The organism is Asaia astilbis JCM 15831 (genome assembly GCF_000613845.1).
Classification (GTDB): Bacteria; Pseudomonadota; Alphaproteobacteria; order Acetobacterales; family Acetobacteraceae; genus Asaia; species Asaia astilbis.
Window position 1 is genome coordinate 1 of the sequence record NZ_BAJT01000018.1, and the last position, 55,610, is coordinate 55,610.

Here is a 55,610-nt window from a genome sequence, read left to right on the forward strand (position 1 = left end):
TCAGTAACGCTTAGTCAGAACTCGGCTCAGCGCGATTACGTGCGTCTGCGCGGATGCGGGCAGCGATACGCACAGGCAGACTAAGACCAGCGTGAATACGCGCCGCTGTGCGGAGTAATCTCATAGATGCGTTGTGACTTCACGACGCGCTTCAATTCTTGGCACTGATCTGCGCTTCCATACCTTTTCGATCTGTCTGTAGCCAATATTCGACAATCTTATTGTCCTGGACCCTGTAAACGGCGGAAGTCAGCTCTAGTAATTCCTTGCCGGTCGGTTGTTCCCCGTTGAGCGATTTAAGATGGTGTCCGAACTGGCGCCACCGTACGAAGACAAGGTTCTTCTGCGCGATGAGAACATCAATTCGGAAACTATAATGGCCGAACAGAGAAATGAAATCTCTGACGTGATTTGTATAATCACTTGGGGTTCGGATGACCGTTTCTTCATTCTCGGACTGGATCTGATGGGCTTTGACGGATGATGCGAGATAACGGCTCGTTGCTTCCGGGTGACGTCCCGAGCGGACTTCTTCCAGAAAGGCACGCACGATCTTCTCGGCGCTGGCCGTAACATGAGTGGAGGCCTTAGCTTCCGTAGCGACAGAAAAACAAGCGACCCATGCCGGCAGAACCAAGCTTCTGATTGTCTTAAAAATTACCAATGACGTTCTCCTGTATCGACTATGCATCGATTAGGAGAAATTTCGGTCGAACCGGTAACGATGATTTCTTGGCCTTAGGCCAAGCCTGTCTTAGGCTTTGCCGATGCTTCGCCATTCAATACCTCTCCTTATGACTTTTGAAGTGGCGGCGCGGCACTGCAGTTTTGCACGTGGTGCGGCCGAACTTAATGTCACACCTGCGGCAGTCAGCCAGCAGGTTCGACTGCTTGAGGATCGACTGGGCCACAAACTTTTCGTTCGAAAGGCGAGGGGCCTTGAGCTCACGAAAGTGGGTCGTGACTTTGCAAGAGACATTCGTGCCGGTTTGCACACTCTCCAAGTTGCGACACAGACGCTGACCAAACCACGGGTCGAAGGCCGCTTGCGCGTGGCGACGTTTCATTCCTTCGGTCTGTTCTGGGTTCTTCCACGCCTTCCAGACTTCAGGGAACGCTATCCAGATGTCGATGTGCGTCTAATTCTGGGAAATGAGCGCGTTTCACTGAGTGGAAGCGAAGCCGATCTGTCGATCCGCTTTGGAACGCAGTCAGACGAAGGATGCGTTACAGAGGACTTCATGCGCGACACCGCGATCGTCGTCGCCAGTCCTGAAATACTGACAGGGCGTCCTGTCATGACCAAGAGTGCTGATCTGGCTGGGTTTCCCATTTTGCATGACGAAGCGGTTGCCGAGGGAGAAAGACGCCTACGGTGGTCCGACTGGCTCAAACACGGATCACCCCCTCAAGCCGAATGCTATCTTCCTGACGGTCTGAGTGTAATCCAAGCCTGTCTGCTCGGGCAGGGGTTAGCGATCGTCCGCTCATCCCTTGTCGGCAGTCACCTTCAAGCGGGTCGTCTAGTCAGAGTACTTGCGCATGAGAAGATACTGGATCTGCCTTACAGGGTGGTGACACGCCCGAGCGAGGCGCGCGATCATGTGCATGCCTTCAAGGAGTGGCTCAAGGAAATGGCAGAGCGTCGCTAATGTGTCGCTGCTCTGCCGAGCTTTCGAGATTAGAACGGGTGTTGTTTCAAATCTCTAATTGAGAGACGCTCGGTCCGATCAAAGAAGTCAGTTCAGTTCCCCGTCGGGTTGACCGCAGCGTCCTGCTCCGGATGACGTGAGACGATCTTCATCCCTGTATCTGTTTTGGAGACTTTCAATCCTGTGCCCCAGAGCATATGGCGCATCGCCTGATAGGGTTGTCTGTCGAGATGGATCTCATGTGCTGTCCTGCCCTGAAGCAATGCGGGTTCCACCTGGATCGGACAGCTGGAGCGTTCGGAAACTTTCTGTATGGCCTCATTCAGGGGCATGCGATCATAATCCCAGACATAATGTTTACCGAGGCAGGTTGGCCCGCTGCATGCAGTGAGGAGCAGCGCCAGGATGGTCACTTGTGAGAAGCGCAACATGGAAAGGGTTTGCCTTTTATTATTAGTTGATGGATCGTTGTGGTCACTCCACAGGGCGCTGAAAATTTCTTTTCAGGATAGACGTATATGCAGCCTCCAAGGTTGCGGACAGGAAGTGTTTCTGCCGCCCCTCAGCGACGTTTAAAAACAGATGAAGTGACGGTATGTTCATAAGTAAAATATCGACACTCGAGACCCGTTTCTAGTCAATTCTGGCCTTCGAAGGAGCTGTACCGCGATGATTGACGCCAAAGTTTGTGATGCGCGCTCTTCAAGACTCTTTATAATGGTGTCTATCGTGGATTTTGTAAAACTGTTTTAGGCTCTTCAACCATCAGACGCCGTTATTTAGTACTTCCCGGGGTTCGTCTTAGCAGTGTTTCTAAGATTCTCAACGCATCGGAATGCAGACGCGGTTACGAGTACAGATATATTGAAAATTGGTTTCCTCAAAATCGACAATAGTGGAAGCGTCACAGAAAAGTATTGGAGCCTTTCTGGTTTGTATCAGGGGTTGGGATGAGCTCCTCAAAATTTCGGATTGCTTGATCTGGAGATTTAGTAGACATCGAGCACTCGTATAGCGCCTCGCAGACATTCTCAGGAGAGTAATTTTCGTAGAATAAGTCTAACGAAGCACACAGCCTTGCTAATGAGAAGTAAATGCCAGATTTAACAATATTTCCGGACTCTTCAAAAAAGAAATATCTCTCATCATAATATGCGGACATCGCCGTATAGTTGTCCTTTCCCGGGAAATTCCTATTCCGGAGGAAGCAGGGGATATTCTCAGGGGAGAGGTCTCCCACGCGATACAAAACATCTAATCGGCAATAATCGAAAAACGTTTCAAATAATTTGTGATTATTTTGCGATAAGAAATATTCTGTGAGGCTTCTGCTCAGGGTATTCAGTCTCATCATTTTTTCTTTTCAATGGATTGATGCGTCTAACCGTCTCTGCCCAGCAATGATGAAGCAGAACCCGAGAGAAAGCGCTGCTCCGATCGAAATCGTGAGGCCGATCTCTGAGAGGAGACGTGTGTGGCAGAAAGCGAGGCAGCCGAAAGTGAGAACAGTCATAATATTACAGGTGACGAGTGTGCGGATTGTGCGAGCCCGCTCGGCACGATCGAGCTGAGGTCTGGCGAAGAACAGCGCGTAATCGAGCGCCACACCGGCAACAAACTGGATCGCTACGACATGCACCAATGAAAGCGGTTCATGCCTCAGGACCAGGATGGTTGGCAGAATCACTAACACCGTTCCGACTGACACGAGAACCTTGGTCAACCGTCGCAGGTCGCGAAAAACGGCGAGGAGGATCAGGACAGCGGCTGCGATACCGGTCGCGCTCCAGAGAAACGTTTGACGTGTGTGATAAGCAGTCAGCTCCTGCAGCTTTTCGTTGAGATCCAACACCAGGACATCGGGCTGCCCCGTCAGCGCGTCGCGAATACGGGGCATGTCCCGCACATCTTTCGGGAGGATGAGTCCCCACCAGCCATCCTTGCGCTCGAGAAGAAGTGGCGAGAGCGCATCGTTCAGTGGCGTTCCGACAAGCATTGGCGGTGTCAGCGGGACACGCTGTCTGGTGGTCTCGAGATCGGTTACGAAAGGCTCGAAGCTATTCGGTTTAAACGGAAGGCCCTCCAGAGCCTTCGCCACAGACAGTCGTAAGTCTCTACTGGCAGGCAGGACATTTTGTCTGAGCCGCTGCAGCGTCGTCGAGGGCAGAATCTGCGCGGCATCCTGAATGCCGGAAAGTGCGCCGTGTTTAATCAATCCCTCGAACACGGGCTGCAGTGCTTCTTCACGTTCAAGGAGCTCTTCAGCACTACCCGCATGAACGGCGATGAGTTTGGAAGAATCCGGGGTGCCAAGCTCGCGCCTCAACTCCAGTTCAAGTGCCCGGTCGCTCACTGATACCGGGCCAAGCGCAGTGAGGTCGGTCACGAGCTTCGGTGGGTGGATCAGCAGAAGGCCTGCGGCTCCCAACACTGGGACAAGAACGAGGGATCGCCAGCGACGAAGACCTTCCAGTTTCTCAAGGATTGGAGAAGGCCCGCTGGTGGTCGGGGCAAGATCGGCAGCCACAATCAGGCGCGGCATGAGTAGAAGCGTTACGGCTGCAGATGTCAGAAGCCCAACGGCCGCGAAAACGCCGAGTTGAGCAAGACCGGGAAGTCCGCAAAGGATCATGCCGCTCAGACCGAGCGACGCTGTCAGCGCGGCCAGTCGAAGACTGGGGCCAATACGTCGAAGCGTCGCCTGTGGTCCCTCGCCATGATCTCGATGTCCGATGAGCAAAACCGGATAATCCAGTGACACGCCCAGCATCGTCATGCCGAAGCCGAAGGAGATGCCATGAACCGAGCCGAAGATGAGGCGCACGACGATCACGGCTACAGTCAGCGAGATGAAGAAAGGCGCCCCGATTGCGGCGAGTACCCAGAAAGAGCGAAATCGCCAGAACAGGATGCTCGCGACAATGACAACGGATGCAAGGCTGATCAGATGGATGTCGCCGCGCATGACGTTTGCACTATGAACGGCGAGTACAGCAGGCCCGCTGAGCAGGAGATGCGCCTCTTTAGGGTGGGTGGCCTCGAAAGCTTGCTGAATGGCTTTGGGCGCATCTTTTTGCTCAGCAAAATTCATGCCGTTCGCTCTGGTGCGAAGCAAAAGCAGGGCGCGTGGATCTTCGGATGACCGACCCGGAGCGAACCAGACGTCGTCGATGAGCCTTGCCTGGATTTCAGGCTGAAATTGTTTGAGCGTGCTTGGAAAAGCCCCTGTCGGGTCGCGCAAGGCGAAGCGCCGGATCAGGGGCTCGGCGGCAGATTCAAGACCGTCCAACGTGTCTTGGAAAGCTTGTGAGAGGTGCTCGGGAGTGAAAATGCGTGTTTGTGGATCGGGTGCTAGCAGATAACGGTAATTGAGGAGCAGCTTGTTCAGGCTTTCGCTCTCATCGACGGTAAATGAGCCGTTGAGGACGGCTGAAAAGCGTGGGTTTCTGCTCAGGGTGGCGCGCATCTCCCGGCTGATCCGGGCAAGTTCGGCCGTTGACTGGCCCTCGATCGCTACAGTGATGAAAGAGGAGGCGACACCTTCTCGCACTTCACGCATCAGGAAGCGGGTTCCGGAATCGTGGCCGGCGGGGAGAAATCCCGCCATGTCGGTGCGTAAAGGGATCAGAATCAGCGTGCCTGCCGCGAAGGCCAGCGAGATAAGGAGAACCAGCGCCAGATGCAGGGGAGATCGCCGCATCCCAGCCGACTCAGAGCGCGATTGAGATCGACTGGAGGTCGCCATTTTCCTGCTCGATTTCCAGATCCGTTATCGCGTTGAGTTTGCCTTTGATGACCACTTTGCGGACATATTTTGCGGTTTCCTCGGTCGCCGGAATGAGCGTGAGGGTCCAGAGACCCTTCCCGTCTTCCTGAGCGGAGAGATGATATTCCCGAGCAAGGAGCGCATTATCGCCAGAAAGTGGCGCGCGAAGCGTATCGGTCAGGACCTGAAGGGCATGGCTACTGGAGATATCGAGTCTGTGTGTCGCCGTGTTTCCTCTCGTCAGCATGACGTCGTGGCCGCTGATCACCAGATCCTCGCGGCGCGGAGAAAGCGTGAGCTTTTCCAGAGTGTCTGGCGCGCGCCACCGCAAAATTCCTGAGCTTTCCAGCTTCTTGCTCAGCGCGGCTAGCGTGCGTGTTTCGTGAAACGTATTTTCCCGCGATGTCACTGCGCCGATCCGTTTGACGATCTCGTTGGCAAGCGCCGAGGAAGAAGGCGCTGTCTCGGCTCGGGGCTGCGTGATGACGCTGGCTGAGATGATGGCGATAATCGGGAAGAGGCGGATGCGAAACCTGACGGGTGTTCTCATGATCTCTCCTCCCAAAAATCATAGTAATTATGCCAGGAGAGCGGATATTTTCGGCATAAATCACTTATCCAGTCTGCATAGCGGATCATCCAGCCCTTGAGGGTCGCCTCTTTTTCACGGGCAGTGCCGGTGAGCTCGATACGATCAGCGAAATCCTCAAAGGCGATATCGTAGCTGCCGTCTGCCTCGCGGATACCTCGGAAGAGAATGACAGGACTTTGCGCAAGGGCAGCAAGACGGATCGGACCGACGGGAAGAGGCGCCTCTTTCCCTAATACCGGTATCGGAAGACTGCGCCCCATATCATGCGCCCGATCGCCCAAAATCGCGACGACCTCTCCTCGTTCTAGCTTTCTGCGACGCGCAGCATGGTGTCGGGTTCGCCAAGAGGGATGAGACGGTCTTCATAGCCGGGATCGAGTGCTTCGATCACTCGTGTCGCGTCACCCGTATAGCCGCGATACATCAATATTTTGAGGGTAAGCGGCGCAGGCATGACCCGCATGACTGCGCGCAGAGAGTCAAAAGAGCCGATATGCGCGCCAAGGAGGATACAGCCGCGCCCTTCCTCAAGCGCCTTGAAAAGCCGCTCCGGACCTTCAACCGATATCTCTGGAAGCTTGGCCTGCAGATCAAGAATGAAGAGGCGGTCCAGCGTGATTTGGGCGTAGGAGCGGATATGCTTCCAGATCATGAAGAGGCTGGGTTCTCGTCCTAGCACGCGGCGTAGATAGGCTCGCGAATTACGACGGCTTGTCCTGTCTTTGATGAGGTACCAAAGCGCAATCGGGTCGAGCAAAGGGATCAGCGGGCGTCGCCCGACGAGACGCGCGAGATAGAGCATAAAAGAGATGGCGCGCTGACTGCCGCGCTCTGGGACAAGCCATGTTTCAGTCGTTTCTTGTGAAGAGACGGTCTTGTCACGCGCTACTTCATACCGACGCAGCTCTGCGTTGCTGAGACTTGCGTTCACAGGGGGTGACCGCATTTCATCGCTGAGAGACGCCGAGGACCGATCTCAGCGCAGGTCCGGTGGCGTGACATAGGAGCTGCACTGGGAGCCGTTATCCTCTCTAATGGAAGTATATCGTCGATCAACAGCGCGTTAGATAGCACGGTCACGTGAGAAGATGAAATACGTAAACACTCTTGGGAAAACGACAAACAAGAGGATTGTAGAATATTCGGTTAATTTTTCTGTATACCGTAACTTGAGAATGTCGATTTAAGTAGCTTTTGGTCGTGAGGGTGCAATAAAAATTTTCCACGCATCGAAAGGAAGATCTACTTCGTATGGATGGGATCGGGAACGCCTGTATTGTCAGGATATCTTCCTTATTCACACCTGTTGCTTCTTCGATCGAGCGATCTGCACTCCGGGGAAAAATAGAGAGAGCGAAAACACCGGGAGATCGCGACTTGCATAGCGGGTGGCATTGAGTAGAAAAACCCCGCCGGGGTCGCGTTAGCCATGCCCTGTTTCGTCTTTGTCGTGAGCCTGTGATGACCGATCCAATGCGTGAAAAAGCACCTCCTCATCCGGTTCTCACCGACTGGTATCAGAAGGACTCAAGTCGTCAGACCTTCGTACGTTCTCTTTTTGATCGTACGGCTCCGCATTACGATCGGATCAATGCGATCTTTTCGCTCGGGAGTGGAAGGTGGTTCAGACGGTCCATGCTGCAGCGTCTCGGTCTCAGATCAGGTCATGATGTGCTCGATATCGCTACAGGGACCGGTCTTGTGGCGCGCGAAGCTGCCGCGATTGCGGGGAGGGCCCATGTCATCGGGCTGGATATGAGCCTCGGCATGCTCGCAGAGTGCAGGAAGAACGTGCCTGGGATCGCGCTGATTCAGGCTGACGCGCAAAATCTGCCGTTTGCAGACGCCCAGTTCGATGTTCTGTCCATGGGGTACGCTCTCCGACATGTTGCAGACCTGAACGCGGCGTTCGCATCCTGGCGTACGGTGTTGAAGCCCGGTGGTTCCGTTCTCATTCTTGAGATCGGCCGTGCGCGTCATGCTCTGGTGCAGGCGCTATTGCGCGTCTATCTGGGGCGGATCGTGCCTATTCTCTCCGGCGTGGCTGCGACCAGCGATAGCCGCAGTCTTATGGAATATTATTGGGACACGATTGCTGAATGCGTACCGCCTCAGGAAATTCTGCGCGCCTTGCAGGGAGCCGGTTTTAAGAACGTCCGTAAGCGCACCTATCTTGGCGTGTTCCATGCCTATTCGGGAACAGCGCCGTAATGCCGGTCTCGTCCTGATGGCGCCCCATTGGAGCTGACCCTTTGAGCCTGACCGTGCTCGTTGGGGCTATGATCTTTTCTTACGCATTCGTCAGAGGGGCCAATAGCTTCGTCAAAGGGGGCTGCAAGCTAGAACGGGGGCTCCTTTTCGAGGGGATGCGTGACCGGCTTGGTGATGCCTCTTTTTTCGGGTTTGTTTTTGGCATTTCTCTCGCGATCAGCGGGTGGCCGGGCTTCGCTGCGCTCTCGACGGTGGTCTTCACGGCTGCCCTGGTTGCTGCATCGAACGCCAAGCACATTCTTCTTCAGGAACCTCTGGTCTTTACGGATTTCGTACTCCTCAAATGCGTCGTGAAACATCCGACATTCTATATGTTCGCCATAGGCATTCGCCTGCGTTTGGCGATCGTTTTGGGCCTCATCCTAATGATCGGGCTGCTCGTCTGGTCGTTGGTCTCCGCCCCTTTGATCGGTCATGTTACCGGCCTGTTCTTGATCATTTTTTTTCTGACGGTTTTGAGGCTGCTGCCGGTAGAAAAGATCGCACCCGAACCCGATTTGGCGAGAGATGTCTCCCGACTGGGCCTGGGTGGCTGCCTCGCCCTTTACTGGCGGCGCTGGTTGCAGCAGGCACCTGGCCCGGTACCGGCTCTTCCTTCTCCAGCAAAGGCAGAGCCGGGCGAAATCTGCATTGTTGTTCAATGTGAGTCCTTTGCAGAGCCCGCCAGGCTCGGCTTGCCCTCATCGGTGGTGTTGCCAGAGTTGAATGAGTTCAACGCTGCGCGTGCCAGGCGTCTCAATACGGGCGGCTCGATGTCAGTGTATTTGGCGCCTACACGCTGCGCACTGAATATGCGGTCCTTTCTGGGCGCGGCGAGAGTGAGCTTGGTTTTTGTCGTTACGATCCCTTCCTTTCAGCGCTCGGTGACGCTGACAAAACCTTGCCCAGTCTCCTGAATGACGCAGGGTTTCACTCGATTTACGTGCATCCCAACGACCTCGATTTTGCCGATAGGGCCGTCTACATGCCCGGACTTGGTTTTGCGGACTCCATCGGTATCGAGGGATTTTCGAGCCAGGCGGCGAATAAGGGCGAAAGGGTTAGCGATTTCGACCTTGCAGAATTCATCCTGGACGCTGTGGACAGGCATGTTGACCCGCTTTTCATCTACGCCGTGACGATAGAGAACCACGGCCCCTGGTCGGGCCATGGGGACCCCGGGGAGCGCTATCTCTCAAACCTCACTAAAAGCGACGCGATGATTGGCGCGCTCGTCCGCGGTCTCGATGCCCGTGGACGACCCGCAAGGCTGATCTTCTTTGGGGATCATCGCCCTTCCATCCCGGGTCTGATCTCATCGGACGCAGGACGGGATACGCCTTATGTGATTGTCGATTTCGCCAAGGGAGAAATCGCGCCACGATCATGTGACATTCCCCCCGAAGCCTTGTTTGAGGCCGCTTTAGGACGGTGATGTCAGCTCGCGAGAGCGTCCCCTTAGACCTGAAGTTCTCGAGGCTGCGCCCTGCGCGGCGTCGATCAGGCCTTCGCCGCGTGTCTGGGTTTGAACAGGTGGAAGAGGGGACCGGTCAACAATGTCGAAATGACAGCAAGAACCATCAGAGAGGCAAACGCGAATTCCGACAACATGCCCTGCTCGTGGAGGATCGTTGCGGCCACGATTTCCATGAGGCCCTTGCATTGGAGCAAGGAACCCAGGCCCAGCGTCTGACGTGTTGAAAGCCCTGAGGCAGGCGGAAAGAGATAGATCGATCCCATCTTGGCCAGGATCGAGATCGCAACGAGGCTGAGGGAGGCGAGCACCGAGGGCCAGGTCAGGGCGTCGCCGTTGATCCTCAAACCACTATGGCCGAAGAAAAGCGGCGCGACCCAGATCAGGGCAAAGGTCGAGATGGCTTCATAGGGCAGGCGTCTGACCCATGAGGGCGGCATGAAGGCGCCAGCAAAATAGGCACCGATCAATTCGTGCATCCCCAGCGTCATACTCGCCCAAGACCCAAGGCTCAGGTAGAGGGGGACGACGGCCCAGATCAGCAGGCGCGGGGGATTGCGGTAATGGCGCGACGCCAGAGATCCGCCGAGGCCGAGAGCGATGAGGAGAAGGGCTGCGCCGCCTTCTCTGAGACCCCAGCTATGCATGGCTGTCTGACGTTCGGCAGCAAATTGAAGGACCGCGAGGCCAATCCAAAGGGTCGCGTCATCGATCACAGCCAGTTTGAGGGCCAGCTGGCCGATGGGTCTGTCTGCGGCGGGGAGCTCTCTTACGATCCCGATCAGCACGGGCAAGGCGCTTACAGCGATACAGAGCCCGATCGATGCTGCGGCAATAACCGGCGAAACCGATGGCGCGTGCCAACCGGGAAGCGGCAGGAAAAAGTAATAGACGAGGATCGCACCGACAAGAAACGGGCCGCCCAGCGCGATGACGGCGCCGCCAAGCAGGCGGGGCACAGGGGGCTTCACAAGTGGCCCCTCTACTGGACCATCATCAGGGTGCTGCCACATCTCCATGCCCGCCGTGAAGGCGAGGACAAGCACAGCAATCCAGCCGATCGTGTCACCGTAGAAGGAAGGGATCCCGAGCGATTTGAGCGGTAGGTGCCAGACAGCCGCCAGGATGCCGATCAAGATCGGGATCACGGCGATCGGGATGGTGCGGCCGATCAAGCGCCAGAGCAGCCAGGGCACGCATACAAAAATACCGGCATCTGCCAAGACAGCAGCGAGATCGTACATATGTGCCCTTTCGCAATTCAAGGAGAGGATAGCGTGGTTGAGGGGGGAAGATCAAATTGCCTCGATCAGACGAAAAGCGCGATCTAGAGTGGCAGTATTGTGCCACCTGAAAAATATAAATGAGTGCCCAGGGACTATACCCAATAAATCCGTTGATTTTTTATGAGGACATCTATCTGTTTCCATATAAAATGTAATGGAAATGCTATGAACCTGAGATTTTCTCAATACAGACTCTCCAAGGAGAGCAGTTACGGTGCGGCCCTGACGATCGTTGGATCGGGCATCTGGTTCCTCGTTCTACTGAACATCTTACTTCAGAAAAACGCGATCGCTGGTATTTTCGGACTTGGGATTGATGGGGTCTTTTTGTGGGTTTTCTTCCGGTTCATGGCGGCATTATTTCGGGCGCGCATGTTCGGAAATTCGATTGCGCTGACCAAGGAACAGTTCCCCGAGCTATACGACATTTTCGTCGATGCCAGTCAGCAGCTCGGGCTCAAGAAAACGCCGGAAGCCTTCATCTACAATTCGCATGGAGTCATGAATGCAGTCGCTGTGATGTTTGCTCGCGGGCGCTATGTCTTGCTGACATCGGCGATCGTGGAGATCGAAGAACACGAACAGCTTCGGTTTATCATCGGACACGAGCTTGCTCACCATGCTTTGGGCCATCTGGGCTTTTTCAAACACGTTCTGCGCTTGCCTGGTTGTCTTGTTCCTTTCCTCTACTCAGCATACTCGCGAGCCAGAGAGTTCAGTTGCGATGCCGTCGGAGCGGCGCTCCTGGAAGATAAGATTCATGCTTTGACTGCGTTGCAGATGCTGGCTTGCGGCGCGCGACGTCTCAATTCGGGGCTTAACCCCCGAGCCTTCGCTGCCCAGGAGCGTCACGTCCCTCGCATTGCGGGTTTCTGCCGGGAAATCATGATGACACATCCGCGCACAACGAGGAGAGTGGAACGTTTGATGACAGTGTTTTCGTTTGATTGATGATCAGGCAGTTCGAAGCGCAAAGAGGTATCACGCGAAGTCTCAAATGTGGCGATGGTCGGTTTGTGGCTGGTCTAGGATACTTTAGGTGGGACAGAGTCGCCTCTGTCCCGACAAGTCCACTCCGCTTTTCCAGATTGTCTCGACAACACGTTCGGAAATCAAAAACCGGCTTGCAGGCTGATCGAGAACGCTCGCGGCGTCCCAATGAGCACTTCCGAAGGGTAGCTCGTATCGGCCCATTGGACGAAATGCTTATCGCCGATGTTATCGATCCGCCCGTAGAGCGTCATGCCTTTTCGAAGATGCCAGCCAGCAAAGACATTGACCAGGGCGTAGTCCTTGAGAGTCAGGGTGTTCGCAAAGTCGCCTGACGGGCGGAAACGTAGCGCATGCCTGTGCCCAGATCGACGGGGAGATCCAGAGCTGAAGACCAGATCGCCCAGAAATTGGCGGTAACAGCGGGCACGTTTGGGACCTGATGACCCGAGGCATCGGTCGATGCGTCCGGATAGAACGTCCCGTAATGCGCGTCCGTGTACGCGACATTGCCTGACAGGCTCCAATGACGGTCCAGACGCCAGTCAGCCTCAGCTTCGACGCCTCGTGATCGCTGGCTGCCTGCGGTTGAGACACTGTCCTGACCGGTCTGCACAAGCACCCGGCTGCGACGGATATCGAACAAGGAGAGTGTTGTGACGAGCCGTCCGGAAAGCGCGCACGCTTTGAGGCCAATCTCACCCTGTCGCGACTGGCTGAGGCGCGAGAACTGTCCCTTATTAGCGATGAACAGGTTCGATCCCGGGGGATCTTCCGCTGTCGTATAGACGCCGTAGACGCTCAACTCTGGTAGGATGTCATAGACCGGACCGATGCGGAAATTTGCCGGGTTATAATGGCCCTTGAAACTGGTCGAGGTATTGAATTGCCCGCTCTGGTTGTAATTTTGTCTGTCGAGTGAGAGCCAGTCATAACGAAACCCACCGACAAGCCTTAATCTGGGGGTGAGTGAGAGCGTGTCTTCAAGAAAAAGCCCGGCATCGACCATGGTTGTGGGGGATTTCCGGTAGGGGATTTCCCCCTCGAAGGTCCCGAGGGCGCCTCCCTCAGGGCTGGTGAGCGACACGCTGTCTGCATAGGTCGCGTCAGGGAAGCCGCGATTACGGACGAAGCGCAGATAATACGCGTCGCCCCCGATCACGAAGCGGTTCTTCAGGCCCCGAAAGACACTGTCGACACGGGCATCGACGCTGTCTCCAACTTGATGCTGGTTCTGGTAGACATAAAACCGGTCACGTCCGATACGGCCCGGTGCGATTGAAGCGCCACTCGCATCGATTTGCCCTGTCTCTCCAATATAGGTATAGGCCTCGGCATTGTCCCAGCGACGCTTGGCATAGACGAAATAGGCTTTGTCATGCAGCGTGATATGGTCTTTGAGTGTCCAGGTAAGACGCAGTGTCGGGGTTGCGTTGACTGAACTGGCGCGAGGGTTTGCAACGTTATAGGTGCGCCACAGTGATGAGCGGCTGACCACGAAATTTTTCGATGACTGCAACAGACCGCCTGCTGGATCTTGTACAGCTGAACCGGGGACCAGAGGCGTGCCGTAATAGGTCGAGAGGTTGTCCGTGAGATAGTCCATGCCCAGTTGTGCGGAGAAACGCGGGGAGGGACGCCAGAGCAATGTTGTCGTCCAGTCATTGCTGTGCGGATTGGCGCCGCTCACATAGCCATCGGATGAGGTGCGACTGAAATCGCTGCGAAGGGCGAGTGTTTTGCTGAGCGGCACGGAGCCACCGATCCCTGCATTCCAGCTATTGAAGCTGCCATAGGAGACCAGCGCGTCAAGATGAGCGTGCTCCAGATCAGGGCTTCGCGTCCGCATATCGACCGTGCCGCCAACGGCGCCCTGACCGTACAGGACCGAAGAAGGTCCCTTGAGCACCTCTACTGCCTCGAGATTGAACGCATTCAGAGGGCGGTTCACCATCGTGGTGGGACCGAAATAGAAACCGTCTCTCAGCACAAGAATCTGATTGCCGCCAAAGCCCCGCATCATCAGCTGGGCAGGGTTGCCCGGAGACCCTCCCGATGTCACGCCGGAAGCTGAATCAGCGGCCTGCTCGGCCTGAGCATAGCCACGGGTCGAGATGAGCTTCTGGTCGATGACCGAAATCGAGGCCGGGCTGTGCTGGATGGTAAGACCGAGCTTGCCGCCGATGGCAGGCGTGGCATTCAGCCCAGTACTTTGCCCATGAGCGGTGATATATTCATCTGCCGCGCTCTGGTCTTGGGCGATGGCGGGAAAGGAGAGCAGGGGAAGCCCTGCGAGGAGGAGAGATTTGAGCGGGCGCGAGGGGCGCATGATGGCGGTTTTATCCCGTGGTCAGACACGTCACTACGATGAGCAGGTTTTAGCCTGTTCCTTCCGGGACACCCCGCCCATCAGTTTTCGTCCGTGACTATGGATGATGGCAGGTCTCCTGACTTGTGCGTCGTCACATGATGACAAGCCTTCCCGGGGGGATAAACCCAGTGGCCGGGCCCGAAGACCCTTGTCAGCAATCTCTTCACCTACAGTTGCGGGGGCAGTCATGGCGTCAGACCATGTTCCCTTTTCATCCCGGCAAGCGGGAACCATCGGGCGCGACCCTAACGTGCGTTTCTGGGCTGTCAATCTGGCGGCCCTGAGCCGCGAAACCCCGAATTCAGGGGGCGCATGACGGATCGATGCGGAGCCTGTCTATTCCCGCATCGATCCGTTGCTTCGGGCGCCGAACTTACCTGTGTGCGGTCTTCCCCATGTGAGGGTCCGAAATGCTCGGCTCCCCGTTTTCGATATGTCCGGCTGCGGCCAGCAGGACATCACCGGACATCGATTTGACCTCCACGTGATACCAACCCTGGCTGGGAACCAGATCTACAGTTTCTGTTGCGCGCGACCGGGCTTTGAGAGGACATGTCATCTTCTCGCCGCTGTAATGGTCGATGAGGAGGACATCCTTTTCTGCCGGCCTGGATGTCGAGAAGACAAAGGTGAGCTTGTTGCCGTCTTCTTCAAGCTCGAGGGCGAGGTTGCTCGACGGGCGATGCAGACGATAAAATCCGTGAGGGCCGTAGATCTCCACATTGCCTTGTGAAGCGCAGGTCCATGTCTGGCTTGTCCCTGCCAGGACTGTCAGATGCTGGCTGGGGTGCCCGGATTGACGGATGCGGAAGACCACGCCTTGCTTTCCGGTATTGGAAAAGCTCAGCTTGTCGGGATGATCCGCATCGGTGCTGACCGCGAAGCGATAAGGCAAAGCGCGGCTGGGGCGCTGTCCTGTTTCCTGCAGCGGCAGGCTGCCATGCTCCGGCACGACTGGCGGCGGGTGAGCGCAGGAGAGCCGTGTCTGCGGCAGGTAATCGTCTGTGTTGGGGAGTTCTGCCGACCACTGGGCATCGGGCTTGGAGAAATCGAAGACTGACGTCAGGTCACCGCAGACCGCGCGGCGCCAGGGCGTGATGGTCGGGCAGACGACGCCAAAGCGCTTTTCGAGAAATTGCAGGATCGAGGTGTGATCGAATACCTGCGAATTGACCCAGCCTCCCTTCGTCCAGGGCGAGATGATCAGGCTGGCACACGCGGGCCGAGACCGACCGGTTCCCCATGATAGCTTTCACCTGCGGTCGAGATTGCATCGCTTCCTTCGCCTGAAAGCGTCGGGATCGGCGGCGGCATGTGATCGAAAAACCCATCATTCTCATCGTAATTGAGAATGAAGACGGTCTTGGCCCATGTATCGGGATGACGAACAAAAATGTCGATCAGCTTGGAGATGAGATGCTCGCCAAAGCCGGGAGGGGCTTCAGGGTGTTCGGACAGGGCTGCTGGGGGAACGATCCAGGAAACCTGCGGCAGTGTTCCCTTGGCGATGTCACGTTCGAAGGCCTCCAATAGATAGCGGCCTTCGAGCTCATGCATGTTGTCCTTGTTCGAGCCAGGGACAACGGCACGGCCGTTGAGATAGCGCCAATCCTTGCGGTCGAGGTTGCGGAACTGCCGGAACGATGCGAGCGGGTTATCGCCGAAATTGTCGTATTCTTGGTAGAATTTCCAGCTGACGCCTGCTTCCTGTAGCCGCTCAGGATAGGTCGTCCAGTCGAAGGGTTTGAACTTCGGATTGTCATGCGCCATGTCGGCAGACCAGTTGCCGTCATCCTCATTGACGACGGCCTGCGTTCCATCAGCGCCGACGGAGAGGCCATTCGTTCCCGTGAAGAAATAGAGGCGATTGGGGTTGGTCGGGCCGAAGATCGATGCGTGATAGGCATCGCAGATCGTGAAGGCATCGGCGAGCGCGTAGTAGTAAGGGATTTCCTTGCGCGTGAAATAGCCCATGGTCATCGGCGTCTTGTGGGGGATCCAGCAGCCCCATTCGTTCCAGGCTGCCTGTGAGCCTTTCCAGCTATGGTCGAGGCTTTTGAGGCACGCTGCCGAAGTGTGCACCGTGTCGAACAGGAACGGCCAGATCGCGCGGCCCTTCTCGTTCTTCTGCGCGAATACCGAGCTGCCATCGGACTGACGTTCGGCGCGTGGATCACCGTAACCACGCACGCCGCGCAGGGTCCCGAAATAATGATCGAAAGAGCGGTTCTCCTGCATCAGGATCACGACGTGCTTGACGTCTTCGATGGTGCCCGTCTCGCGATTGGCGGGGATTGCCAGAGCCTGTTTGAGATTGTCAGGGAGCATGGCCCCAGCCAGTGCGGCTGCGCCGAAATGGAGAAATTGCCGACGGCTGGGTGTCATGATGTGTGTCCCGTTTGTTCAAACGGCTCGATCGATCCTGCCGGATCGAGCGAGCATCGTTTTGTTTCGGTAGAGCAGGTGTCTCTCTGCTGAGCGGTTAACCCACTCAGCAGAAGGGATGGCTCAGTTGAAGTGCTTGCGGATGGTGAAGAACACCATGCGAGGCGCAGCAGCCTGAAGTGTCTGGAAGGTGCCCGAAGGATCGGAGTTCACGAAACCGGTGCTGCCGACCGAGGCGACATAGCGCTTGTCGAACAGGTTGGTCACGTTGATTTGGGTGTCCAGACCACGCAGCCAGAAATTGTTGCTCTTGAAGCGATAGCCGACATTCAGGTTGAAGACGTCATTGGCAGGCACAGAGGCATCGTTCGTGTAGGTGTAGTAACGACGGTCCTGGATCTGCATCAGCACGTTGCCCCAGATCTGACCGTCATCGTAGCCGATCTGCAGGTTGGCGAGGTTACGCGGCATGCCGACCACGTTCTTGCCCTTGATCTGCGCTGAAATCTGGCCGTTGGCGTAAACATTGTCCTGATAAAAGGAATTGTTGAACGCGTAGGACGCAAAGATCGACCAGTTCGGCGCGAACTGCCAGTTCACGGCGGTGTCGAAGCCACGGGAAATCACGCCACCGACGTTGGACAGAACAGCAGCATTACCCTGAATACCAACACCCTGCGTCACGGAAAGCAGACGGTTTTCGAACTGGATGTAATAACCGGTCAGCGACGCCTGGAAAGTCTTGGTGTGGTAGCGATAGCCGAGCTCTTCCGTGTTGGACAGCTCAGGCTTCAGCTTGCCCTGAAGCGCCTGGAAGCCGGCAACTGTGGTCGAGAACGGACCGGACGTCTGGGCGCTGTCGAAAGCCGCCATGTTGCGGGCATAATCGACGAAGATCTCGTGATGCGCGTTGATACGGTAGTTTGCACCGATTTGCGGCAGGAAGCCGTTGGTCGCATTGAGCGAGCCCGACGGATAAGCCGTCGGCAGCGTCGTGCCGAGATAATTACCGTTCATGGCGCGCGAGATGTTATCGACGATCAGCGACTTGAAGCCGTAATTGACCTTCAGCTTGGGCGTGATCTTCCAGGTGTCGTCAAGATGAACCTGATAGGTCTTGGTGTTGAAGGCGCTCTGCCACTGGGTCGCGAAGGCGTTATTCTTGTACCAGAAGGTAGAAGAAGGCGTGCCATCGAGCGCCAGACCGTAGAAGCGGCGTGCCTGGTTGAAATTGTTGTTCTCGAACCAGAAGCCGCCTTCGATCGAATGATTGGCGATCTTGTAGGTCAGGCTGCCGATAAAGCCCGCACGGTGGATGCTGTACTCGGTCGTACGCGCCGACATCGGTGAGCCGCCATACTGTGCCGGGGTTGGCGTGTAAGGCGTAACCCAGACGCCTTCGCCAGCATTGGTGTGGCCGTAGCCCATGACATAGCCAGAGAGGCGATTATTGACCTTGAAGTCGAGCTTGCCATAGCCGAGCGCATCTTCACGCAGGCCGCCACCGTTATAATAGACGGTGTCCTGATTTTCGATGCCCTTGGGGAAGGCTGTGCCGTTCTGATACGCATAGGCGATCTGCTTCGCCAGCGCGTAATTGCCCGTGATATTGTCCAGATTATAGCCATAGGTTTTGATCTGGGCGAGCGAGATGTCCTGATAATCGTTCTCGGCGCGCTTGGACCAGTCACCGAAAACGGTGAATTTCAGATTTTCTCCCAGAGGCTGGACGAACTTGGCGTTGGCCTGATCCTGCCTCTGAACGCCATCGCCTTTCCACTTATTCGCGTCCTGATGGTTGTAGGACACGAAGAACTTGCCGCCGCCCTTGAGCAGGCCGCTATTGATGCGGGCGAAGGTGCGCCACGTAGAGGCTGATCCGATCGTGCCGCTGACATCTGCGCCGAACTTGTCGGAAGGGGTGATGGACGTGAACTGAAGAGCACCACCAAGATCGTTGGAGGCCGCGACGCCAACAGCGCCCGCGCCCTGGGTCAGCGTGGCGGGACCGTTATTTTCGGTCTGAAGTGCACGCCCGATGGAGAGGCCGTTCGTGTTGCCATAAGCGAGGTTGCCGAGCGGCACGCCGTCGAAGGTAAAGCCGAGACGGCTCTGATCGAAACCTCGAATGATGATCTGCTGCGACCACTCATAGGAGCCCAGCGGATCCGACGAGGTGAACATGACGCCGGGAAGCTTTGAAAGCGTTTTGAAAGGGCTGGTTCCGGGAGTGTATTCCTGGATCGCCGTACGGGAAACGGTCTGCGTCTCGCGTGCCTGACCTGCGCCCAGAACGATGATCGACTCAGATCCCCTCGACTCTGCGGCGCTCGAGCGCGCCTTGGTCTTCTTAACCGGCTTTGCAGCCTGGCTGGTCGTCACGGGGCGGCTTGCCTTTTGTGTGACAGCTGCGTTCGAAGTCTGTTGTGTCGCCTGAGCAAAAGCTCCCTGGGTCGATTGCGCTGCAATGACAAGGGCAGGGATGCTGGCGGAAATAACAAGACTGAGTCTGAGTTTCATCGAGGGGACCGTTTCGCTTCATGATCGAAAGACGGGCCGTAGATATCGATTTAAAATCGCGTTCAGTATTATGGTTTTATTACAAACTTATCGAAATGAAACAGTCACTTGGGTGTCATATATGTGTCTCATTGGAGCGATCAAGTAACGATAATTTACCTGTTTTTGGCGTGACTTCCGTAAGCTTGGATGTGATTTTCTTTTCCTGTTGCATGGCTGCACCCGTCAATTCGGCAGCCATGACTCCGAATGCGTAAGCCAGGAGGTCGAGCCACGCGAAATGCCGGCCTAAAAGAAAGCTCCCGATGCTCGTCATGCGCATCGCATCCAGGAACGGGACATGGACCAGTTTGAGGATCTCACTCCCTGTAACTGCAACGCAAGCGAGCGCGAGCTGTGTAAAACGACTGCCTTTGGGGATGAGGAGGGCGCTCAGGCACCAGAAGAGGGAGCCCCACAAAACAGAGCCACTCCATTTTTTGACCCAAGGGTCGAGCCCAAGGGGTGCGAGGCGGCAAATCAATCCCGCGATGACGATCGTCGCGATGAGATGCCAAAGCTGCCGCGTGGTCGGTCTACCCGGTCTGACAGGCCCATGAGTCATGGCTCGGCGACACTCTGGATGGGTCTTCCTCGATCCGGGCGCAGAAGCAGCGTGACAGAGATGAACGCAACATAGAGCAGGAGATACCAGGAGACGAGTTTCTGTGGGTGCACTACCCAGGTGAAGCGTCGATGGGCGTAGAGCCATGTCCCTGTGAAGGTGCCGATATTTTCGGCAATCCATAAGGCGATGCTGGAGAGAAAAGCGGCGAGGGGGAGCCTCATGCGCCAGCGTGTTTCTACAATGCGATAGCTGATCCAGCACCTGCCATAGAGGAGGACCGTGGCCATCACCAGAACCCAGCGTAAATCGATCATGAAGTGATGCGTGAAGAAATTGAGATAGATGCGAGAGCCAGAGCGAGAGAAAGCCAGAACGGGGGATAGGGGTGAAATTTCATGTCGAACAGACGGATCACCCGCGCCATGTAACTTCCGACCGAGGCATACATGAATCCCGAAAAGAGCGGCACATTCATGATTTTGAAGAAGCCTGGTTCGGGATAGGCCCAGGACCCCGCCGAGACCTTGAACCATTCCATGGCCGTGCCGGTCAGATGAAAAATCAGGATGATCGCAGCTTCCTGTCTCGTCTCGAGACGGAACAGGAGAAACAGGATCTGTGTCGCGATGGCAAACATGAAGAGCGCATCGTAGCGCTGGAGCGTCCATTGCGATGACCAGAAGAAATGAGTGAGCAAGATAGCGCCCAGCATCACCCCGCCAAAGAGGCAGGCCCAGCCCTGCTTGAGAACGAAGAGCACAAAGAGAGCGGGGAAACCGCTCAGATAGCGTCTGATCCAGCGCCCCAGACGGATTTCGAGGTCGATTGCAGGCGGCGTGTGAGAGGCGGCATTCAAGGCTTCTGTCCTTCTGCAAGGAGGCCTGCCGCACCCTACGCCCCTGTGCAAGGGGCGTAGTCGATCACTTCAGACGGTTATCGCGAGAGGGCGAAGCTGAGGCCGCCCATTACGGTGAGGCCCTGATTGGGGATCGTCGAAATGGCGTTTGTAAAATACCGTCGATTGGTCACGTTATCGGCATTGACGAACATCTGAAGCTCCCTGGTAAGCTGGTACGAGCTGAAGAGATCGAAGACGACATAGCCGCCCTGTTTCGGATAGAGTGCTGTGCTGCTGGTGGGCTGACCGAGTGTCTGGGTGGCAGCGCGGATGCGTCCGCCAATCGAGAGCTTGTTGTCGAGAAGATGCACGCCGAGCGTGCCGGCCAGAACGGAGCGGGGCGGCGTGGTCGGCAAGGCGCCAAAGCCCGTATAGATGGGGAAGGGAAGCTCCGTCGATGTGTTGGTGTAAGAGAGCGTGGCGAAGACAAAGCGATTGTCATAGCTCGCCTGTCCCTCGAAGCCCCTCGTATACGCGTTGCCGGCCATGTTCTGATAAAAATAACCAAGAGTCGGGATACGCGAGCCCGCAGACGGGCGGCCCGTGACACGGGTCTGTGCAATATAGTTTTTGATGCGCGTATCGAAATAATCGCCGTCGAACTCGACCTTGTCGCCGTCTGTCAGCACATCATGATAATTGAGCTTGGCGCCAAGTTCCCAGCCATAGGTCTGTTCCGGGGCAAGGTTCGGGTTCGGGACAAATTTCAGGAAACTGAGGCCGGGATGAGAGCTGGCCATGAACATTTCGGTGATGGCGGGTGGACGAAAGCCAAGCCCGTAGCTGCCATAAAGCTGCAGCCCACGCACCGGCGTGACGGCAAGCGTGACCTTCGGGTTGACGGCATCCGCGCTGCCAGAAGCGTGGAACGCGCCAACCGGCACCTGAGTGAAGCCTGCTCCCTGATTATAGCCACTGCCGGAGGAGTGATAGCTGTCATATCTTAAAGCCCCGGTGAGCTGCACGATCTTCCAGTTCAGGGCGAGCTGGGTGAAGGCGCTTCCGACGCCGCGGCTGCCCGTAGGGGTTGAACCGGCATATCCTGTCTGGTCCCTTGTCTTGACCGAGTCATGATAATACTCCCCGCCGTAATTGAGCGAGGCAAGCACCGGACCCAGCGAGAATTTCGAGGTGTTATCGGCCTCAAATCCCAGGGTCGTCAGATCGGTTCTCGTGAGATTGGCTTCCGCCATGGTTACGGCGCGATAGGCGGGCATCGCGTTGTCCTGCCCGGTCGTGACGACATAGCCCTTCACATGCAGCGCGACGAATTTGTTGTCATGGGGCGTAAAGCGATACTCGATATTACCCTGATTGTTCTGGATCTCGTTACGTCCGGGAATTCCTTCCGTCCCCTGACCGAACTGATTGTGATAAATCACCGTCCCCAGTGTCAGGCTCTGATCTTGTCCCGGCTTGATATCGATCTTGAAGAGGCCTGACTGAAGGCGCTGATACGTATTGGGAATGCGCTCCCCGTTGCCATCTTCGTAATTGCCCGAGCTTCGCATGCTGAAGCCTGCTGCAATACCGAGCCAGGGGCGAAAGCGAACGCCCGCGCCAACCACGCCGGAGCCGTCATAATTATTCGAGCCGCCGACGGCCCGCGCCATGACGCCATAGCGCTTTCCGGACTCGACCAGATCATCGACGCCAAGCGTGTGCATATTGACCACGCCCGCGATGGCGCCCGCACCATCGGCTGTTGCGACCGTGCCGCGAGAAACATCGAGGCCTCCGAGAAGGGCGGGATCGACATAGACGCTCCCATTGGCACCATGGCTGCTGGTCTGAAAATTCTGTCTCGCGCCGTCGACCATCACATTGACGCGCCCGAAATCCTGCATGCCGCGGATGGAGATTGCGAGGGAAGGGGAGCCGTCATTCTGAAAAAACACACCGGGCAGCCCTGTCAGCACCATGTAAGGCTCTGTGGGCTGCACGCGGAGCATGTCCTTGCGCGTTATGGTGCTACTGGCCTGAGGCGTCGCCGTGTCCGCATCACCATGCACCTTGACGCTCGGCAGAGCGATTTCACCTGCGCCGGCCCCGGCGGACTGGGTCGCCCGACGCTGACCGGCCAATGCCTGTGTCGACGGGCTTTTTTGTGCGGTCGAGCGCGCAGAAAGAGTGTCCGCATTGGCGCTCTGAGCCTGAGCGGTTCGGTCATGCAGCGCGATCAAGGCAAGAGCGGAGGAGAGGTATAGTACCCGGCGAGTTGAAATCATCAGTTCAGCCCCAAGAATCGTGTAAGAAGGTCTGAGGGTGGTTATTGAGAATGCTTCGCACTTGCAAGGTGGAAAAAACTCCTCTAATGCTCCGCCGCATCAGGTGAGGGAAAGAAGCAACAGCTTCTGGCCAGCGGCATTCGGCCGACGGAGGTATTCATGAGCATCATCTTGTTCGGTAGACGTCAGTTCGGGCTTTCAGCCCTCGCAACCGGTATGTCAGGGGCCGCGTCGCGCGCTGCACGTGCGGGGGAAAAACGAGACGTGCAGGTCGAGGATTGCCGCGGGCGCCGCGTCACTCTCGGCTCGATGAACCGCATCGTTTCTATTGGTGGCACGATTACCGAAACACTTTATGCGCTGGGTGCTTCGGACAGGATTGTCGGGGTCGATATCACCTCCACCTATCCGGTGGCTGCTCTGCGTGAAAAGAAGTCAGTCGGCTATATGCGCCAGCTCTCGTCGGAAGGGGTTCTTTCCCTCAAGCCCGATCTCGTGCTGGCGATGAACGATTCCGGTCCGGCGAATGCCATCGATCAGATCATGGAGTCATCGACGCCGATCGTCATGGTCGATGCCACGCCGTCGCTCGATGCCGTTCGCAAGCGCATTCTGACGCTTGCGCGGATCATTGGCGCAGGAGAAGCGGGCGCGTCGATGGTTGTGCGGCTGGACAACCAGCTGCGCACGCTCAAGGCGTGGAAGGAGCTGCACCCTCAAAAGCCTCGTGTGCTGTTTGTTATGCGCGTGGTGAATGGACGGCCGATGGCGGCTGGGACCGGGACAGCAGCGGATGCGATTATCTCCCTTGCGGGAGCGACGAATGCAGGGAGTGACATGCAGGGCTACAAAGCGCTTGAGCGCGAGGCTCTGATTGTCCTGAAGCCGGATGTGATCCTGATGATGAGTCAGGGTGGGCAGACGATGCGGGACGCTCTTCTGGCCGATGACGCCGTCATGTTGACCCCCGCCGGGCAGCGCAAGGCGATTATCGACATGGAAGGCGAGAAGCTCCTTGGTTTCGGTCCGCGCACGGCGGAGGCCGCCCTCGAACTTGCCCAGCAGATCGTCAAGCATACGCAGCCTGCATGAGCGTCCGACGGCTCAATCTGGTCTCGGCGTTTGCACTTCTCTCGCTCGCGCTGGCAGCAAGCCTTCTTCTGGCTTTGGCTTCGGGCGCGACAGGGTTTGGTATCCATCCCAATGGCATCGATGATCCTGCCGTCGCCCATCTGATTATCTACGGGATCAGGCTGCCACGTATCATGCTCGGTCTTCTGGTCGGTGCCGGACTTGGCGCAGCGGGGCAGTCATGCAGGGACTGTTTCGCAACCCGCTGGCGGATCCGGGCCTCATCGGCGTCTCGTCAGGGGCGGCGCTGGGCGCTGCGCTGATGATCGTCGAAGGAACATTCTGGTTCGGTTCGGGCGTTGTGGCCCGTTGGGGAATCCCGGCGGGCGGGATGCTTGGGGCGTGTTTCATGACAGCCATCCTTCAGGGATTCTCGACCCGTCAGGGGCGGCTTTCCACCACGCGCCTCGTACTGGCCGGTGTTGCGCTTGGGGCTCTGGCCTCTTCAGTGACCGGTATCCTGCTCTATCGTGCCAATGATTCAGCGCTGCGGGATCTGACCTTCTGGACCATGGGCAGTCTGTCCGGCGTGCGCTGGCGTGAGGTCGAGATTCTCGCGCCTTTCACTCTGGGTTCGCTCGCGCTTCTCATGGCACTTTCCCGACCGCTCAACCTGATGCTTCTGGGAGAGGAAAACGCCGCGTTGATGGGGTGTCGGGTCGGATGGGTGAAAATCCTGTGCCTGCTTGCCGTGACTTTTGCGGTCGGTCCTGCGGTCGCTTTTTCGGGCGTGATCGGTTTTGTCGGGGTGATTGTGCCGCATCTCGTCAGGCTGGTGAGCGGTCCCGACCATCGCTTTCTCGTTCCCGGTAGTGCGCTCCTTGGCGCCGTATTGCTTGTTTTGTCGGATACTGTTGCGCGGATCATTGCATCTCCGTCCGATGTGCCGGTCGGGATTATCACTGCGGCACTTGGGGCGCCTGTCTTCATCTGGTTGCTGATGCGGCGATCCGATCAGGAGATCTCCTCATGACCCTGCGCGAGAATGACCGTCTTGTGCTTGATGAGGTCAGTGTGCGTCGTCAGGGTCGGTTTCTGCTTGAAGAAGTCTCACTCTCGCTCGCTCTGAGCGAGTTCGTGGCGGTGATCGGCCCGAATGGGGCAGGCAAGAGCACGCTGATGCGTGTTGCTGCCGGCCTCCTCGCGCCCTGTGAGGGAGCCGTAACGCTGGGGTCGAAACCCTTATCGACCTTCACGGCTGCCGAGCTCGCGTCTCGAAGAGCGATGCTGACCCAGGAACAGACACTTGACGCGCGTTTCTCGGTGGCGGAACTCGTGCGTTTCGGTGTTCCGGGCTGGAGAGGAACGCAGGAGCGCGAGCGTCTGGCGCGGCTTGTTGCCGAGACGGTCGAAGAGGTGGGGCTTGAGGCTCTGGCTCAGCGTGACGTCACCACGCTTTCTGGCGGGGAGCGCCAGCGCGCGCATCTGGCACGGATCCTCGTTCAGCTGCGTTGGCACAGTCATAAAGGATTCCTGTTTCTGGACGAACCCGTTTCGGCGCAGGATATTGCTCGTCAGGGACAGATCCTGTCTCTCGCTCGGGCGCATACAGGCAAGGGCGGGGCGTGTCTGGCTATTTTACACGACCTGAACTGGGCGGCCGCCTTTGCCGATCAAATTGTGGTGCTCGATAAGGGGCGTGTTTACGCTTCGGGCACGGCAAACGAGATTATTACTTCAGAAATGCTCGCGGATGTGTTCGGACTACCGAACAGCATTCTCGGCCATCACCATGAGACCGGACGGCCCTTTATCCTGCCGCACGATCTTGTTCTGCCCGGTTCATCATAGAGTCACAAAGGTATCGTCGATGTATATCGCCATGAACAGGTTTCAGGTTCTTCCCGAGAGCGAAGACGCGTTTCGTCAACGCTGGCTCGACCGCGAAGTGCTTCTGACAACCGTCCCCGGTTTCAAATCATTCGCTTTGCTGCGCGGGCCGGTTAAGGACGATCATATCCTGTGGTCGTCCCATACCGTCTGGGAGTCCCACGAGGCTTTCAAGGCTTGGACTCAGTCGGAGCAGTTCCGCAAGGCCCATGCCGGGGCAGGCGGCAACAAGCCCCTGACCCTCGGCCCGCCGGTCTTCGAAGGCTTTGAGGTGGTTCAGCACATCGAAAACTGAGCCTCTCGTCACTGAGCGTCCCGTTTGGCCTCGAACGGCCGAGCAGGACGCTCAGAGAGCGTTGAGGATCAGATCGAAGGCCCTGTTGACGGTCGCCAGTCGCACGGCCTCCCGGTCGCCCGGGAAAAAGGCGGTCTCATGCACTGGATTTTTCGTTCCGTGCATCAGGCAGAGACAGACGGTGCCCACTGGTTTCGTCTCGCTACCGCCACCTGGACCTGCGATCCCCGTCACGGCGACGGAGATCGTCGCGTCTTCCGCGCAGGCCAAGGCACCCATGGCCATTTCCACTGCGACAGGCTCGCTGACGGCGCCGTGCTCGGCAAGGGTCTTGGTGGCTACATCCAGAACGGCTTGTTTTAAAACGTTCGAGTAGGTCACAAGGCCGCCCTCAATCATCTCCGACGAGCCTGCATGAGCGGTAAGCAGTGCTGCTATCAAACCGCCCGTGCAGCTTTCTGCCGTCACGAGACGCTGACGATGCGACTGAAGGCGAGAGAGGACCTGCGCGGCTTTATCGCTAAGGGTCTCAAGCGTGAGCAACGTCTCAGCCATGACTTCCTGCCTCGAGCACGCGATAAAGTGCCATGTTTTCCTCGACGCGCTGGATATAAGAGCGTGTTTCCTCATAAGGGAGGCTCTCGATCCAGTCGATCAGCCGGCCTGCGTGAGAGGTTGCGGCAGTGGAAGGCTCGCCAGCCAGAGATCGGTGCGGTGAGGCCCAGCATTATAGGCCGAGAGAACAACCGGCACGACCTGATCGAAGCGGGTGAGCAGCTGTGACAGATAGGTGCGGCCAAGCGTGAGATTGGTCGCGGGGTCGCGCAATCCGCTGATGCTGGTATCCAGCCGCTCAACCCCGCCCGTCGGGCGACGTCTTTTGCTGTCCCGGATTGAAGCTGCATCAGGCCGATTGCCCGCGCCGGGCTCGCAACATGGGCGTTGAAGCTGCTTTCCTGACGGGCTACGCCCAGAGCGAGACCTCGGGGCAGGGAGTCCCCTTCGGCCTGTGCGGCATCGAAAACGGGCCAGCCCTCAGGATAAAGAGCAGAGCCGAGACGACCCGTACGGCGTGCGGCAAAGACGGCGGGCTCCAGCGTGTCGATCGATAGCGCAAACCGGGCAAGCGCTGCCTGACCTGCGGCGTCCTGCACCGCGCTGTAGCCGAGCATCAGGAATTCACGGGCGTGATCGTCGTCACCGCGCTCATGCAACAGACGTGCCGCCTCGACGAGATCGCTTCGTGAGATGGTCCCACTTTGAAGCGCCGGCAGTCTCGACAGCGCAGCAGACAGGCCCGGTACGTCGCTTCCGCTAGGGAGGAGCGTGTCATCACGGCCATTGAGTGCGGCAAGGGCGAGCTGTCCGTAGAAGACGGTCGGCATGGTCGCGGCCTGCGCATAGGCCGCTTGCGCCTGAGCAGCATCGCCTTCGGCAGCATAGCTTCTGGCCAGCCAGTAGAAGCCGCGGCTTTTGGTGATCAGGCTTGTCTGGCGGGAAAGCAGGAGAAACGCATCACGCGCCTGCGCGGGGTTCTTTAAAAAGCGCAGATCGATCCAGCCGCGCAGGAAGCGGGCTTCGAGACCTGCGGTGGCGTTTGACGAAAGGGTCGTATCGTCGGCCAATGCGCGGGCCTGCTGGACCGAGCCTTGCATCAAAAACGCCCGGGCGAGCGCCATACGTTCATTCGTCAGGGCAGGTGAGGGCGTATGCTTTTGTGCAGAAAACCCTTCCTGCTGCCAGAGTGCGTAGGCGCCTTCATAATCCGATGCGCGACGGAGTTGCTTGAGACGCGCGATCATCAGCATCGGCTCAGCGCGCTGAGCCAGGGTGAGGGCACTGAACTGCGATGCAGCGTCAGGGGAATTGGATTGCAGGGCAATCAGAGCGCGCGCGGTTATGCGACGCTGTGGGTTAAGCAACGCCACCTGTCGACCTGCGGCCGTGAACTGACGCGTACGAACCTGACGCTGGAACCTTGCCCAGTGATCGTCAGCTGTCAGGGAGGCACTGTAATCGGCAAGGATAATGGCCGCGTCTGTTTCCCGATCGGCACCGTTACGCCAGATACGCCTTGCCTGCTCTGCTGCATTTGGCAGGAAGGAGGCGCAGCGTGAGAAGGCCTGAACGCCTGTCAGAGGCTCTCTCGGCAGAGCGCTGGCAGATCCGCATCGTCAGTGCGTGTTGCAAGCGCCTGCTGATAACGCGCCATCATGGTGCCACGCTCAGGCCAGCTTGGCGTCTGGTCCAGAAAATCGGCATAGGCGCGTGCTGTTGCCTGTGCTCCCGGCTGGACCAGAGCGAGCCACTGATCGAGGCGCGTCGAGACATCGGGTGGATGTGTCATTGCGCTCGACGACAGGGCCGGATCTTCCGGTGTCGTGTCGCTCAGGCCGAGGGGCTCTTCCGATTGGGTTGGAGGCAGCTGCTCCTGCGCGTGTGAACTGCACCCGGTCAGGAAGATGAGCGATCCCGTCAGAAGAAACGACTTAACCCGAGACATGATGCACGATCTCCATGCTGCCCTTGTAGATCAGCTCGCAAGCGACGAAGGCGACGATGGCGAGGCCGAGCCAGGCGATCCAGCGATAGCGGTTCAGCAGATTGGCAACGAGCGTCGCCGCCGCCCCCATCAGCACGACCGAGAAGGCAAGGCCAGTCACAAGCACGTAAGGGTGCCCGATGGCGGCGCCCGCTACGGCCAGAACGTTATCGAGGCTCATTGAGAGATCGGCCACGATGATCCGGAATATGGCTTTGGACAGCGAACCGCTCTTGGCCTCGCCGGTCATCTCTTCGGGATGGCGAAGCTCCTGATACATCTTCCAGCACACCCAGAGCAGCAGCAGACCGCCGGCAAAGGTGAGGCCGAGTACCGAGAGAAGGCGTGACGCAACCAGGGCAAGCGCGATGCGCATGAGGGCGGCGGCAATGACACCGACCAGAATGGCCTTGCGTCTCTGATGCGCAGGCAGGCCTCGAACGACCATGCCGATGACAACCGCGTTATCCCCGGCGAGGGTGATGTCGATCAGGATAACCTGGGCAAGTGCTGCAAGGGCATGCCAGGTAAGATCAGGCGTCACATAAACCTCCGAATTTTCATGGAGAGGTGATGCTAGTCAAAGCCCCACGAGAGCGCAATTCGCAGCACCGGGTGTCCAGACGATATCGGGTGTGTTCGCGAGGCGCATCTTGAGGTAAGAGGAGCCCTCTTTTCGACCTGTCCTTCTTTGTTGTGTCGATTATCTAAGGAGTCAGCCCGACCATGGTGCCTCGCTACAGCCGCCCCGAAATGACCGCCATCTGGTCCCCCACCAACCGATATCGCATCTGGTTCGAGATCGAGGCGCTGGCATGCGAGGCAATGGCCGAGCTGGGCGACATGCCCAAGGAAGCTGCCAAGGTCATCCGCGAGCGCGGCGATGCAGCCATGGCTGCGTTTTCTGACGTTGACGTTGCCCGTATCGATGAGATCGAGCTGTCACCCGCCATGACGTGATCGCGTTTCTGACCTGGCTTGCAGAAAAGGTCGGTCCGGAAAGCCGTTTCGTGCATCTGGGCATGACGTCGTCGGACGTGCTCGATACGTGCTTCTCTGTTCAGCTCGTTCAGGCGACGGATTTGCTGCTTGCCGATCTCGATGCGGTGCTGGCCGCGCTCAAGAAGCAGGCCTTTGCACACAAGAAGACGGTCACCATCGGTCGCTCGCACGCCATCCATGCCGAGCCGACGAGTTTTGGCCTCAAGATTGCCGGCCATTACGCCGAATTCGCCCGTAACCGTGAGCGTCTGCTTGCTGCACGCAAGGAAATTGCGATCTGCGCGATTTCAGGCGCCGTTGGCACCTATGCCCATATCGATCCGCGCGTTGAGGAATTTGTGGCAGAACGCCTCGGCCTCGCAGCGGAAGACGTGTCGACGCAGGTGATCCCGCGTGATCGTCACGCCGCCTATTTCTGTGCGCTGGGTGTCATTGCCAGCGGCATTGAGCGTCTTTCGGTTGAAGTGCGTCATCTCCAGCGTTCTGAAGTGCGCGAGGCGGAAGAGTTCTTCCATCCGGGCCAGAAGGGCAGCTCGGCAATGCCGCATAAGCGCAATCCGGTTCTGTCAGAAAACCTGACCGGGCTGGCGCGTCTGGTCCGCTCGCATGTCGTGCCCGCGCTCGAGAATGTGGCGTTGTGGCACGAGCGCGATATCAGCCACTCTTCCGTCGAGCGTAATATTGGCCCTGACGCCACAATCGGGCTGGATTTCGCCCTGATGCGTCTCGCCGGCATGATGGACAAGCTGGTGGTCTATCCTGAGCGCATGATGGCCAATCTTGAATCGCTCGGAGGCGTTGTGCATTCCGGTGAGGTGCTGCTTGCACTCGCGCGTTCGGGCATTTCCCGTGAGGATGCCTATCGTATCGTCCAGCACAATGCGATGGAGACCTGGACCAAGCTCGGCGAGCCCGAAGGGCGCAGCTTCCGCGAAAATCTCGACAACGATCCCGAGGTTGCCGGACGCGTCGATTCAAAGGTCCTGGACGACGCGATGGACAGCACACGACATCTTGTTGCCGTAGACCGCATATTCAACAAGATTTTTGGTTAAAATCACATATTGGGCGTTGACCTTGTAGCATTGTCGTGTGGAACTAACTTGGCTGTAATCTCAGAGTTCGCTCTGCTGAGTTTTCCAAACAAGGTTCCGCAATGGCTTCCAAACCACGCCCGCGAGGGCACGCCCTTACCAACTTCATAGCCGTCATCGCCGCCACAGGCGGTCTGCTTTTCGGCTATGATACGGGGATTATCTCCGCCGCGCTGCTGCAGCTGACACCGCAGTTTCAGCTGAGCACGGAGAGCGCCGAAATCGTCACCTCGGCAGTCATTCTCGGCGCGCTGATCGGATGCATTTCCGCCGCGCCGCTCTCTGACAAGCTTGGTCGCCGTCGGACAATCATTGCAGCCGCGACATTGTTCCTGATCGGAACTGTGATTGTCACGTTTGCCCATACGGTCTTCGTCCTGACCTTCGCGCGCCTCATCCTCGGTCTGGCTATCGGTGCCTCGTCGCAGATCGTGCCGATCTATATCGCTGAAATCGCACCGCCGGAGCGCCGTGGCTCTCTCGTTGTGGCGTTCCAGTTCGCGATTGCCTTCGGTCAGCTGATTTCGTTCATCACCGGTTATGTGTTGCAGGAATATTCCTGGCGTCTGATGTTCGGTCTGGGTGTCATTCCGGCTGTGATCCTGTTTGTCGGAATGCTCTTTCTGCCTAACAGCCCGCGCTGGCTGGCGATGCAGGGTGAATTCGAAAAAGCCCGTACGGTGCTGCGGAGCGTGCGCAAGACGGACGCCGAAGCCGATCGTGAGTTGCAGGATATTCAGGACCAGCACGACGAGAAGGCACCGCTTTCCGAAGTGTTCAAGGCCTGGGTGCGTCCCGCCACCATCGCCGCTGTCGGTATCGCCCTTCTTTGCCAGCTCACCGGCATTAATGCGGTGATGTATTACGCGCCCACCATCTTTGCCGATGCCGGGTTTGGCCAGTCTTCTGCATTGCTGACTTCGGTCGCCATCGGTTTCTCCATGGTTGGTACGGTCGCCTTCGGTGGCTGGGCTGTCGATGCCTGGGGACGCCGCACCCTGATGCTCCGCATGATCCCGGGTGCCGTCGTCTCATTGGTTCTGCTCGGCTTCATGTTCTTTACGGGCCAGACCCATGGCTGGGGCGCCTTTGTAACCGCTGCCGCTGTTGTCGGTTATGTCGTCTTCAATGTCGGCAGTCTTTCCGTCGCCATCTGGCTGGTTGGTGCTGAAGTCTTCCCGCTGTCGTGCCGTGGCACGGGTATGAGCCTTGTCGCTGCCAGCCACTGGGGTGCAGATCTCATCATCTCGCTCACCACGCTCAGCATGGTGAAGGCTTTGGGCGCTGGTGGCACGTTCTGGCTGTTTGCCGCAGTCAACGCGCTCTCGTTCTTCTTTGTCCTGCGTTACGTCCCCGAAACCCGCGGTCGTTCGCTCGAACAGCTCGAAGCTTCGCTACGCGACGGAAGCTTTGCCCCGATTGCGCGCGAACGCGCCGCAGCAGAGTAATTTCAAGGCCACGACCTGGAGAGATCGCTCACGCACTCACGAGCGCGATCATGGGTATGAACGGCGGGGCTGCGCTGCTATATGCGTCGCAACGCCGTTTTACCTTTTTTGAAAGATCGTCATGGCACGCCGTCGTCAGCTTTATGAAGGAAAAGCCAAGATTCTGTTCGAGGGGCCCGAGCCGGGAACACTCGTGCAGTATTTCAAGGACGATGCCTCAGCCGGTAACGGCGAAAAAAAGGGCATCATCACGGGCAAGGGCGTGCTGAACAACCGTATCAGCGAACACCTCATGCTGCGCCTGCATGAAATCGGGATCCCCACTCATTTCATCCGTCGCCTCAATATGCGCGAGCAGCTGATCCGCGAAGTCGAGATCATTCCGCTCGAGGTCGTCGTACGCAACGTCGCTGCGGGCTCGATTGCCAAGCGTCTCGGTCTTGCAGAGGGCACGCGCTTGCCGCGTTCGATTCTCGAATATTATTACAAGAACGATGCGCTCAACGACCCGATGGTGTCGGAAGAGCATGTGACCGCATTCGGTTGGGCCACCGCCCAGGATCTCGACGAGATCAACGCCCATGCTCTGCGCACCAATGATTTTCTCTCAGGCATGTTCCAGGGGATCGGCATCCAGCTGGTCGACTTCAAGGTCGAGTTCGGCCGCCTGTGGGAAAACGACGAGATGCGTATCGTTCTCGCCGATGAAATTTCTCCCGATAATTGCCGCCTGTGGGACTCCAAGACGAGCGAGAGGCTCGACAAGGATCGCTTCCGCCGGGATATGGGCCGTGTCGAGGAAGCGTATCAGGAAGTCGCCCGCCGTCTGGGAATTCTGCCCGAAGCAGGCAATGGCGATCTTAAAGGACCGGAGGTCATGCAATGAAAATTCGCGTCAATGTCATGCTGAAGGAAGGCGTGCTCGATCCGCAGGGCAAAGCCATCGGTCATGCGCTTGAAGTGCTGGGCTTTGCCAATGTCGGTGAAGTACGCGTCGGCAAGACGATGGAGCTTGAAGTGGCAACCGACGATCAGGCTGCAGCACTCGCTCAGGGCGAAGCCATGGCGCGTGAATTGCTGGCTAATCTCGTGATCGAAGATTTCGCAGTTGAGGTTGTCGGATGACCCCGAAAAAGGCACTCCTGACCGCACTCGCGCTGGCGCTGCCTTTGGGCGCCTTCACGGGCGTGGCGCAGGCGGATGAGCATCGTCTCTCCAAGATGCAGGCTGGCCGGTTTGGTCAGATCTGCTCCAAGCCGCAAGGCAAGGCCGTCTGCGACGCCTACATTGCCGGTATGGCGGATTCAGGTGCGCTGGCAGCGCTTAATGCGAAGAGCAAAGGCGATACCGACGCGGTGACGGGTTTCTGCGTGCCGGATGCCGAAACGACCGATGCCATGCGCGGCAAGGTCATTTCCTGGCTGAAATCCCATCAGGATGTTCTGAAATTCCCGGTCGGGAAATCCGTCTTCGCGGCACTGCACGACGCTTATCCGTGTTCGGCGCAAGGGGGTAAACTATGAAGGCTGGTATCGTTGTCTTTCCGGGTACGAACCGTGAGCGCGATATGGAGCAGGCCCTTCGTCTGGTCAGCGGCAAGGCTCCGACGATGCTCTGGCATCGTGATACAACCCTGCCCGATCTCGATCTGATTGTCCTTCCGGGCGGTTTCAGCTTCGGTGACTATCTGCGCTCGGGCGCCATGGGCGCCCATTCGCCGATCCTGAGCGAAGTGCGCGCGTTCGCCGAGCGTGGCGGTTATGTGCTGGGCGTTTGCAACGGCTTTCAGATCCTGACCGAAGCACAGCTTCTTCCCGGTGCGTTGCTCCGCAACACGGGTATGCGCTTCCTGTCGCAGGACGGTTATCTGCGTGTCGAGGCGGGTGATACTGCCTTTACGCGCGACTGGTCCAAGGGCGACGTCTTCCGTGCGCCGCTCGCTCATGGCGATGGCAATTACACGGCATCGGAAGCGAGCTGGATCGTCTCGAAGGGGAAGAGCGCGTCGCGTTCCGCTATGTTTGCGCCAAGGGCGGGCTGGATGCGAAGAGCCGCATCAGCAATCCCAACGGAAGCCAGCGCTCCATTGCGGGTGTTCTGAGCGCCAACAAGCGCGTTTGCGGACTGATGCCGCATCCTGAAAACCTGGTTGATCCCGATCTCGGCGCGACAGATGGTGTGCCGCTGTTTTCGGGACTGGTGAAGAGTCTCGTCGCATGAGCATGATCGTCAACGCTGAACTCGCTGCGCGCTTCGGTCTTTCCGCTGAGGAATACCAGAAGGTTCTCGACATCATGGGCCGCGTGCCGAGCCTGACCGAGCTCGGCATTTTCTCGGTCATGTGGTCCGAGCATTGTTCCTATAAATCGTCCCGCGTTCATCTCAAGACGCTGCCGACAAAGGCACCATGGGTTATTCATGGACCCGGCGAAAATGCTGGTGTGGTCGATATCGGCGACGGTCTCGCCGCTGTCTTCAAGATGGAAAGCCATAATCACCCGTCTTTCATCGAGCCCTATCAGGGTGCGGCGACAGGCGTCGGAGGCATTCTGCGCGACGTGTTCACGATGGGCGCGCGTCCTGTTGCCAATCTGAACGCCCTTCGCTTCGGTGATCCGAGCCTGCCTGTCACGCAGCGCGTGATCGACGGTGTCGTGCGCGGTATCGGTGGGTACGGCAATTGCGTCGGTGTGCCGACGGTCGGTGGAGAAATCAACTTCCATCCGGCCTATAACGGCAATCCGCTCGTAAACGCCATGACGGTCGGCATTGCGCGTCAGGACAAGATCTTCCTGTCTGCAGCTGCCGGTATCGGTAACCCGGTTGTTTATGTCGGCTCCAAGACTGGACGTGACGGTATCCACGGAGCCACCATGTCGTCGGCTGAATTCGACGAGCATGCCGCGTCCAAGCGCCCGACCGTGCAGGTCGGTGACCCGTTCACCGAAAAGCTTCTGATCGAAGCCTGTCTTGAGCTTATGGCGACCGATGCCATCGTCGCGATTCAGGACATGGGTGCTGCCGGTCTGACGTCGTCTGCCGTCGAGATGGCAGGCAAGGGCGGGGTGGGTATCGAGCTCGACCTTGACCACGTGCCGCAGCGTGAAACGGAAATGACCGCGTATGAAATGATGCTGTCGGAGAGCCAGGAGCGCATGCTCATGGTGCTCAAGCCCGAACGCACGGAAGTCGCACGCGCTATTTTCGAGAAATGGGATCTCGATTTTGCCATCGTGGGTGTCCTGACCGATACCGCCCATATCACTGTCAAGCATCTGGGTAAGGTCGAGGCGGATATCCCGCTGGCACCGCTTGCCGATGAGGCGCCGCTTTACCATCGTCCGATGACGCATGCCGAGCCGCCAGCGCGTCTGGGCACCGTTGCCGATCCGGCCGGTGTCGAGCACGCTCTGCTGACCCTGCTCGGATGCCCGGACCTCGCGTCGCGCGCCTGGGTCTGGAACCAGTACGACAGCGGCGTTGGCGGTCAGACGGCACGTCGCCCGGGTGCTGCAGATGCAGCGCTTGTGCGTGTCGAGGGCACGAAACGTGGCCTTGCCATGACGACCGATTGCACACCGCGTTATTGCCAGGCCGATCCGCGTGTCGGTGGCGCTCAGGCGGTCGCCGAAGCGTGGCGCAACATCACGGCAACGGGTGCGCTGCCTCTGGCGGTGACGGATAACCTGAATTTCGGCAATCCTGAAAAGCCGGAAATCATGGGCCAATTTGCCGATGCCATCAAAGGCATGGGTGAAGCCTGCCGGGCTCTCGACTTCCCCGTCGTGAGCGGCAATGTCTCGCTCTACAACCAGACGAGCCAGCCGAGCGGCCTCAGCCAGCCGATCCTGCCAACTCCGGCGATCGGTGCGATCGGTGTCATCGACGATGTCACCAAAGCGGTCGGTCTCGGTATGCCGGACAACGCCGAACTGGTACTCATCGGTGAAATCCGCGGTGAGCTTGGCCAGTCCCTCTGGCTGCGCGAGGTTTGTCACCGTGAAGACGGCGCTCCGCCAGTTGTCGATCTGCACGCAGAGCGTCGTAACGGCGATTTCGTCCGCAATATGATCGGGGCGGGTCGTGTCGAAGCCTGTCATGATATCGCGGATGGGGGCCTTCTCGTGGCTGTTGCCGAGATGGTCATGGCAAGCGGTGTCGGCTGTCATCTCGACAAACCTCATCACGGAACGAGCCTCCACGCCTGGTATTTCGGCGAGGATCAGGCCTGCTATGTGATTGCGACAAAGCATGCTGCAGCTCTGATCGACGATGCAGAAAAGGCTCATGTGCCTGTTCGTCATCTGGGTCGCACGGGCGGTAGCAATCTGGTTCTGAAGGATGGCATGACCCTCTCCGCAGAGCGGATGCGTGAGGTGAATGCTGCTTTCTTCCCCAAATTGATGGAGCGCTGATCCATGCCGATGAGTGCAGAAGAAATCGAACGTACGATCAAGCAGGCGTTGCCTGATGCCGTCATCGAGATCCAGGATCTCGCGGGCGACGGGGATCACTATGCTGCGACCGTGACCAGCACCGCCTTTGCAGGGCTGCCTCGGGTACGCCAGCACAAGCTGGTCTATGATGCGTTTGGTGGTCGTATGGGAACGGAGCTTCACGCTCTCGCTCTCAAAACACAAACCCCCTGACAATCGAGACCGGTTGGGTCTATAATTCCAAATTATCGACCAACGCGCCTCTCGCGAACAGGAATGAACTATGTCTGAAGCCATTTTCCAGCAGATTCAGCAGCTTATCGATACCAACCCTGTCATGCTTTTCATGAAGGGTGACCGACTCTTCCCGCAATGCGGCTTTTCTGCGCGCGTTGTGCAGATCCTCGGTCATATGGCGTCGAGTTCGAGACGGCCAATGTTCTGGCGAGTGCAGAGATCCGTCAGGGCATCAAGGATTTTTCTCAGTGGCCGACAGTGCCGCAGCTCTACGTCAAGGGCGAGTTCCTTGGTGGTTGTGACATCGTGACCGATATGTTCCAGAGCGGCGAGCTCGAGACACTTTTCGAAGAGAAGAACATCGCCAAAAAAGCGGCATGATCTTGCCTTGATTGCGCCATAAACTCTGCGTTCTGCCACCGTTTCGACCTAAACTGTGGCAGAATCGCAACGCTTTATACTTTCAAACAAAATTTCTCTCTTTAGCTCTTGTTGTGTCTGCGCGCAGCTGCATAACCTGTTGCAGGTCATCCAGAGGGAATACACGATGCGGCGCCTTTCGGTACTCAAGTTTGCCACCTCCTTTATTGCTGTTGGAGCTGCTTTTGCTTCGCAGGGAGCGAGTGCAAGAGAAATTACCGACTGGGAAGCTTCCAAACTCACGCTTGATGCACTGACGGCAACGCCGGTTTATCATCGTCCTGCTTCGAGCCACACGCGTCATACGACCAAGCTCCATCAGGCATCGTCTCATCATCATGCCGTAATGCCCTCGCGTCGTTCTCTCGTTCACACGGTTGTTTATCATGCCAAGCGCCCGCTCATGGCAAGAAGGCCCATCACACCCGTCATCACGGCTGACCTGAAAGAGACTGTCTTTCTGATTTGACCGATATTTCCTGAGAGGGGAGCCCAGGCTCTCCTTTTTTCGTATCAAGCGTTCGAGTGTCTTGCTTTGAATGAGATGAGGGCAGGGCTTAGTAAAGTCTCAGGACATCCTGGCGCCAGTCCAGCTCGCCTTTCACGTCATAAAGAAAAACATCCACGCGATGATCGTCGCGCTGCCACTCCTGACGTGTCTGGATGAGAAACTCCGCAGCTTGCAATAGACGTTTTTGTTGAGAGATCTGCAGGGCATAGGCGGCAGCATCAAGTGTCTTGCGCAATTTGACTTCGACAAAAACCAGCGTGCCGCTCAGAGCGACCACGATGTCGATTTCCCCGAAAGGGTGCGACATCTGCTTGCGAGAATGTCGTACCCTTCTTGCGACAGCACCGCACGGGCGCGTTTTTCGGCATCGATCCCGGCAGCGTAGGCCGCGCTGCCGCGCCTCTGCCGGGTCAGGCTCACGGCTTGTGGGAGAGAAGCCGGGCCGCGTCTACCGCGAAATAGGTTAGTACCCCATTACATCCGGCGCGTCGGAAGGCGAGCAGGCTCTCGAGGATCGCCCTGTCGCGATCGAGCCAACCGTTCTGAATGGCTGCCATGAGCATCGCGTATTCTCCCGAGACCTGATAGGCGAAGGTCGGTACCGCAAAGCTGTCCCGAACACGTCTGATGATATCGAGATAGGGCATGCCGGGCTTGACCATGACCATATCGGCGCCTTCCTGCAGATCGAGCGCAACTTCCCGCAGCGCTTCGTCTGAGTTGGCTGGGTCCATCTGATAGGTTTTCTTGTCCCCTTTAAGCAGACCGCCGGACCCGAGCGCATCACGGAACGGGCCGTAAAACGCTGAGGCATATTTGGCCGCATAGGACATGATACGCGTGTTTCCATGCCCAGCCTGGTCGAGCGCCGTGCGGATGGCACCGATCCTTCCGTCCATCATGTCTGACGGGGCAATGATGTCGATCCCTGCCGCAGCCTGATTGACGGCCTGCTTGGCCAGGATTTCCACCGAGGCATCGTTCACGACATAGCCGTCTTCGATAAGACCGTCATGGCCGTGATCGGTATAGGGGTCGAGGGCGACATCGCCGATGATCCCGAGATCAGGATAGAGGCGCTTGATCTCGCGTGCGGCCCGGCAGATCAGGTTATCCGGGTTTGTTGCTTCACGCCCGGTCGCGTCACGGATTTCGGTGGGGGTGATGGGAAAGAGCGCGACAGCTGGGATACCCAGCGCCACAGCTTCAGCAAGATGCTCTTCGAGAAGGTCGATGCTGACCCGCTCGACACCAGGCATGGAGCTGACCTGCGTACGGGTCTTGACCCCATCGCAGACAAAAATCGGCCAGATGAGATGATCGACAGCAAGGCCCGTTTCGGCGACGAGGCGTCGGGTGAAGCCGTCGAAACGGTTGCGTCTCGGACGGGTATTGGGAAAAGCGCCTGTGATCATCGGGGAAGCTCCGGCAGGTTCAGTTTGCTCTTTTTGTAGCCATAGACCGCATACACGATAAGCCCGATTGCCAGCCAGAGCCCGAGGCGCAGCCAAGTCAGGCCGTCGAGCGATACCATGACAGCGGCACAGCTTAGAATACCGCAGATCGGCATGATAAGCCCCCCAGGCGCTTTAAACGCGCGCGGCCGGTTGGGTTCGCGAATGCGCAGGATCAACACACCGACGCAGACGAGCACAAAGGCCAGCAATGTGCCGATCGATGTCATGTTGCCCAGTACCGAAATCGGAGCGAGCCCGGCCAGAAGACAGGTGACGATCAGAAAGATCAGATGCGAGAAAGCTGGCGCCCGGGTACGCGGGCTCAGGCGGCCAAAAATGGCTGGTAGCAACCCGTCGCGTGACATGGCGTAGAAAACACGTACCTGGCCCATCATCAGACCCATCAGCACCGACGTATAGCCGAACAGGATGCTGAATTTCAGCGCGCCTTGCAGCCAGAAGAGATGGGTAATGTCGATCGCTGTCGCGACGGGACTGCCGTCATTATCCATCTGGCGATAATCCACGACCCCGGTCAAAACGAAGGCAAACGCGATATAAATGAGCGTGCAGATTCCGAGGCTACCCAGAATGCCGATCGGCATCGTGCGCTCAGGCCGCTTGGCCTCCTGCGCTGTCGTTGCGATGATGTCGAAGCCCAGATAGGCAAAGAAAATCATCCCGCAGCGCGCATGATGCCAGAGAGGCCGAAATGGCCGAACTCGCCCGTATTGGGGGGAATGAAGGGCGTATAATGAGCCGGCTGGATGAACGGTGTGCAGAACACCATGAAGGCGGCGATAACCGATAGTTTCAGCACGACGACTGCGGCATTGATGCGGGTTGATTCCGTAATGCCGCGCAACAGCAGCAGAACGATAAAGACGACCGCCACCATGGCAGGCAGATTGATCCAGCCATGGACCTTGCTGCCATCGGCAAGCGTCACGATGCTCATCGGTGTCGCCATCCATCGCGGATCGGGATGGATATTCCACTGCCCAAGGATGGACGCCAGATAGCTCGACCAGCTCGACGCCACGGCAGCGGCACCCACCGTATATTCGAGCACGAGATCCCAGCCGATGATCCAGGCGATAAGCTCGCCCATGGTGGCATAAGTATACGAATAGGCCGAGCCCGCGGTCGGGATCATGCTTGCCAGTTCGGCGTAGCAGAACGCGGCGAAACCGCAGGCAATGGCGGCGACAACAAAAGCCAGAATCACCGCAGGTCCGGCATTATGGGCAGCGGCGATACCGGTCAGTGAGAAAAGCCCAGCCCCGACGGTCGTCCCGACACCCAAAGCGATCAGTGAAAAAGGGCCAATGACACGCTTCATGCCTTGCTCGGCGGACTCGTCGGAAATGCGATCAAGCGGTTGACGCCGCAACAATGCGGCGAGGGGCTGGGCCATACAGTCTTCCTCTAAAACGGGTCTCCCGCGCATAACGGGTTGGCGACGGGGGGAAATCTGGGATATTGGCGTTTGTGATACGCCATTTTGCGCGTCGGCGCGCCCCCTCTGGGAGAGAAAAGAATGTCACCTCGCGAGAACATGTCCGCTCAGCACGATTTCTTTCATCGCGGTCTTCATGAGGCTGACCCGGAGGTTGCCGCCATTGTGAATGCCGAGCTGGTCCGCCAACAGGACGGTATCGAGCTGATTGCGTCCGAAAACATTACGTCATTCGCCGTTCTTGAGGCACAGGGATCGGTTCTGACGAACAAATATGCCGAAGGTCTGCCCGGCAAGCGCTATTATGGCGGGTGTGTCGATGTCGATCGCGTCGAGACACTTGCGATTGAGCGCATCAAGGCACTGTTCGGCGTTGAGTTCGCTAATGTGCAGCCGCATTCGGGCGCAAATGCCAATCAGGCCGCGTTCATGGCACTCGGCAAGCCGGGTGACACCGTGCTTGGCATGAGCCTTGCAGCCGGCGGTCACCTGACCCACGGTGCGGCGCCGAATTATTCCGGCAAGTGGTTCAATGCCGTTCAGTATGGCGTTCGTGCCGAAGACGGAACGCTGGATTACGAAGAGATGGAGCGTCTGGCGCGCGAGCATAAGCCGACGATCATCGTTGCCGGTGGGTCGGCTTATCCGCGTCACATCGATTTCGCCCGCTTCCGTCGCATCGCTGACGAGGTTGGCGCCTATCTGATGGTCGACATGGCCCATTTCGCTGGTCTGGTTGCAGCAGGTCTGTTCCCGAGCCCCGTGCCTCACGCCCATATCGTGACGAGCACCACACATAAGACCCTTCGCGGTCCGCGTGGTGGCATCGTTCTGACCAACGACGCCGATATCGCCAAGAAGGTGAACTCGGCCGTGTTCCCCGGTCTTCAGGGCGGTCCGCTTATGCATGTCATCGCGGGCAAGGCAGTTGCCTTCGGCGAGGCGCTCGGTGACAAGTTCAAGGCCTATCAGACGGCGGTGGCCGATAACGCCCGCGTTCTGGCTGAGGAGCTGGTTGCTCGCGGCTTCGATATCGTGACGGGTGGCACGGATTGCCATCTCGTGCTCGTTGACCTGCGTCCCAAGAAGGTGACGGGCAAGATCGCCGAGGCGGCTCTCGAGCGTGCGGGTATCACCGCCAACAAGAATGCAATCCCGTTCGATCCGGAAAAGCCCTTCGTGACATCGGGCATTCGTCTCGGCAGCCCGGCTGCGACGTCACGCGGTTTTGGCAAGGAGGAGTTCCGGACCATTGCACGCATGATCGACGACGTTCTGAGTGCTTTCGGCACCGATACGCAGGATAGCGTTGAAGCGCGTGTGCATGATGAAGTGAAGGCTCTGTGCCGTCGCTTCCCGATTTATGACGTCGCTTACCCCGGCGCCTGAGCAGAATCCGGTCTGGCGGTCGGCTCGTGCGACCGCCAAATACTAGGCCTGACTTTAATCAGGTCAGGCTGCGCGCCAGCCGAACCGCGAGCTGACCGCGCCTGACACAGAGATTGGGCATGATCAGCACGCAGTGGTCGTATGGCGTGCAGATTTCATCCTCGCCATCTGTGGCGATGATTGTTCCTGCCGTCTCGATGATCTGACCGCCCTGATAGGCGTCGGTGAAGGCGAAGCTCGCACTTCTGGCGATGATGTTATCGGTGACGACCGCCTGATGGCTGACCGGGTTTGCGGTTTGTCTGCTTCCGAAATGCAGAAATGCAGCATTTTCCACAAAATGAGTAACGACGCGTGCGCTTGTCTCGATGGTTTCTGGCCGCCAATGCTGACCGGCTTCGAGCAGAATGCTGCAGGCTGAGCCAGTGTGACACGCAAAATGCTCGTGTTCGATCAGTCTTGCACCGCCGAGATGACCGAGATCGGTGAGAGATAAAAACCGGGTATCCGCTCTCGAGGAGAGCATTGTTGCGAGAGCCGTGGAGCGCTCGGTCTGTGGCGAGATGAAAAGCGGGGAGGACTCCCAGAGCATCGAGTGCAGATCCAGCAGCAGGTCACTTCGCTGCACGATCGGTAGCAATTCCTGAGCGCGCTCCATTTCGATCGATCCAGGACGGGCTGCCAGGCGATCTGCGGACCAGACCCGGTTCAGATCCTCAACGACAAAGCGTGATGCGGTGGGGTTTCCCGGTTCGAAGCGTGCAAAAGCTTCGAGATTGGCGAAGACGTAGCGAACCGTCCCGCAAAGGGGGCGGAGATCCGCTCGAAGAAGTCGGTCGACAGCGATAGCACCCGCAAATTCATTGCCATGGACAAGGGAAATGACCGCAATCTCAGGACCAGGCACGCCGCTATCGCGTTCGATGACGCCAGCAATGCCGTTATTGCCCTTGATCCAGCGAGACAGATCGGGCGGATCGATTAGAATGGGAAAATCCGGAAGTCGCCGGGGCAGGGCGAGTGTCGGCAGGAGGCGCTGCCGTTTTTTGCGGACCGGGTGATGGTCCCGCGGAGACGCCCCGCAGCTCATGGGGCGAGGCAGACCTGCCGGACGAGCCGCTCGATCATGGTATCACATCGGTCGAGCTGATCGCGTTCGATCCATTCATCCGGTTTGTGCGCCTGAGCGATATCGCCTGGACCGCAAACAATGGTCGGCAATCCTGCTTGTTGATAGATGCCCGCCTCGGTCCCGTAGGAGACATAGCCGGCGCTGTTCCGACCTGTGACCTGCTGGAGCAAGGAGACCAGGGCCGCTTCCCTGGAAAGGGCAAGGGGTGGCAAGTCAACAAGGGGTGTGAAGTGCAGGCCGCATTCCGGGCCAGCCTGTTTCAGCGCCTCATCGATCGGAGCGAGACGGCGTTTCAGTCGTTCGAAGATCTCTTCATTGTTATCACCTGGCACGGCCCGCCACTCGAATTCGAAACTGGCCTGCTCTGGCACGATGTTCAGAATGCTGCCGCCTTTCGCCAGACCGACCTGCATGGTTGTGTGGTCTGGCTCGAAGCCGCTTACATGGGGTCCATCCCGCTCGAACTCCTCGGCCATGGCGGCAATTTCCGCAATGGCCCGACCCATCGCGTGAAGAGCGTTCGCACCCAGAGACGGTTGGGATGAATGGGCGGGACGGCCCTTCACATCGACCTCACGGTAAAGCGGCCCTTGTGAGCGATGATTGGGGAGAGAAGGCTGGGCTCGCCGATGACACAATAATCGGGCATCAGATCGCGGGATTTGACGTCTTCGATGAGATAACGCGCGCCATTGCACGTAATCTCCTCATCGAACGTGAAAAACAGATGGACCGGCTTTCTCAGGGGAAGCGTTTGCAGGGTCGGAATTGCTGCCAGCATGGCGGCAACGAAACCCTTCATATCGGCGGCACCGCGCGCGTAGAGCTTGCCGTCGAGCTCCGTCAGAACGAACGGATCTCGTGACCAGTCCTGACCCTCGACCGGAACACAATCGACATGGCCTGAAAACGCGAGCCCGCCTTTTTCAACAGGACCAAGGATCGCGTGGAGATTCCATTTTCCATCTTCCGGGCCACGATGCCGGGTATAGGTCACGTCGTGATCGTCCAGCCAGGACTCGACCCATTCGATGAGAGGCACATTCGGGTTCCGGCTCGTCGTGTCGAACGAAACGAGCTTTTCCAGAATGGCGACGGTGTTCATGAGCCGGGTCGTGGGAGAAGTCATGAAAAGGAGTTTAGACCCCTGTCATGACAAACCTCAAGGCCAGCCCTTTCAGGAAACGATACTGATCCGATAGCCGATCTCTTTCTCGATGGCGCGGAGCAATACGCGTTCATCGCGTGTGCAGAAGGCAAGAGCGGCCCCTTTCTTCCCCGCGCGGGCCGTGCGGCCGATACGATGAACATAGGTTTCTGCTTTCTCGGGCAGGTCGTAATTGACCACCAGCGCGACGTCATCGATGTCGAGCCCGCGTGCGGCAACGTCTGTCGTCAGCAGGATTTGCGCGCGACCAGAGCGGAGAGAGTCGACGGCTTTCTGACGCGCGCCCTGGGCGAGGTCGCCGTGCAGGACCGCAATCGACAGGCCAGACTTGCGCAGCGTTTTGCCGATCTGATCGACCGAGGCTTTCGTCCGCAGGAAAATGATCTGCCGTCCCTCGGTCTCCGTACAAAGACGGGTGAGCGTCGCGAGCTTCTCTTCCGCCTCAACAAACATGGCGCGCTGTTTGATACGCCGAGGCGTGACCGTCTGGCTGGCGAATTCCAGCGTGACGGGCTTGTAGAGCAGGCGGCTGGCGAGAGCCCGGCCTTCCGGCGGGAGTGTCGCCGAGCACAGCATGGCCTGTCGTTGATTGGGCAGATGCGGGATGATTTCGTCCATCGCCGTCAGAAAGTCTTCGTCGAGCATCTGATCGACTTCATCAACGATCAGCATGGTTGTGGCGTCGAGCCGGCACGCGCCACTCATGAGCAGATCGATCAGGCGTCCGGGCGTTGCCACCGCGATATCGACCCCCTCTGCGAGTGCTTCGATCTGGGCGTCCTTGGGGAGGCCGCCGCAGAGAAGGCGCGTCCGGAAGGCCAGACGTCGCCCGATCTGGCGGCAGACACTGGCGATCTGTGTCACCAGCTCTCGTGTCGGCGCCAGAATCAGGACGGAGGGCGCCCCCGGCTGTCGGGTTTTCTTGTTGGCCAGAAGATGCTGGAAAGCGGGTGCAGCATAGGCTGCTGTCTTGCCTGACCCGGTCTGGGCGATCAGAAGCACATCCTTGCCGCTGAGCACCTCGGGCCAGACCCGGTTTTGAACTTCGTTGGGTTTCTCAATGCCGACCTGTTTCAAACCTGCGGTAATCAGGGGATCGAAGAGCGGGGCATTGTTCGGGGCGTCGGGCACAGATTGGTCGGTCATAACTGCTTCTTGCCAAAATTTGGCGTCTGAAGGAATTGTTCAGTTATGAGTGTAGCCATCATTGCAGAAGATTTTGCCGGAATGCGCGCCCAGGCGAGCGGTCTTGTCGAGCGCGCCGGGTTGCCGTGGCATTTCCACCCGGTCCGCATCGAAGGGGTGTGGCGACGCTCCCTACACGGTTTTGCCCAAATCCGTTGAAGGCGAGCACGCCGATCACCCTGCCTCAGGACACCAGTTTGCTAGTGAGTGTGGGGGGGACGGGAGGCGCTGTCGGTGCCGCGCTCAGACGGAAAACCGGCCTCAAGCTTGTTCAGATCCAGAACCCCCGTATGGCAGCGCGTCATTTCGATCTGATTGTCGCCAATGTGCATGACGGCATCTCGGGGCCGAATATCGTTTCCGTGCGGACAGCTCTCCACGGTGTGACGGGTGAAAAGCTGGAAGGGGCGCGTCAGCATTGGCAGGGTCGATTACGTGTTCAAGGCAAGGCTTTGCTGTCGGTTCTGATTGGTGGCGCTAATGGGCGATACAGTTTCGGCGTGAAAGAAGCTGAAGAGCTGGCGTCGTGTCTGATCGGGATCGTAAAGACTGCGCCTGTTGCGATTGCGCTCACGCCGTCGCGCCGTACCGATCCGGAGGCGCTGCGGGTACTAGAAGAACGTCTTTACTCACATCCGGTCTGGATCTGGGACGGGCAGGGCGAGAACCCGTATCACGGCCTTCTGGCGTGCGCCGATGCCATAGCGGTGACGACGGACAGCGTGTCGATGGTCTCGGAAGCTGTCGCAACAAAGGCTCCGGTCTTGATCATCGACCTACCGGGGCGCTCAAGACGCATCTCGGCTTTTATCGAGACTTTGGCGAAGGAAGACAGAGTTCGGCCTTCTCGGGGGAATGGGCTCCCTGGGCTGTGACGGCGCTTGACGATACTGGCAGAGGGGCAGATGAAATGATTCGGCGTCTCGCGCTTTGAACGAAGTGTGAGCTCCGCAACGAAGAAACGGGTTCAGGACGACCATGCTTGATATCATCACCTTCAACGCTCAGGGCGGCGGAAACATCCTCTACAAGGCCCTTGCTCATCCACTTGCGAGCGAAGCCCTTGAGAGGCTGGAAACGACACTGGCAGGAGGCGGCGCTTTCGCGGTCTATGATCCTGACAACTGGCTTCGGACTGTCGTTGCGCTTTATCCGGGGCTGAAACCCACAGGTGGCGTCTACACGCATGATAGCGAGCAGGTCGGGCAGGAGGATGGTCTGGGTGGCGTCAAACACGCCCTGACCGATCTCGTGTCCAGCGAGGCGAAACTCGTGCTCGCGCTCTCTTTCGAACACGCAAAAATGCTCTCGCGTTTGGCGCGGGTGACGCATTCCGATCAGCAGATCCTGTCTCTGGAGCCAGCAAAGCTGCCCGGAGAGATGCTGAGCAACGCCAGAAACTATCTCGATAAGCTGAATTTTGCGACGAATTTCGCTTTCTTCCGAGAGGATGCGCGTTTTAGCACCCGTCTGGTCACGGCCAATTACTGGTGTAATTACGATGCGGTCGATGTGCGCTACTGGATGCGCCTCTATGATGCCGACGGTCAAATTCTGGCCGAGTGGGTCGAGGAAGTGCCAAACGCGCCTGCCGGTATTGTTGTAGACAGCGCGGAAATTCGCGCACGGTTCGATTTGCCCGAATTCTGCGGCCAGCTCTTCGTGCATGTGCTCGGCGCGCGCGGGCATGACGTGGTGAAATATGCGCTCGACACCTATGGCAAAAATGGTGAGCCCAGCCTCTCGGTGACGCACGATGCCAATGCATGGCCGTCTCCCCGCTTTGCGACGCTTCCTGCGCCGCGCGAAGGGGAAAAGCTGGTGCTCTGGATCCAGAACAGCCATGCGGCCCCGATCCCGCCTAGAGCGATTACGATCAATCAGATGGGTGAAGAAAAGCACTTCGCTGTGCCCGTCGAAGTTGGTGCATTTTCGACCTATGCGCTCGACGTTGGTGCATTGGTCGACACGATCGTCTGGCCTGCTCAGCTCGAATTGCGTTCGGGCAATCACATCGTGCGGCCGCGTTATGAAATTACGAGCGGGGGGCTGACGCGCATTGCGCATCTGAATGTCGAGCGCCGGGACCTGGGGCCGGAGCCTGCATTGCGCAAACTCCCGAAATCGATGGGCCGTGGGTTTGTGCTGCCGTTCCCCATTCTCGACCCGAAGCATTATACCAGCGTCGTCCAGCCCAATCCGATGTCTGAGAAGATTCCGAGCCTGCCTCTGCGCCTGGATATCTTTGATGAGGCCGGCGCGCTGCTGACTCAGAAATTTCTCGGCAATCTGCCCCGCAACCACGAGACCGCCATTGCCCTGCACGAGCTCACCGACCGAGCTGGTCACGCCGATCTCGTTTATGACTTCCGCGATGGCGGGGAGGGCGACGGCTGGATGCATGCGCTGATGCGCTACGAAAATCGTGAGAATGGCCATTCTGCAGAAACGAGCTTTGGCGGGCACATTTTCAATACGCTGATGACCTGGCGTTCCGAGCCGCAATCCTATTCCGGCCCGCCGCCGGGTCTGACGACCCGCCTGTTCCTGAAACTGGGGCAGGAGGGGCATCAGAGCTTTGCATGCCTGATTCATCCCGCTTCGGTGGAAGGGACGGCTCCTTCAGAAACGATCCTGCATCTCTACTCGAAAGATGGGGTCGAGCTCGAGCGACGCACGATTTCCATCAATCCGTCGGGGTCGTTCATGGTCTGGCCGCATGAGATTTTCGGTGCTGACAAGGTGGCTGAGGCCGGGATTGGCGGTTATGTCCTTATTCGCGACATGACCTGTCGTCTGTTCGGTTATCACGGACAGAGAAATGGCGCGGGCGGCTTCTCGCTCGACCATATGTTCGGCTTCTGATTAGTTTTTTTGTTTTGCACCTTGCCGCGTCTTCTTCGCCTTGCTAAAGACGCGGCACCGCAGGATGGGTGCGTAGCTCAGCGGTAGAGCACTGCCTTCACACGGCAGGGGTCACAGGTTCAATCCCTGTCGCACCCACCATCCTCACCCCCAGAATTCAGCCGATTTTTGATGATCGAGCCTTCAGGCGAAAGTTCGTTTCGGTCCACCTCGATACACTCTAAGCCGATTCATATCGTGTCAAGCCGTGCCAGATCCGTGCCGGTTTATGCGAGTCTACTGGCTCCGAACTGAGGGTTGACTCCTGCCCTTCGTTCGCGTTCTGTTCTCCACTATGACAAGCCCGACCCCAGCGACCGAAGAAGACGTGCACTTCGTGATCCTCATGGCGCTGAAGCTTGACGATAGCGGAAGGCACAGGCGCTTGAATGCGAAGATGACCGGGTCTGAGGTCGAGGGACTGGCGCAGAGGATCACCGCCCACCTGCGCCGGTCGAATATGTGGCCGCATCAGGGGCCACCTCTGCCACCACATGAGACGATTGATTACTCGATTGCGTGGCGAGAGAAGGGCGACGAGTAACGCCGCTCACCTCTGACAGGCGCGCACCTGGTCCCGCAGCCCGATATAGTCGCCAATCCAGCGCACTGTTTCCGGCTTCGGACCCGCCTTGATCTCCGCAGCAAGCGCCGCCTGATCAGCCTTGCTGTAGGCTACAAGGGTAGGGCAGGGCACATACTGCACCGACGAGCAGGAAGAGAGCCCGAGGAGGGAGACGAGAGCGATCCACCTCATGCGCTGCCGTCCCCGAGACGCTGCAACACCGCCTCTTCCGTCGCTGGCTTGTCGGCCTGAGCCTGCGCCATGGCTTGAGCCTTGCGCGTCTGAGCATCGGCAGAGGTCTTTGCAGCCTCGGACGTGCTGACAGACGCTGCGTTCTTCCCGGCCCGGTTGGCGTACCAGATCAGGACACCGAGGGCGACGACGACAAACGCCACCGCCCCGGCAATGAGATCAGCCGTCAAGCGGCCTGCGCAACAGTGCTGCTCGTGCCCTTGAAGGCGGCAACGAGGGTCTTGATGTCGGTGTCGAGCTTGTCGGCATCGTCCTCGATCGCGCTGATTGCGTCGAGGATGGCCGAAAGATCCTTGTTGGAGTTTTCGAGCGACGGAATGATCAGATCGCCGACCTCGCCGATAATGGCAGCGGCTGCCGTCAGCTTTGCCGTCGTGGCAGTGCTGACAGAACTTCCAGCCGCATCGGTGATCAGCTTGACGAGCTTGGTGACGAGCGTGTTTGCGCTAGTGGTCATGGTATTCTCTTTCTCAATGATGATGACTGATCCCGGCCCGATTGCCGGTGTCGTCAGTCAGGGTTTGCGGTCGTCCGCGTTCGCAGCGTGCTTGCTGTTCATAGCGAGCCCGTTGACGAGCAGGTAAAGGGGAAGCCACTTCGAGCCGTCGGAGGGACGAGGCCAGAAGCGGGCGATGACAGCGGCCAGGGAGATCAGGAATGTCCCGAACAGCGCGATGTCAGCCGCAACCTGTGCCGGAAAAAGCGGGAGGATCTGGGAAAATAGGGACAGGAAGGGCTGCCAGTCGAAGTTCATGCGGAGGCTCCGTTTGTGTGGATATTCCTTCCAAGAAACACATCACTCTCGATCTTGCGGCGGCGTTGTAGACCGCGCAGAGTGACGAGCCGGCCATTAACGGTGGCCTTGTCCCAGACGAGGAATTGTTGAGCGGCAGCGGCATAGAGGCGCTGGTTGAGCCTGCGGATCAGCGTTGAGTTTCTGAGCGCGCCAGTGCCGATATTGAATTGCAGGGAGAGAAGAGCGGCTTCCTGATAATCGGTCAGAGGCACGGTCACGAAGGAACGTAGCTCCGCTTGGAAGGCCAGCACTGTCTGTCGCAGGAGGGAAAGGGCCTCGCCCTTGGTGATTGGCTTCGTCTTGGCCGTCACTGGCGAGCCGTCTGACAGGAAGCGATTGCCGTAACCGATGGTCCAGTAATCGGCAGGGCAGAGATAGGGCTTGAGGCTGAGGCCTTCGAAGTCGCTGCGTGAAATCAGGGAGACTGCTATATCGATGCCGGTCAATGGACCCACCCTGCGAAATGTGCGCTTGCGTAACCGAACGCAATGCCCGTGACGACGAGCGCCCATTTCGCCCACCCCCTGAGATCGCCGAGCTTTTCGACTTTGGCCGCTAAAGCGCCGATCGCGCTAAGGGTTGCTTTCTCACGAGCCTCCGCACTAGCCTTGTTCTCGCCGTGCATCTGCATCAGCTTGTCAGAGAGCGAGCGATGTTCGAGACGGATCTCAACAATGGCCCCCTCGACCGCACTCAGGCGGCGCCCATGGTCGGCAAGCATGTCTATCTGAGGGATATCGGTCACTGACATGCGGACGCGCTTCGATAGAACTGGCCCGCCGAATTGACGCACGCATAGGCGTTGCCAGTTCCAGTCAAGCTTGTGGCTTTGATCGCGTTAAACTTTGATGTCAGATAGTTCGATGCCTGAGCCCCTCTATTTGTGAAGTAAAGGGAATTGTCGGAGGAATCGAAGCTTATATAGATATTTTGATTGTTTGCATCTTGCGTCGGGTTTGTTAGCCACAGATACCCGCCACTAAGTATGCGAACGTAACCAGACAGGACAACATTACCCGTTATGCTTCCGCCACTTAAAGGAAGATACGTTGATGCGGCCTTCGCTTGCGTGAGATAAGATGATGCTGCGCTGGTCTGCGTCAGGTAAGTCGATGCTGCGTCAGACGACTTAAGATAGGAAGCGATGGTGGTGCTGAAAACCGAATTCGTGACGTAGTTTGCGAGCGCGCTCGACAGATTAACGGTCGGAATCTGCCCATTAGCGTCCAGCATTACTGGGCCGTTCGGTTTCCCGGCGCCCATTAACGTAACAGGCGCGCCCCAAGATGATAGAGTTACCGGAGTCTGGGCAAACGAAGGCCCGATAAAGGACACCACTGATGCTATGGCAGCGGCGATCTTCGTGTAAATTCTGTTCATTGCGAACCCGAATTTCTGGAAGAATTCCGCCTTAGCTGCCACGCGAGAGAAGGCGAGTAATTACGGTATCATATTACCCCATTATGGCCACATCCTGCAATGATTTAAGCGTGATGGCAGTCGGTCGCGCTGGAAGCGATTTGCTTGTTGTGTCAGTGCCATTGGAGATTGCCTGTATCGCCTTAACGTAAGTCTTCATCTCATCCGTAAACGTTTCTCCCATTGCAGACGCCATCGATGCCTGAGAAGAAACCCAAGTCATTTCGTCCTCTGCCTGAACATTGATTGGAGTTGGCGGGGGCGGGGGCGTGTAGTCGATCAGGCTCCATTCTCCACGCCTTGCCCGACGACTTTGCGCGCGTTCCATTGTTCCTCTGACAGGCCGAGCATGTCTTTCGCCTGCGGAATATTTTTTGTCGTGCTCAGGGTCCATGTGTCGAACCATCCCGTCACCCCGGTGGGTTGTGCGGCGGATGTGTCGAACTCTGCGTAATATCGATTTGGATAGAGCAGCGCGAGGGATTCCGGGTCCAGCGTGACGTTTGTGCTCCCTATCAAGAGAGAAAACTGCGCTTCCGTAAGCGGCACGAGCGCAGAAGACGATGGGAGCGTCGTGACATTGTGAGGCTGTCCGCTCACGTCGATTGCTGCCCAAACATTCACCGCCAAACTGATCACTGAAGCGTCGCTCGAAGGGATGCCGTAGTATTGCGAGGGATAATTGGACTTGAGGAGTTCAAGGACGGTCTCAGATGTGTTCTGGTTTGTCGCATCGGTCATGATTATTTTGGCCCTGTAGCTGTGATTTTGAAGTCCCAGGCGTAGCTGACGACGGTTGAACCGTTCCGGTCTTCTCTTTGAGCGGTCAATGTGAAGCCGCTCGCTGTCTCGCCATCAAAACTCCCGATTACGGGATATCCGCTGTTGGTCCGCCCTGTGATCGTGATGCCGGTCGGCTTGTCGCTGAATCCGCTCGGAAAACTCACCCATGACCCGGAAGATGTGTTTACCGTGAAGCTCACAGTCTTCTGTGATGGATCTATGGGGAGGTCGGATATCAGAGCGACAGTTGTGCCGGACACTGATGGGCGGATACCGAAATTCCATAGGTCGCTTACATTCGTGTTACCAGTGATAGTCCGGGTCGACGCACCGTCTTGAATGATATTGTTGCAGTATAGAATGCTAGGCCCCATGCGGAAATTAGTCCGCACGGTCAGATCGCTGGCGCCATCCGGATAGAGGTAGTTGCAGTAAAGCGTCTGACCTCCCATTCTTGCGCCCGCTTGGATACTGATATCAACACTTCCCGACGCAGGCAGTAGAGATCCGACAGATAGAGAATTCGCAGCCACGCCGTTGGTAAAGCTTGTCGGACTTGAAGACGATTGCGGCGGCCCACCAACGCGCAGGAACGTCAGAAATGCATCTCCTGTCGCCATGACAGCGTTGTTGGTCGTGGCTGTGCTGCTGATTCCAAGGGGGACATAAAGCCCGCTGCTGAAAGTCGTTGGGCTGTTTGAGGTTTGCGCGCGCCCGAAGTTGTTGAGAAATGACGCTAAGACATCGCCAACTGAAACAGCCTGAGCATTGGTCTCGTACCACGATACGTTTCCGACCGGGATTATTGGCCGTGAGACGAAATCCCAAACGTTAGAAACAATCGTGTTCCCAACGATGGTTCGGGTCGCAGCACCGTCAACGCCGAAACTGTTGGCAAATATCGTATTGTCGCCAAATCTGGTGACTGCGCTAAATTTTATGTCGCTCACGCCGTCTGAAGCAATTTGATTGCAGTAGAGAGGATTTGCCCCCATCCTGTAACCAGACTTGACTTGGATATCTGCCACATCCTTTGGAGCGCTCAGGGATGGTGTGATAACGCCTCCTTCAAAGGAGGCGCTTCCAGTAACAGTAACAGACTCAACGGTCGTGTCTCCCGTGAGGCTGTATTCGATAGGAGCGCCTTCAGCTGGCCTAGGTTCGCCGCGTCAGCGTTGTCCGTTCCGTTTGCAAGGCCGGTTATGCGAAAGCCGTTAGCATTCATATTTGCCATAAAAGGCGCCGTACCATCTCGTAAAAGCGCCTTGTTCAGAGCGGCCTGCACGTCCTCAAGTGGCGCGTTGTGCTGCTCGGTCATGATCGTCGTGCCGGGGGAAGCCCTGTAAACTGAAGGGAGTGTATAGTTCCCATTGCTATCATAAGGCATCAGCGTGGTCCGTTCTGATTTGCGCCGATCAGGGCTGCGGCGACTGGATTGCTCAGGGCGTGATTGAAGGTTTCGGCTGGCGCAAGAGTGGAGGTATCGCGCGAGAGAAGGGCATCGGCGAGTGCGTCTCTGGTGCGCGCATCGCGAGCCCTGATTGCGGGCCTAGCTATGCGGTCAACAGATCCCGCAAGCGCATCGCCAAGCCGAAAGTTAAGCAGAGAGCGCAAAACGGGGGGTGATTCCGCGCCGGGGATTATCTGCTGCGCCAGTAGGTTTCGGTCCGTCATAGACCCCCCTCGCGCCGCTTGATTAGTGGCTGCGAAGGTTCGTTCAGCATCGATCGCATCCCCGATTTTCGCTGAGGACTCGGGGCCGATAAGAAGATCGAGTTTCTCTCGATTGTATCCTCTATCCATCATGGCGCGGGCGGCGTTCGCATCATTCCGGGCCGTACCCATGACCTGCGCAACCTGCTGCCGGGCGCCCTCCTGAAATGCGCTACGTTCGGCGTCGGACATGCCAGACAGGACGCGGGCAACCGCATCGGGGGATTGCGTATTCCGGAACAGTTCCTGTCCGCCCGCCAAAGCATCAGCGACCCTGGAGTGATCCGAGAAAACGCGGCGGGCGGCAGCATATTCTGGGACATGCGCGTCAAGATGTCCCACGATTGCATTGCGGTTTTCGATCAGTATGCGGGCCTCATTGTTGCTTCCGGACCGCAGGGCGCTAGAGATGGCGTCGTCCAAAGCTCGTTTTGTGTAATCCAGCCCCATGACACTAGGCCGCTCAATGTCGAATACCTCGCCAGAATCCGCAGCAAGCCGCTGGGCTGTATTCGTCGCTCTCTCGACGGCAGGCCTCGACAAGACGGCTTGAAGCTCAGGGGTAACGGGCACTTCCGCCCTGTACGCTGCCTCATATAATGGCGCAGCCTGCCGGGCGCGCGCTGCTGCGATATCGTCTGCCGCTTCTAAGACGTTAGTTCTCGGTCCGAGCGCGCCGTCAACGGCATTCGTTACGCGCTCGCCTGCGCTGTCGGCTCGGGAAATCAGAGCCTCTGCTATGCGGCGTTGTGCAGCACCCGGCGCAGAAGCCGTTGCGCGCAAGGCCTGCTGCATGTTAGGGCCAAGGTCACCCATCATCGCAGACGGGCCGAGGCGTTGCAGCTCGGCTCCTGCATTCCCTTCCGTCAGGGCGTCCGCATCCGACAACCGCCTGATTATGTCTCTCGCTCGCTGAACCGGGCCAGCCAGTACCGGACGTAAGACAGCCCCAGCAGCATCGCCAACGACAGAGCCAGCGCCGCCGAGAAGCGCGCCCACAATTGCGGACCTTCCGATATCGTCGCCTCTGACTGCGGCATCGGCAGCTCCAATGCCAGCGCCGCCAGTTGCCGCTACGCCGCTGCGTAGGGCAACACCACCGAGGCCCGGAGCGGTTGAGACGCCGAGAACACTCATCGTCGGGGCGAGGAAGCGAGCGCCAGCCAAGCCGCCCAGGACGCCGCCAGCGATGTGCGCAGCGGTGTCTGCAACCGGATGGCTGTCGTGGAATTGTCGGTCCATGCCCTTCTGGGCTGCGAGTGCCTGGTGATACCTGTCCCCGAGCGAGCCCTGCAATTGCTGGTCTTTTGGGAAAAGCGGATTGAGTGCATATGACGCAGCTGCATCCAATCCGGCGTCGGCTGCGTTCATGGCGCCGCCGATAACGGGTATACCCGTAGCCAGTGAGCGCATGACCGCATTG

56 protein-coding genes, 1 tRNA gene, 6 pseudogenes and 1 riboswitch (1 of these 64 running past the window's edge) are annotated in these 55,610 nt (G+C 57.9%); of the genes and pseudogenes, 25 read left to right on the forward strand and 38 right to left on the reverse strand.

Translation table 11 applies throughout. From position 1 onward, the window contains the following. Positions 1-151 precede the first annotated feature (151 nt). The gene (locus JCM15831_RS12700) at positions 152-664 is read right to left on the reverse strand and encodes an ester cyclase (RefSeq protein ID WP_232228185.1); all 513 of its coding nucleotides are present in this window, start codon (positions 662-664) and stop codon (positions 152-154) included. 130 nt (positions 665-794) lie between these two features. On the opposite strand from JCM15831_RS12700, the gene JCM15831_RS12705 reads away from it, so the two are divergent. Next, the gene (locus tag JCM15831_RS12705; protein WP_269530461.1) at positions 795-1,652 is read left to right on the forward strand and encodes a LysR substrate-binding domain-containing protein; all 858 of its coding nucleotides are present in this window, start codon (positions 795-797) and stop codon (positions 1,650-1,652) included. Positions 1,653-1,744: 92 nt separating this feature from the next. On the opposite strand, the gene JCM15831_RS12710 is transcribed toward JCM15831_RS12705, so the two are convergent. From JCM15831_RS12710 to JCM15831_RS22960, 5 genes are all read right to left on the reverse strand, one after another. Beyond that, the gene (locus JCM15831_RS12710) at positions 1,745-2,083 is read right to left on the reverse strand and encodes a hypothetical protein (protein WP_025824565.1); all 339 of its coding nucleotides are present in this window, start codon (positions 2,081-2,083) and stop codon (positions 1,745-1,747) included. 932 nt (positions 2,084-3,015) lie between these two features. After that, the gene (locus JCM15831_RS12720) at positions 3,016-5,352 is read right to left on the reverse strand and encodes an MMPL family transporter (protein ID WP_025824567.1); all 2,337 of its coding nucleotides are present in this window, start codon (positions 5,350-5,352) and stop codon (positions 3,016-3,018) included. Positions 5,353-5,362: 10 nt separating this feature from the next. Then, entirely contained in the window at positions 5,363-5,968 is a 606-nt protein-coding gene (locus JCM15831_RS12725) for a LolA-related protein (RefSeq protein WP_025824568.1), read from the reverse strand. Beyond that, on the reverse strand, positions 5,965-6,270 hold the full coding sequence (locus JCM15831_RS22955; RefSeq protein WP_232228186.1) for a hypothetical protein: 306 nt from the start codon (positions 6,268-6,270) through the stop codon (positions 5,965-5,967). Before JCM15831_RS22955 ends, JCM15831_RS12725 begins: the two co-directional genes overlap by 4 nt. Positions 6,271-6,314: 44 nt before the next feature. Continuing rightward, the gene (locus JCM15831_RS22960) at positions 6,315-6,956 is read right to left on the reverse strand and encodes a hypothetical protein (protein WP_232228187.1); all 642 of its coding nucleotides are present in this window, start codon (positions 6,954-6,956) and stop codon (positions 6,315-6,317) included. A gap of 515 nt (positions 6,957-7,471) precedes the next feature. On the opposite strand from JCM15831_RS22960, the gene JCM15831_RS12735 reads away from it, so the two are divergent. The 3 genes from JCM15831_RS12735 to JCM15831_RS20495 are packed head-to-tail and all read left to right on the forward strand — an operon-like array spanning position 7,472 to position 9,695. Then, positions 7,472-8,221, forward strand: coding sequence for a class I SAM-dependent methyltransferase (locus JCM15831_RS12735; protein WP_025824569.1), 750 nt, complete (start codon positions 7,472-7,474; stop codon positions 8,219-8,221). 41 nt (positions 8,222-8,262) lie between these two features. Then, positions 8,263-9,177, forward strand: coding sequence for a hypothetical protein (locus tag JCM15831_RS21650; protein WP_156938894.1), 915 nt, complete (start codon positions 8,263-8,265; stop codon positions 9,175-9,177). Beyond that, positions 9,060-9,695, forward strand: a complete 636-nt coding sequence (locus JCM15831_RS20495) for a sulfatase-like hydrolase/transferase (RefSeq protein WP_084490699.1) — start codon at positions 9,060-9,062, stop codon at positions 9,693-9,695. Before JCM15831_RS21650 ends, JCM15831_RS20495 begins: the two co-directional genes overlap by 118 nt. A gap of 65 nt (positions 9,696-9,760) precedes the next feature. On the opposite strand, the gene JCM15831_RS12745 is transcribed toward JCM15831_RS20495, so the two are convergent. Beyond that, positions 9,761-10,978 (reverse strand): cation:proton antiporter, encoded by a 1,218-nt coding sequence (locus JCM15831_RS12745; protein WP_025824570.1) that lies wholly within the window; start codon positions 10,976-10,978, stop codon positions 9,761-9,763. A gap of 162 nt (positions 10,979-11,140) precedes the next feature. On the opposite strand from JCM15831_RS12745, the gene JCM15831_RS18955 reads away from it, so the two are divergent. Further along, positions 11,141-11,971, forward strand: coding sequence for a M48 family metallopeptidase (locus tag JCM15831_RS18955; protein ID WP_084490700.1), 831 nt, complete (start codon positions 11,141-11,143; stop codon positions 11,969-11,971). A 161-nt stretch (positions 11,972-12,132) separates the two neighbouring features. Here the strand turns inward: JCM15831_RS18955 and JCM15831_RS23780 are convergent, their stop codons facing one another. The 8 genes and pseudogenes from JCM15831_RS23780 to JCM15831_RS12780 form a co-directional block, all read right to left on the reverse strand. Then, a complete protein-coding gene (locus JCM15831_RS23780) occupies positions 12,133-12,264 on the reverse strand; it encodes a hypothetical protein (RefSeq protein ID WP_308417113.1) in 132 nt (43 codons plus the stop codon). Positions 12,265-12,320: 56 nt separating this feature from the next. Next, positions 12,321-14,339 carry a TonB-dependent receptor gene (locus JCM15831_RS18960; RefSeq protein WP_308417114.1) on the reverse strand — a complete coding sequence of 673 codons (2,019 nt, stop codon included), beginning with the start codon at positions 14,337-14,339 and terminating at the stop codon, positions 12,321-12,323. Positions 14,340-14,430: 91 nt separating this feature from the next. After that, positions 14,431-14,631, reverse strand: a riboswitch (cobalamin riboswitch). Positions 14,632-14,754: 123 nt separating this feature from the next. Continuing rightward, complete coding sequence (locus JCM15831_RS22965) at positions 14,755-15,333, reverse strand: phospholipase domain-containing protein (RefSeq protein ID WP_232228188.1); 579 nt, start codon at positions 15,331-15,333, stop codon at positions 14,755-14,757. A 219-nt stretch (positions 15,334-15,552) separates the two neighbouring features. After that, positions 15,553-16,766 (reverse strand): annotated as a pseudogene (locus JCM15831_RS22970) (alkaline phosphatase family protein); the annotation flags it as partial. Between the two features lie 123 nt (positions 16,767-16,889). Then, a complete protein-coding gene (locus JCM15831_RS12765) occupies positions 16,890-19,286 on the reverse strand; it encodes a TonB-dependent receptor (RefSeq protein WP_025824572.1) in 2,397 nt (798 codons plus the stop codon). 115 nt (positions 19,287-19,401) lie between these two features. Continuing rightward, positions 19,402-19,890 (reverse strand): ribosomal maturation YjgA family protein, encoded by a 489-nt coding sequence (locus JCM15831_RS18970; protein ID WP_025824573.1) that lies wholly within the window; start codon positions 19,888-19,890, stop codon positions 19,402-19,404. After that, positions 19,887-20,605, reverse strand: a pseudogene (locus JCM15831_RS24065) (DUF817 domain-containing protein). Before JCM15831_RS24065 ends, JCM15831_RS18970 begins: the two are co-directional and overlap by 4 nt. 221 nt (positions 20,606-20,826) lie before the next feature. After that, positions 20,827-23,019, reverse strand: a complete 2,193-nt coding sequence (locus tag JCM15831_RS12780; RefSeq protein ID WP_025824574.1) for a TonB-dependent receptor domain-containing protein — start codon at positions 23,017-23,019, stop codon at positions 20,827-20,829. Positions 23,020-23,178: 159 nt separating this feature from the next. Here JCM15831_RS12780 and JCM15831_RS12785 point away from each other — a divergent pair, with 159 nt between their 5' ends. The 5 genes from JCM15831_RS12785 to JCM15831_RS12800 are packed head-to-tail and all read left to right on the forward strand — an operon-like array spanning position 23,179 to position 26,275. After that, the gene (locus JCM15831_RS12785) at positions 23,179-24,111 is read left to right on the forward strand and encodes a heme/hemin ABC transporter substrate-binding protein (protein ID WP_025824575.1); all 933 of its coding nucleotides are present in this window, start codon (positions 23,179-23,181) and stop codon (positions 24,109-24,111) included. Then, positions 24,108-24,413 carry a hypothetical protein gene (locus tag JCM15831_RS20500; protein WP_051528515.1) on the forward strand — a complete coding sequence of 102 codons (306 nt, stop codon included), beginning with the start codon at positions 24,108-24,110 and terminating at the stop codon, positions 24,411-24,413. The genes JCM15831_RS12785 and JCM15831_RS20500 overlap by 4 nt, the downstream gene beginning before the upstream one ends. Continuing rightward, a complete protein-coding gene (locus JCM15831_RS18980; protein WP_084490701.1) occupies positions 24,332-25,123 on the forward strand; it encodes a FecCD family ABC transporter permease in 792 nt (263 codons plus the stop codon). Before JCM15831_RS20500 ends, JCM15831_RS18980 begins: the two co-directional genes overlap by 82 nt. Beyond that, positions 25,120-25,941: a heme ABC transporter ATP-binding protein gene (locus JCM15831_RS12795; RefSeq protein WP_025824576.1), complete on the forward strand. Its 822-nt coding sequence runs from the start codon at positions 25,120-25,122 to the stop codon at positions 25,939-25,941. Before JCM15831_RS18980 ends, JCM15831_RS12795 begins: the two co-directional genes overlap by 4 nt. A gap of 19 nt (positions 25,942-25,960) precedes the next feature. Further along, a complete protein-coding gene (locus tag JCM15831_RS12800; RefSeq protein ID WP_025824577.1) occupies positions 25,961-26,275 on the forward strand; it encodes an antibiotic biosynthesis monooxygenase family protein in 315 nt (104 codons plus the stop codon). Between the two features lie 51 nt (positions 26,276-26,326). Here the strand turns inward: JCM15831_RS12800 and JCM15831_RS12805 are convergent, their stop codons facing one another. The 4 genes from JCM15831_RS12805 to JCM15831_RS12815 form a co-directional block, all read right to left on the reverse strand. Further along, complete coding sequence (locus JCM15831_RS12805; RefSeq protein WP_025824578.1) at positions 26,327-26,830, reverse strand: CinA family protein; 504 nt, start codon at positions 26,828-26,830, stop codon at positions 26,327-26,329. 71 nt (positions 26,831-26,901) lie between these two features. Further along, entirely contained in the window at positions 26,902-28,203 is a 1,302-nt protein-coding gene (locus tag JCM15831_RS18985; protein WP_051528517.1) for a transglycosylase SLT domain-containing protein, read from the reverse strand. A 206-nt stretch (positions 28,204-28,409) separates the two neighbouring features. Next, positions 28,410-28,778 (reverse strand): hypothetical protein, encoded by a 369-nt coding sequence (locus JCM15831_RS20505; RefSeq protein ID WP_051528518.1) that lies wholly within the window; start codon positions 28,776-28,778, stop codon positions 28,410-28,412. Further along, entirely contained in the window at positions 28,765-29,361 is a 597-nt protein-coding gene (locus JCM15831_RS12815) for a TerC family protein (RefSeq protein ID WP_025824579.1), read from the reverse strand. Before JCM15831_RS12815 ends, JCM15831_RS20505 begins: the two co-directional genes overlap by 14 nt. A gap of 182 nt (positions 29,362-29,543) precedes the next feature. Here JCM15831_RS12815 and purB point away from each other — a divergent pair. The 10 genes and pseudogenes from purB (at position 29,544) to JCM15831_RS12865 (ending at position 37,923) form a co-directional block, all read left to right on the forward strand. Continuing rightward, positions 29,544-30,874 (forward strand): annotated as a pseudogene (purB, locus tag JCM15831_RS18990) (adenylosuccinate lyase). A 101-nt stretch (positions 30,875-30,975) separates the two neighbouring features. Next, on the forward strand, positions 30,976-32,361 hold the full coding sequence (locus tag JCM15831_RS12825) for a sugar porter family MFS transporter (protein WP_025824580.1): 1,386 nt from the start codon (positions 30,976-30,978) through the stop codon (positions 32,359-32,361). Positions 32,362-32,482: 121 nt separating this feature from the next. After that, positions 32,483-33,247, forward strand: a complete 765-nt coding sequence (gene purC, locus JCM15831_RS12830) for a phosphoribosylaminoimidazolesuccinocarboxamide synthase (RefSeq protein WP_025824581.1) — start codon at positions 32,483-32,485, stop codon at positions 33,245-33,247. Beyond that, on the forward strand, positions 33,244-33,486 hold the full coding sequence (gene purS, locus JCM15831_RS12835) for a phosphoribosylformylglycinamidine synthase subunit PurS (RefSeq protein ID WP_025824582.1): 243 nt from the start codon (positions 33,244-33,246) through the stop codon (positions 33,484-33,486). Before purC ends, purS begins: the two co-directional genes overlap by 4 nt. Beyond that, positions 33,483-33,884 carry a Rap1a/Tai family immunity protein gene (locus tag JCM15831_RS12840; protein WP_025824583.1) on the forward strand — a complete coding sequence of 134 codons (402 nt, stop codon included), beginning with the start codon at positions 33,483-33,485 and terminating at the stop codon, positions 33,882-33,884. The genes purS and JCM15831_RS12840 overlap by 4 nt, the downstream gene beginning before the upstream one ends. Beyond that, a pseudogene (gene purQ / locus JCM15831_RS18995) lies at positions 33,881-34,581 on the forward strand (phosphoribosylformylglycinamidine synthase subunit PurQ). Before JCM15831_RS12840 ends, purQ begins: the two are co-directional and overlap by 4 nt. After that, a complete protein-coding gene (purL, locus tag JCM15831_RS12850; protein ID WP_025824584.1) occupies positions 34,578-36,776 on the forward strand; it encodes a phosphoribosylformylglycinamidine synthase subunit PurL in 2,199 nt (732 codons plus the stop codon). The pseudogene purQ and the gene purL overlap by 4 nt, the downstream one beginning before the upstream one ends. 3 nt (positions 36,777-36,779) lie before the next feature. Continuing rightward, the gene (locus tag JCM15831_RS12855; protein WP_025824585.1) at positions 36,780-37,010 is read left to right on the forward strand and encodes a BolA family protein; all 231 of its coding nucleotides are present in this window, start codon (positions 36,780-36,782) and stop codon (positions 37,008-37,010) included. A gap of 70 nt (positions 37,011-37,080) precedes the next feature. Further along, positions 37,081-37,415: pseudogene (gene grxD, locus JCM15831_RS19000) on the forward strand (Grx4 family monothiol glutaredoxin). Between the two features lie 166 nt (positions 37,416-37,581). Then, positions 37,582-37,923, forward strand: coding sequence for a hypothetical protein (locus tag JCM15831_RS12865; protein ID WP_025824586.1), 342 nt, complete (start codon positions 37,582-37,584; stop codon positions 37,921-37,923). Positions 37,924-38,011: 88 nt separating this feature from the next. Here the strand turns inward: JCM15831_RS12865 and JCM15831_RS20510 are convergent, their stop codons facing one another. From JCM15831_RS20510 to JCM15831_RS19010, 4 genes and pseudogenes are all read right to left on the reverse strand, one after another. Beyond that, positions 38,012-38,242 carry a YraN family protein gene (locus JCM15831_RS20510; protein ID WP_198024335.1) on the reverse strand — a complete coding sequence of 77 codons (231 nt, stop codon included), beginning with the start codon at positions 38,240-38,242 and terminating at the stop codon, positions 38,012-38,014. Next, the gene (locus tag JCM15831_RS22000; protein ID WP_198024336.1) at positions 38,230-38,385 is read right to left on the reverse strand and encodes a low molecular weight phosphatase family protein; all 156 of its coding nucleotides are present in this window, start codon (positions 38,383-38,385) and stop codon (positions 38,230-38,232) included. The genes JCM15831_RS20510 and JCM15831_RS22000 overlap by 13 nt, the downstream gene beginning before the upstream one ends. Then, positions 38,382-39,380, reverse strand: coding sequence for a porphobilinogen synthase (gene hemB / locus JCM15831_RS12875; RefSeq protein ID WP_025824587.1), 999 nt, complete (start codon positions 39,378-39,380; stop codon positions 38,382-38,384). Before hemB ends, JCM15831_RS22000 begins: the two co-directional genes overlap by 4 nt. Further along, a pseudogene (locus JCM15831_RS19010) lies at positions 39,377-40,872 on the reverse strand (APC family permease). Before JCM15831_RS19010 ends, hemB begins: the two are co-directional and overlap by 4 nt. A gap of 90 nt (positions 40,873-40,962) precedes the next feature. Here JCM15831_RS19010 and glyA point away from each other — a divergent pair. Continuing rightward, positions 40,963-42,270 carry a serine hydroxymethyltransferase gene (gene glyA / locus JCM15831_RS12885; RefSeq protein ID WP_025824588.1) on the forward strand — a complete coding sequence of 436 codons (1,308 nt, stop codon included), beginning with the start codon at positions 40,963-40,965 and terminating at the stop codon, positions 42,268-42,270. Between the two features lie 58 nt (positions 42,271-42,328). Here the strand turns inward: glyA and JCM15831_RS12890 are convergent, their stop codons facing one another. Genes JCM15831_RS12890 through JCM15831_RS12900 form a run of 4 tightly spaced genes read right to left on the reverse strand, consistent with a single transcriptional unit; the run spans position 42,329 to position 45,716 of the window. After that, positions 42,329-43,360: a M14 family metallopeptidase gene (locus JCM15831_RS12890; protein WP_025824589.1), complete on the reverse strand. Its 1,032-nt coding sequence runs from the start codon at positions 43,358-43,360 to the stop codon at positions 42,329-42,331. Then, complete coding sequence (locus JCM15831_RS22985; protein ID WP_232228192.1) at positions 43,357-43,968, reverse strand: M20/M25/M40 family metallo-hydrolase; 612 nt, start codon at positions 43,966-43,968, stop codon at positions 43,357-43,359. The genes JCM15831_RS12890 and JCM15831_RS22985 overlap by 4 nt, the downstream gene beginning before the upstream one ends. After that, positions 43,965-44,531, reverse strand: coding sequence for a M20/M25/M40 family metallo-hydrolase (locus JCM15831_RS22990; protein ID WP_232228193.1), 567 nt, complete (start codon positions 44,529-44,531; stop codon positions 43,965-43,967). The genes JCM15831_RS22985 and JCM15831_RS22990 overlap by 4 nt, the downstream gene beginning before the upstream one ends. Before the next feature lie 48 nt (positions 44,532-44,579). Beyond that, positions 44,580-45,716, reverse strand: a complete 1,137-nt coding sequence (locus JCM15831_RS12900; RefSeq protein WP_025824590.1) for a DEAD/DEAH box helicase — start codon at positions 45,714-45,716, stop codon at positions 44,580-44,582. Positions 45,717-45,761: 45 nt separating this feature from the next. On the opposite strand from JCM15831_RS12900, the gene JCM15831_RS22995 reads away from it, so the two are divergent. The 4 genes from JCM15831_RS22995 to JCM15831_RS12915 all read left to right on the forward strand — a co-directional run bounded on the left by JCM15831_RS22995 (position 45,762) and on the right by JCM15831_RS12915 (position 48,761). Then, positions 45,762-45,914, forward strand: coding sequence for a mitochondrial fission ELM1 family protein (locus tag JCM15831_RS22995; protein ID WP_232228194.1), 153 nt, complete (start codon positions 45,762-45,764; stop codon positions 45,912-45,914). A gap of 44 nt (positions 45,915-45,958) precedes the next feature. Further along, positions 45,959-46,630: a mitochondrial fission ELM1 family protein gene (locus JCM15831_RS19020; protein WP_373277656.1), complete on the forward strand. Its 672-nt coding sequence runs from the start codon at positions 45,959-45,961 to the stop codon at positions 46,628-46,630. Between the two features lie 103 nt (positions 46,631-46,733). Next, complete coding sequence (locus JCM15831_RS12910; protein WP_025824591.1) at positions 46,734-48,620, forward strand: hypothetical protein; 1,887 nt, start codon at positions 46,734-46,736, stop codon at positions 48,618-48,620. Positions 48,621-48,686: 66 nt separating this feature from the next. After that, positions 48,687-48,761, forward strand: a tRNA-Val gene (locus tag JCM15831_RS12915). Between the two features lie 448 nt (positions 48,762-49,209). Here JCM15831_RS12915 and JCM15831_RS12925 read toward each other — a convergent pair. From JCM15831_RS12925 to JCM15831_RS12980, 11 genes are all read right to left on the reverse strand, one after another. Next, positions 49,210-49,416, reverse strand: a complete 207-nt coding sequence (locus JCM15831_RS12925) for a hypothetical protein (protein WP_025824593.1) — start codon at positions 49,414-49,416, stop codon at positions 49,210-49,212. Beyond that, positions 49,413-49,646, reverse strand: coding sequence for a hypothetical protein (locus JCM15831_RS12930; protein WP_025824594.1), 234 nt, complete (start codon positions 49,644-49,646; stop codon positions 49,413-49,415). Before JCM15831_RS12930 ends, JCM15831_RS12925 begins: the two co-directional genes overlap by 4 nt. Continuing rightward, positions 49,643-49,933 (reverse strand): hypothetical protein, encoded by a 291-nt coding sequence (locus tag JCM15831_RS12935; protein WP_025824595.1) that lies wholly within the window; start codon positions 49,931-49,933, stop codon positions 49,643-49,645. Before JCM15831_RS12935 ends, JCM15831_RS12930 begins: the two co-directional genes overlap by 4 nt. Before the next feature lie 57 nt (positions 49,934-49,990). Further along, positions 49,991-50,230 carry a hypothetical protein gene (locus JCM15831_RS12940; RefSeq protein WP_025824596.1) on the reverse strand — a complete coding sequence of 80 codons (240 nt, stop codon included), beginning with the start codon at positions 50,228-50,230 and terminating at the stop codon, positions 49,991-49,993. After that, complete coding sequence (locus JCM15831_RS12945) at positions 50,227-50,718, reverse strand: lysozyme (protein ID WP_025824597.1); 492 nt, start codon at positions 50,716-50,718, stop codon at positions 50,227-50,229. The genes JCM15831_RS12940 and JCM15831_RS12945 overlap by 4 nt, the downstream gene beginning before the upstream one ends. Continuing rightward, complete coding sequence (locus JCM15831_RS21655; RefSeq protein ID WP_025824598.1) at positions 50,715-51,023, reverse strand: hypothetical protein; 309 nt, start codon at positions 51,021-51,023, stop codon at positions 50,715-50,717. The genes JCM15831_RS12945 and JCM15831_RS21655 overlap by 4 nt, the downstream gene beginning before the upstream one ends. Continuing rightward, positions 51,014-51,694, reverse strand: a complete 681-nt coding sequence (locus tag JCM15831_RS12955; protein WP_156938896.1) for a hypothetical protein — start codon at positions 51,692-51,694, stop codon at positions 51,014-51,016. The genes JCM15831_RS21655 and JCM15831_RS12955 overlap by 10 nt, the downstream gene beginning before the upstream one ends. Positions 51,695-51,970: 276 nt before the next feature. Continuing rightward, positions 51,971-52,432 (reverse strand): hypothetical protein, encoded by a 462-nt coding sequence (locus tag JCM15831_RS12965; protein WP_025824600.1) that lies wholly within the window; start codon positions 52,430-52,432, stop codon positions 51,971-51,973. 2 nt (positions 52,433-52,434) lie between these two features. Further along, a complete protein-coding gene (locus JCM15831_RS12970) occupies positions 52,435-53,424 on the reverse strand; it encodes a hypothetical protein (protein ID WP_198024338.1) in 990 nt (329 codons plus the stop codon). 92 nt (positions 53,425-53,516) lie between these two features. Next, a complete protein-coding gene (locus tag JCM15831_RS24075; RefSeq protein WP_025824602.1) occupies positions 53,517-53,861 on the reverse strand; it encodes a hypothetical protein in 345 nt (114 codons plus the stop codon). Next, on the reverse strand, positions 53,861-55,610 hold the 3' portion of the coding sequence (locus tag JCM15831_RS12980) for a hypothetical protein (protein ID WP_025824603.1). 185 nt of this gene lie beyond the right edge of the window; the window shows 1,750 of its 1,935 coding nt (coding positions 186-1,935); the start codon falls outside the window, past its right edge — the gene reads right to left on this strand; the stop codon is at positions 53,861-53,863. Before JCM15831_RS12980 ends, JCM15831_RS24075 begins: the two co-directional genes overlap by 1 nt.

Bases quoted from the DNA above. Each gene is read 5' to 3' on its own strand.
- JCM15831_RS12705 (WP_269530461.1), top strand. From the start codon at position 795: ATGACTTTTGAAGTGGCGGCGCGGCACTGCAGTTTTGCACGTGGTGCG.
- JCM15831_RS12710 (WP_025824565.1), bottom strand. From the start codon at position 2,083: ATGTTGCGCTTCTCACAAGTGACCATCCTGGCGCTGCTCCTCACTGCA.
- JCM15831_RS12720 (WP_025824567.1), bottom strand. From the start codon at position 5,352: ATGCGGCGATCTCCCCTGCATCTGGCGCTGGTTCTCCTTATCTCGCTG.
- JCM15831_RS12725 (WP_025824568.1), bottom strand. From the start codon at position 5,968: ATGAGAACACCCGTCAGGTTTCGCATCCGCCTCTTCCCGATTATCGCC.
- JCM15831_RS22955 (WP_232228186.1), bottom strand. From the start codon at position 6,270: ATGGGGCGCAGTCTTCCGATACCGGTATTAGGGAAAGAGGCGCCTCTT.
- JCM15831_RS22960 (WP_232228187.1), bottom strand. From the start codon at position 6,956: ATGCGGTCACCCCCTGTGAACGCAAGTCTCAGCAACGCAGAGCTGCGT.
- JCM15831_RS12735 (WP_025824569.1), top strand. From the start codon at position 7,472: ATGACCGATCCAATGCGTGAAAAAGCACCTCCTCATCCGGTTCTCACC.
- JCM15831_RS12745 (WP_025824570.1), bottom strand. From the start codon at position 10,978: ATGTACGATCTCGCTGCTGTCTTGGCAGATGCCGGTATTTTTGTATGC.
- JCM15831_RS18955 (WP_084490700.1), top strand. From the start codon at position 11,141: ATGAGGACATCTATCTGTTTCCATATAAAATGTAATGGAAATGCTATG.
- JCM15831_RS23780 (WP_308417113.1), bottom strand. From the start codon at position 12,264: ATGACGCTCTACGGGCGGATCGATAACATCGGCGATAAGCATTTCGTC.
- JCM15831_RS18960 (WP_308417114.1), bottom strand. From the start codon at position 14,339: ATGCGCCCCTCGCGCCCGCTCAAATCTCTCCTCCTCGCAGGGCTTCCC.
- JCM15831_RS12765 (WP_025824572.1), bottom strand. From the start codon at position 19,286: ATGAAACTCAGACTCAGTCTTGTTATTTCCGCCAGCATCCCTGCCCTT.
- JCM15831_RS18970 (WP_025824573.1), bottom strand. From the start codon at position 19,890: ATGACTCATGGGCCTGTCAGACCGGGTAGACCGACCACGCGGCAGCTT.
- JCM15831_RS12780 (WP_025824574.1), bottom strand. From the start codon at position 23,019: ATGATTTCAACTCGCCGGGTACTATACCTCTCCTCCGCTCTTGCCTTG.
- JCM15831_RS12785 (WP_025824575.1), top strand. From the start codon at position 23,179: ATGAGCATCATCTTGTTCGGTAGACGTCAGTTCGGGCTTTCAGCCCTC.
- JCM15831_RS20500 (WP_051528515.1), top strand. From the start codon at position 24,108: ATGAGCGTCCGACGGCTCAATCTGGTCTCGGCGTTTGCACTTCTCTCG.
- JCM15831_RS18980 (WP_084490701.1), top strand. From the start codon at position 24,332: ATGCAGGGACTGTTTCGCAACCCGCTGGCGGATCCGGGCCTCATCGGC.
- JCM15831_RS12795 (WP_025824576.1), top strand. From the start codon at position 25,120: ATGACCCTGCGCGAGAATGACCGTCTTGTGCTTGATGAGGTCAGTGTG.
- JCM15831_RS12800 (WP_025824577.1), top strand. From the start codon at position 25,961: ATGTATATCGCCATGAACAGGTTTCAGGTTCTTCCCGAGAGCGAAGAC.
- JCM15831_RS12805 (WP_025824578.1), bottom strand. From the start codon at position 26,830: ATGGCTGAGACGTTGCTCACGCTTGAGACCCTTAGCGATAAAGCCGCG.
- JCM15831_RS20505 (WP_051528518.1), bottom strand. From the start codon at position 28,778: ATGTCTCGGGTTAAGTCGTTTCTTCTGACGGGATCGCTCATCTTCCTG.
- JCM15831_RS12825 (WP_025824580.1), top strand. From the start codon at position 30,976: ATGGCTTCCAAACCACGCCCGCGAGGGCACGCCCTTACCAACTTCATA.
- purC (WP_025824581.1), top strand. From the start codon at position 32,483: ATGGCACGCCGTCGTCAGCTTTATGAAGGAAAAGCCAAGATTCTGTTC.
- purS (WP_025824582.1), top strand. From the start codon at position 33,244: ATGAAAATTCGCGTCAATGTCATGCTGAAGGAAGGCGTGCTCGATCCG.
- JCM15831_RS12840 (WP_025824583.1), top strand. From the start codon at position 33,483: ATGACCCCGAAAAAGGCACTCCTGACCGCACTCGCGCTGGCGCTGCCT.
- purL (WP_025824584.1), top strand. From the start codon at position 34,578: ATGAGCATGATCGTCAACGCTGAACTCGCTGCGCGCTTCGGTCTTTCC.
- JCM15831_RS12855 (WP_025824585.1), top strand. From the start codon at position 36,780: ATGCCGATGAGTGCAGAAGAAATCGAACGTACGATCAAGCAGGCGTTG.
- JCM15831_RS12865 (WP_025824586.1), top strand. From the start codon at position 37,582: ATGCGGCGCCTTTCGGTACTCAAGTTTGCCACCTCCTTTATTGCTGTT.
- hemB (WP_025824587.1), bottom strand. From the start codon at position 39,380: ATGATCACAGGCGCTTTTCCCAATACCCGTCCGAGACGCAACCGTTTC.
- glyA (WP_025824588.1), top strand. From the start codon at position 40,963: ATGTCACCTCGCGAGAACATGTCCGCTCAGCACGATTTCTTTCATCGC.
- JCM15831_RS12890 (WP_025824589.1), bottom strand. From the start codon at position 43,360: ATGAGCTGCGGGGCGTCTCCGCGGGACCATCACCCGGTCCGCAAAAAA.
- JCM15831_RS22990 (WP_232228193.1), bottom strand. From the start codon at position 44,531: ATGACTTCTCCCACGACCCGGCTCATGAACACCGTCGCCATTCTGGAA.
- JCM15831_RS12900 (WP_025824590.1), bottom strand. From the start codon at position 45,716: ATGACCGACCAATCTGTGCCCGACGCCCCGAACAATGCCCCGCTCTTC.
- JCM15831_RS22995 (WP_232228194.1), top strand. From the start codon at position 45,762: ATGAGTGTAGCCATCATTGCAGAAGATTTTGCCGGAATGCGCGCCCAG.
- JCM15831_RS12910 (WP_025824591.1), top strand. From the start codon at position 46,734: ATGCTTGATATCATCACCTTCAACGCTCAGGGCGGCGGAAACATCCTC.
- JCM15831_RS12925 (WP_025824593.1), bottom strand. From the start codon at position 49,416: ATGAGGTGGATCGCTCTCGTCTCCCTCCTCGGGCTCTCTTCCTGCTCG.
- JCM15831_RS12935 (WP_025824595.1), bottom strand. From the start codon at position 49,933: ATGACCACTAGCGCAAACACGCTCGTCACCAAGCTCGTCAAGCTGATC.
- JCM15831_RS12940 (WP_025824596.1), bottom strand. From the start codon at position 50,230: ATGAACTTCGACTGGCAGCCCTTCCTGTCCCTATTTTCCCAGATCCTC.
- JCM15831_RS21655 (WP_025824598.1), bottom strand. From the start codon at position 51,023: ATGTCAGTGACCGATATCCCTCAGATAGACATGCTTGCCGACCATGGG.
- JCM15831_RS12965 (WP_025824600.1), bottom strand. From the start codon at position 52,432: ATGACCGATGCGACAAACCAGAACACATCTGAGACCGTCCTTGAACTC.
- JCM15831_RS24075 (WP_025824602.1), bottom strand. From the start codon at position 53,861: ATGCCTTATGATAGCAATGGGAACTATACACTCCCTTCAGTTTACAGG.